Annotated in this window: 59 protein-coding genes (1 of these 59 running past the window's edge); 30 read left to right on the top strand and 29 right to left on the bottom strand. The window is 71.1% G+C overall.

The window, feature by feature from the left end:
• The 8 genes from A6A25_RS18880 to A6A25_RS18850 form a co-directional block, all read right to left on the bottom strand.
• On the bottom strand, positions 1 to 184 hold the 5' portion of the coding sequence (locus A6A25_RS18880) for an ESX secretion-associated protein EspG (RefSeq protein ID WP_073891883.1). It extends 551 nt beyond the left edge of the window; only the first 184 of its 735 coding nucleotides appear in the window; the start codon lies at positions 182 to 184; its stop codon lies beyond the left edge, outside the window.
• A 6-nt stretch (positions 185 to 190) separates the two neighbouring features.
• On the bottom strand, positions 191 to 1,393 hold the full coding sequence (locus tag A6A25_RS18875; protein ID WP_073891881.1) for a PPE domain-containing protein: 1,203 nt from the start codon (positions 1,391 to 1,393) through the stop codon (positions 191 to 193).
• 96 nt (positions 1,394 to 1,489) lie between these two features.
• Positions 1,490 to 2,044, bottom strand: coding sequence for a DUF3558 family protein (locus tag A6A25_RS18870; RefSeq protein WP_083668449.1), 555 nt, complete (start codon positions 2,042 to 2,044; stop codon positions 1,490 to 1,492).
• Positions 2,045 to 2,062: 18 nt separating this feature from the next.
• Positions 2,063 to 2,518, bottom strand: a complete 456-nt coding sequence (locus tag A6A25_RS18865) for a hypothetical protein (RefSeq protein ID WP_073891878.1) — start codon at positions 2,516 to 2,518, stop codon at positions 2,063 to 2,065.
• 97 nt (positions 2,519 to 2,615) lie between these two features.
• Complete coding sequence (locus A6A25_RS18860; protein WP_073891877.1) at positions 2,616 to 2,792, bottom strand: DUF397 domain-containing protein; 177 nt, start codon at positions 2,790 to 2,792, stop codon at positions 2,616 to 2,618.
• Positions 2,789 to 3,643 (bottom strand): helix-turn-helix domain-containing protein, encoded by an 855-nt coding sequence (locus A6A25_RS18855; RefSeq protein WP_073891875.1) that lies wholly within the window; start codon positions 3,641 to 3,643, stop codon positions 2,789 to 2,791. Before A6A25_RS18855 ends, A6A25_RS18860 begins: the two co-directional genes overlap by 4 nt.
• A gap of 48 nt (positions 3,644 to 3,691) precedes the next feature.
• The gene (locus A6A25_RS44085) at positions 3,692 to 3,859 is read right to left on the bottom strand and encodes a hypothetical protein (RefSeq protein ID WP_158073758.1); all 168 of its coding nucleotides are present in this window, start codon (positions 3,857 to 3,859) and stop codon (positions 3,692 to 3,694) included.
• An 82-nt stretch (positions 3,860 to 3,941) separates the two neighbouring features.
• The gene (locus A6A25_RS18850) at positions 3,942 to 4,484 is read right to left on the bottom strand and encodes a DUF3558 family protein (protein WP_073891873.1); all 543 of its coding nucleotides are present in this window, start codon (positions 4,482 to 4,484) and stop codon (positions 3,942 to 3,944) included.
• Positions 4,485 to 4,648: 164 nt separating this feature from the next.
• Here A6A25_RS18850 and ligD point away from each other — a divergent pair, with 164 nt between their 5' ends.
• The 8 genes from ligD (at position 4,649) to A6A25_RS46360 (ending at position 12,445) form a co-directional block, all read left to right on the top strand.
• Positions 4,649 to 5,641 (top strand): non-homologous end-joining DNA ligase, encoded by a 993-nt coding sequence (gene ligD, locus A6A25_RS18845; RefSeq protein WP_073891872.1) that lies wholly within the window; start codon positions 4,649 to 4,651, stop codon positions 5,639 to 5,641.
• A gap of 67 nt (positions 5,642 to 5,708) precedes the next feature.
• The gene (locus A6A25_RS45580; RefSeq protein WP_241828786.1) at positions 5,709 to 5,864 is read left to right on the top strand and encodes a hypothetical protein; all 156 of its coding nucleotides are present in this window, start codon (positions 5,709 to 5,711) and stop codon (positions 5,862 to 5,864) included.
• A 40-nt stretch (positions 5,865 to 5,904) separates the two neighbouring features.
• Positions 5,905 to 6,792, top strand: a complete 888-nt coding sequence (locus tag A6A25_RS18840; RefSeq protein ID WP_241828785.1) for a phosphotransferase family protein — start codon at positions 5,905 to 5,907, stop codon at positions 6,790 to 6,792.
• 118 nt (positions 6,793 to 6,910) lie between these two features.
• On the top strand, positions 6,911 to 7,108 hold the full coding sequence (locus A6A25_RS18835) for a hypothetical protein (protein ID WP_073891870.1): 198 nt from the start codon (positions 6,911 to 6,913) through the stop codon (positions 7,106 to 7,108).
• 125 nt (positions 7,109 to 7,233) lie between these two features.
• Positions 7,234 to 10,002, top strand: a complete 2,769-nt coding sequence (locus A6A25_RS45575) for a glycosyl hydrolase (RefSeq protein WP_073891868.1) — start codon at positions 7,234 to 7,236, stop codon at positions 10,000 to 10,002.
• A gap of 38 nt (positions 10,003 to 10,040) precedes the next feature.
• The gene (locus A6A25_RS18825; RefSeq protein WP_073891866.1) at positions 10,041 to 10,976 is read left to right on the top strand and encodes a DUF1996 domain-containing protein; all 936 of its coding nucleotides are present in this window, start codon (positions 10,041 to 10,043) and stop codon (positions 10,974 to 10,976) included.
• Positions 10,977 to 11,075: 99 nt separating this feature from the next.
• Positions 11,076 to 11,678 (top strand): DUF2238 domain-containing protein, encoded by a 603-nt coding sequence (locus A6A25_RS18820; RefSeq protein WP_073891865.1) that lies wholly within the window; start codon positions 11,076 to 11,078, stop codon positions 11,676 to 11,678.
• Positions 11,679 to 11,728: 50 nt separating this feature from the next.
• Complete coding sequence (locus tag A6A25_RS46360; RefSeq protein ID WP_073891863.1) at positions 11,729 to 12,445, top strand: DUF6319 family protein; 717 nt, start codon at positions 11,729 to 11,731, stop codon at positions 12,443 to 12,445.
• Positions 12,446 to 13,621: 1,176 nt separating this feature from the next.
• On the opposite strand, the gene A6A25_RS18810 is transcribed toward A6A25_RS46360, so the two are convergent.
• Positions 13,622 to 15,139: an alpha/beta fold hydrolase gene (locus tag A6A25_RS18810; RefSeq protein ID WP_073891862.1), complete on the bottom strand. Its 1,518-nt coding sequence runs from the start codon at positions 15,137 to 15,139 to the stop codon at positions 13,622 to 13,624.
• Between the two features lie 144 nt (positions 15,140 to 15,283).
• Between A6A25_RS18810 and A6A25_RS18805 the strand changes: the two genes are divergently transcribed.
• Complete coding sequence (locus A6A25_RS18805) at positions 15,284 to 16,186, top strand: EamA family transporter (RefSeq protein WP_241828797.1); 903 nt, start codon at positions 15,284 to 15,286, stop codon at positions 16,184 to 16,186.
• 3 nt (positions 16,187 to 16,189) lie between these two features.
• Entirely contained in the window at positions 16,190 to 16,627 is a 438-nt protein-coding gene (locus A6A25_RS18800) for an iron chaperone (protein ID WP_073891860.1), read from the top strand.
• Here A6A25_RS18800 and A6A25_RS18795 read toward each other — a convergent pair.
• From A6A25_RS18795 to A6A25_RS18760, 9 genes are read right to left on the bottom strand one after another with little or no spacing between them, the layout of a single operon-like run.
• Positions 16,624 to 17,100, bottom strand: coding sequence for a hypothetical protein (locus A6A25_RS18795; protein ID WP_143193248.1), 477 nt, complete (start codon positions 17,098 to 17,100; stop codon positions 16,624 to 16,626). The genes A6A25_RS18800 and A6A25_RS18795 overlap by 4 nt on opposite strands.
• A 27-nt stretch (positions 17,101 to 17,127) precedes the next feature.
• Entirely contained in the window at positions 17,128 to 18,201 is a 1,074-nt protein-coding gene (locus A6A25_RS18790; protein WP_073891857.1) for an ATP-dependent DNA ligase, read from the bottom strand.
• A 26-nt stretch (positions 18,202 to 18,227) separates the two neighbouring features.
• On the bottom strand, positions 18,228 to 18,761 hold the full coding sequence (locus A6A25_RS18785) for an alkaline shock response membrane anchor protein AmaP (RefSeq protein ID WP_241828784.1): 534 nt from the start codon (positions 18,759 to 18,761) through the stop codon (positions 18,228 to 18,230).
• The gene (locus A6A25_RS18780; protein ID WP_073891856.1) at positions 18,758 to 19,258 is read right to left on the bottom strand and encodes a DUF6286 domain-containing protein; all 501 of its coding nucleotides are present in this window, start codon (positions 19,256 to 19,258) and stop codon (positions 18,758 to 18,760) included. Before A6A25_RS18780 ends, A6A25_RS18785 begins: the two co-directional genes overlap by 4 nt.
• Complete coding sequence (locus A6A25_RS18775) at positions 19,259 to 19,570, bottom strand: Asp23/Gls24 family envelope stress response protein (RefSeq protein WP_073891854.1); 312 nt, start codon at positions 19,568 to 19,570, stop codon at positions 19,259 to 19,261.
• Entirely contained in the window at positions 19,567 to 19,743 is a 177-nt protein-coding gene (locus tag A6A25_RS43100) for a hypothetical protein (RefSeq protein ID WP_143193247.1), read from the bottom strand. Before A6A25_RS43100 ends, A6A25_RS18775 begins: the two co-directional genes overlap by 4 nt.
• On the bottom strand, positions 19,740 to 19,994 hold the full coding sequence (locus tag A6A25_RS18770) for a hypothetical protein (protein WP_241828783.1): 255 nt from the start codon (positions 19,992 to 19,994) through the stop codon (positions 19,740 to 19,742). Before A6A25_RS18770 ends, A6A25_RS43100 begins: the two co-directional genes overlap by 4 nt.
• 5 nt (positions 19,995 to 19,999) lie before the next feature.
• The gene (locus A6A25_RS18765) at positions 20,000 to 20,449 is read right to left on the bottom strand and encodes an Asp23/Gls24 family envelope stress response protein (protein WP_073891850.1); all 450 of its coding nucleotides are present in this window, start codon (positions 20,447 to 20,449) and stop codon (positions 20,000 to 20,002) included.
• Positions 20,450 to 20,501: 52 nt separating this feature from the next.
• On the bottom strand, positions 20,502 to 21,275 hold the full coding sequence (locus A6A25_RS18760; RefSeq protein ID WP_073892025.1) for a pyrimidine reductase family protein: 774 nt from the start codon (positions 21,273 to 21,275) through the stop codon (positions 20,502 to 20,504).
• Between the two features lie 39 nt (positions 21,276 to 21,314).
• Between A6A25_RS18760 and zapE the strand changes: the two genes are divergently transcribed.
• The 3 genes from zapE (at position 21,315) to A6A25_RS18745 (ending at position 24,453) form a co-directional block, all read left to right on the top strand.
• Positions 21,315 to 22,325: a cell division protein ZapE gene (zapE, locus tag A6A25_RS18755; RefSeq protein ID WP_073891849.1), complete on the top strand. Its 1,011-nt coding sequence runs from the start codon at positions 21,315 to 21,317 to the stop codon at positions 22,323 to 22,325.
• A gap of 57 nt (positions 22,326 to 22,382) precedes the next feature.
• The gene (locus A6A25_RS18750) at positions 22,383 to 22,625 is read left to right on the top strand and encodes a DUF3040 domain-containing protein (RefSeq protein WP_073891847.1); all 243 of its coding nucleotides are present in this window, start codon (positions 22,383 to 22,385) and stop codon (positions 22,623 to 22,625) included.
• 208 nt (positions 22,626 to 22,833) lie between these two features.
• Positions 22,834 to 24,453, top strand: coding sequence for an ABC-F family ATP-binding cassette domain-containing protein (locus A6A25_RS18745; RefSeq protein WP_073891845.1), 1,620 nt, complete (start codon positions 22,834 to 22,836; stop codon positions 24,451 to 24,453).
• 236 nt (positions 24,454 to 24,689) lie between these two features.
• Here A6A25_RS18745 and A6A25_RS18740 read toward each other — a convergent pair whose 3' ends face one another.
• A complete protein-coding gene (locus A6A25_RS18740; protein WP_073892024.1) occupies positions 24,690 to 25,427 on the bottom strand; it encodes a histidine phosphatase family protein in 738 nt (245 codons plus the stop codon).
• Positions 25,428 to 25,499: 72 nt separating this feature from the next.
• Here A6A25_RS18740 and A6A25_RS18735 point away from each other — a divergent pair, with 72 nt between their 5' ends.
• Complete coding sequence (locus tag A6A25_RS18735; RefSeq protein WP_073891843.1) at positions 25,500 to 26,135, top strand: hypothetical protein; 636 nt, start codon at positions 25,500 to 25,502, stop codon at positions 26,133 to 26,135.
• On the opposite strand, the gene A6A25_RS18730 is transcribed toward A6A25_RS18735, so the two are convergent.
• Complete coding sequence (locus A6A25_RS18730) at positions 26,101 to 27,474, bottom strand: DUF2252 domain-containing protein (protein WP_073891841.1); 1,374 nt, start codon at positions 27,472 to 27,474, stop codon at positions 26,101 to 26,103. The two genes, A6A25_RS18735 and A6A25_RS18730, sit on opposite strands and share 35 nt — an antisense overlap.
• A gap of 101 nt (positions 27,475 to 27,575) precedes the next feature.
• The gene (gene rocD / locus A6A25_RS18725; RefSeq protein WP_073891839.1) at positions 27,576 to 28,805 is read right to left on the bottom strand and encodes an ornithine--oxo-acid transaminase; all 1,230 of its coding nucleotides are present in this window, start codon (positions 28,803 to 28,805) and stop codon (positions 27,576 to 27,578) included.
• 141 nt (positions 28,806 to 28,946) lie between these two features.
• On the opposite strand from rocD, the gene A6A25_RS18720 reads away from it, so the two are divergent.
• The 6 genes from A6A25_RS18720 (at position 28,947) to A6A25_RS18695 (ending at position 34,396) form a co-directional block, all read left to right on the top strand.
• Positions 28,947 to 29,816, top strand: coding sequence for a PPK2 family polyphosphate kinase (locus A6A25_RS18720; RefSeq protein ID WP_073891838.1), 870 nt, complete (start codon positions 28,947 to 28,949; stop codon positions 29,814 to 29,816).
• 143 nt (positions 29,817 to 29,959) lie between these two features.
• The gene (locus tag A6A25_RS18715) at positions 29,960 to 31,036 is read left to right on the top strand and encodes a lactonase family protein (protein ID WP_241828782.1); all 1,077 of its coding nucleotides are present in this window, start codon (positions 29,960 to 29,962) and stop codon (positions 31,034 to 31,036) included.
• 55 nt (positions 31,037 to 31,091) lie between these two features.
• Complete coding sequence (locus A6A25_RS18710; RefSeq protein WP_073891835.1) at positions 31,092 to 31,862, top strand: SGNH/GDSL hydrolase family protein; 771 nt, start codon at positions 31,092 to 31,094, stop codon at positions 31,860 to 31,862.
• 14 nt (positions 31,863 to 31,876) lie between these two features.
• Positions 31,877 to 32,671 (top strand): HipA family kinase, encoded by a 795-nt coding sequence (locus tag A6A25_RS18705; protein ID WP_241828781.1) that lies wholly within the window; start codon positions 31,877 to 31,879, stop codon positions 32,669 to 32,671.
• Positions 32,655 to 33,044: a DUF3037 domain-containing protein gene (locus A6A25_RS18700; protein ID WP_073891833.1), complete on the top strand. Its 390-nt coding sequence runs from the start codon at positions 32,655 to 32,657 to the stop codon at positions 33,042 to 33,044. Before A6A25_RS18705 ends, A6A25_RS18700 begins: the two co-directional genes overlap by 17 nt.
• Before the next feature lie 236 nt (positions 33,045 to 33,280).
• A complete protein-coding gene (locus A6A25_RS18695) occupies positions 33,281 to 34,396 on the top strand; it encodes an LCP family protein (protein ID WP_083668444.1) in 1,116 nt (371 codons plus the stop codon).
• 81 nt (positions 34,397 to 34,477) lie between these two features.
• On the opposite strand, the gene A6A25_RS18690 is transcribed toward A6A25_RS18695, so the two are convergent.
• On the bottom strand, positions 34,478 to 35,635 hold the full coding sequence (locus tag A6A25_RS18690) for an MFS transporter (protein ID WP_073891830.1): 1,158 nt from the start codon (positions 35,633 to 35,635) through the stop codon (positions 34,478 to 34,480).
• Between the two features lie 74 nt (positions 35,636 to 35,709).
• Between A6A25_RS18690 and A6A25_RS18685 the strand changes: the two genes are divergently transcribed.
• Positions 35,710 to 36,438 carry a TetR/AcrR family transcriptional regulator gene (locus A6A25_RS18685; protein WP_073891829.1) on the top strand — a complete coding sequence of 243 codons (729 nt, stop codon included), beginning with the start codon at positions 35,710 to 35,712 and terminating at the stop codon, positions 36,436 to 36,438.
• 3 nt (positions 36,439 to 36,441) lie between these two features.
• On the opposite strand, the gene A6A25_RS44080 is transcribed toward A6A25_RS18685, so the two are convergent.
• Positions 36,442 to 36,585, bottom strand: a complete 144-nt coding sequence (locus tag A6A25_RS44080; protein WP_158073757.1) for a hypothetical protein — start codon at positions 36,583 to 36,585, stop codon at positions 36,442 to 36,444.
• 194 nt (positions 36,586 to 36,779) lie between these two features.
• Here A6A25_RS44080 and A6A25_RS18680 point away from each other — a divergent pair, with 194 nt between their 5' ends.
• From A6A25_RS18680 to A6A25_RS18670, 3 genes are read left to right on the top strand one after another with little or no spacing between them, the layout of a single operon-like run.
• Entirely contained in the window at positions 36,780 to 37,547 is a 768-nt protein-coding gene (locus A6A25_RS18680) for a 3-hydroxybutyrate dehydrogenase (protein WP_073891827.1), read from the top strand.
• A gap of 40 nt (positions 37,548 to 37,587) precedes the next feature.
• Entirely contained in the window at positions 37,588 to 38,925 is a 1,338-nt protein-coding gene (locus tag A6A25_RS18675) for an MFS transporter (protein ID WP_143193246.1), read from the top strand.
• Positions 38,926 to 38,929: 4 nt separating this feature from the next.
• Positions 38,930 to 40,780 carry a helix-turn-helix domain-containing protein gene (locus A6A25_RS18670; protein ID WP_073891826.1) on the top strand — a complete coding sequence of 617 codons (1,851 nt, stop codon included), beginning with the start codon at positions 38,930 to 38,932 and terminating at the stop codon, positions 40,778 to 40,780.
• A 193-nt stretch (positions 40,781 to 40,973) separates the two neighbouring features.
• On the opposite strand, the gene A6A25_RS18665 is transcribed toward A6A25_RS18670, so the two are convergent.
• Positions 40,974 to 41,477 carry an Lrp/AsnC family transcriptional regulator gene (locus A6A25_RS18665; protein WP_073891824.1) on the bottom strand — a complete coding sequence of 168 codons (504 nt, stop codon included), beginning with the start codon at positions 41,475 to 41,477 and terminating at the stop codon, positions 40,974 to 40,976.
• Positions 41,478 to 41,528: 51 nt separating this feature from the next.
• Here A6A25_RS18665 and A6A25_RS18660 point away from each other — a divergent pair, with 51 nt between their 5' ends.
• Entirely contained in the window at positions 41,529 to 42,461 is a 933-nt protein-coding gene (locus A6A25_RS18660) for an SMP-30/gluconolactonase/LRE family protein (protein ID WP_143193245.1), read from the top strand.
• Positions 42,462 to 42,544: 83 nt separating this feature from the next.
• Here A6A25_RS18660 and A6A25_RS18655 read toward each other — a convergent pair whose 3' ends face one another.
• Positions 42,545 to 43,843 carry a tannase/feruloyl esterase family alpha/beta hydrolase gene (locus tag A6A25_RS18655; protein ID WP_380734123.1) on the bottom strand — a complete coding sequence of 433 codons (1,299 nt, stop codon included), beginning with the start codon at positions 43,841 to 43,843 and terminating at the stop codon, positions 42,545 to 42,547.
• Positions 43,844 to 44,247: 404 nt separating this feature from the next.
• Here A6A25_RS18655 and A6A25_RS18650 point away from each other — a divergent pair, with 404 nt between their 5' ends.
• Positions 44,248 to 44,514, top strand: a complete 267-nt coding sequence (locus A6A25_RS18650; RefSeq protein ID WP_073891820.1) for a hypothetical protein — start codon at positions 44,248 to 44,250, stop codon at positions 44,512 to 44,514.
• 56 nt (positions 44,515 to 44,570) lie between these two features.
• Here the strand turns inward: A6A25_RS18650 and secA2 are convergent, their stop codons facing one another.
• The gene (secA2, locus tag A6A25_RS18645; protein WP_073891818.1) at positions 44,571 to 46,889 is read right to left on the bottom strand and encodes an accessory Sec system translocase SecA2; all 2,319 of its coding nucleotides are present in this window, start codon (positions 46,887 to 46,889) and stop codon (positions 44,571 to 44,573) included.
• Positions 46,890 to 47,099: 210 nt separating this feature from the next.
• Between secA2 and A6A25_RS18640 the strand changes: the two genes are divergently transcribed.
• Entirely contained in the window at positions 47,100 to 47,987 is an 888-nt protein-coding gene (locus A6A25_RS18640) for a hypothetical protein (RefSeq protein WP_073891817.1), read from the top strand.
• A 149-nt stretch (positions 47,988 to 48,136) separates the two neighbouring features.
• Here the strand turns inward: A6A25_RS18640 and A6A25_RS18635 are convergent, their stop codons facing one another.
• Together A6A25_RS18635 and A6A25_RS18630 are read right to left on the bottom strand one after the other, a co-directional pair.
• The gene (locus tag A6A25_RS18635) at positions 48,137 to 49,423 is read right to left on the bottom strand and encodes an MFS transporter (RefSeq protein WP_073891815.1); all 1,287 of its coding nucleotides are present in this window, start codon (positions 49,421 to 49,423) and stop codon (positions 48,137 to 48,139) included.
• A 13-nt stretch (positions 49,424 to 49,436) separates the two neighbouring features.
• Positions 49,437 to 52,403, bottom strand: coding sequence for an acetyl-CoA carboxylase family protein (locus tag A6A25_RS18630; RefSeq protein ID WP_073891814.1), 2,967 nt, complete (start codon positions 52,401 to 52,403; stop codon positions 49,437 to 49,439).
• Between the two features lie 157 nt (positions 52,404 to 52,560).
• Here A6A25_RS18630 and A6A25_RS18625 point away from each other — a divergent pair, with 157 nt between their 5' ends.
• Together A6A25_RS18625 and A6A25_RS18620 are read left to right on the top strand one after the other, a co-directional pair.
• A complete protein-coding gene (locus A6A25_RS18625; protein ID WP_073891812.1) occupies positions 52,561 to 53,358 on the top strand; it encodes a sporulation protein in 798 nt (265 codons plus the stop codon).
• A 152-nt stretch (positions 53,359 to 53,510) separates the two neighbouring features.
• Positions 53,511 to 53,783 carry a GlsB/YeaQ/YmgE family stress response membrane protein gene (locus tag A6A25_RS18620; RefSeq protein WP_073891811.1) on the top strand — a complete coding sequence of 91 codons (273 nt, stop codon included), beginning with the start codon at positions 53,511 to 53,513 and terminating at the stop codon, positions 53,781 to 53,783.
• Between the two features lie 203 nt (positions 53,784 to 53,986).
• Here A6A25_RS18620 and A6A25_RS18615 read toward each other — a convergent pair whose 3' ends face one another.
• Entirely contained in the window at positions 53,987 to 54,607 is a 621-nt protein-coding gene (locus A6A25_RS18615; protein ID WP_073891809.1) for a TetR/AcrR family transcriptional regulator, read from the bottom strand.
• Between the two features lie 89 nt (positions 54,608 to 54,696).
• Between A6A25_RS18615 and A6A25_RS18610 the strand changes: the two genes are divergently transcribed.
• A complete protein-coding gene (locus tag A6A25_RS18610) occupies positions 54,697 to 55,842 on the top strand; it encodes an acyl-CoA dehydrogenase family protein (protein ID WP_073891808.1) in 1,146 nt (381 codons plus the stop codon).
• Positions 55,843 to 56,042: the final 200 nt, after the last annotated feature.

Raw genomic sequence — 56,042 nt, 5'->3', positions numbered from 1 at the left:
GCCTGCCCCGGCGAATCAGGCCCCGGCGTTCGAGCGCGGTGTGCGAGTCGGCGCGGACGCGGGCTCGGTCATCCAACGTCAGGCCGTGGTGGCCGACCTCCAACGGGTACGGGGCCGCGCCGACACGGAGGTCCTCCCACAGCACGTCGAACTCCGGGAGGGAGAGTGTCGCGAGGGTGCTCATCCGCCCTTATTCGCCGATCGTGGGTGGTGCGACGAGCCGTTCGTCGTCGTTGAACGGGTCGTCGGTGGGAATCAAGTACTTGGCCTTGTGCTCCTGGTCCTCGTCGCCCTGGCCGCCGGCTCCCATGCCCGCGCCGCCCATCGCACCGGCCGGACCGCGTCCGCCCTGGGTTCCGCCGCCCACCTGACCTGCTCCGCCGGTCGGACCGAACCCGGACTGGCCGCCAGGGCCCATCGGCCCGAAACCGCCAAGTCCACCACGGCCCGGCATCCCACCGGGGCCGCCCGGCATCCCACCGGGCATGCCGGGACGCCCACCACCCGTGGCGCCCGGCCCGCCGGGTCCACGCCCGGGAATGCCTTCGCCCGGCGGTCGGGTTCCGGGCGGCAACGGCCGCGGCCCGGGCGGCGGAACCGGCCGACCGGGCGGCACAGTCGGCCGACCGATCGGAGGTCGTGCACCCGGCGGCATCCATCCGGATGAGGGAGGGGGCGAGACGGGTGGGCCCGAGGGCGGCAGGTTCACCGGCGGTGCGGTCGGTGGTGGCGGGCTGACGGTCGGCGGCGCGGTCCAGGACGTGTGCGTCGTGCCGCCGGTGTCGGGCCTGCCGGTGCCGGGGACGTCGGTGGGACCGAGCCTAGTGCTCGGATCGACCGTCCGTGTGGTGACCGACGACGTCTGGGTGGTGCTGGTGGCGGTGCCCTGGTCCTGAGTGACAGTCGGCATCTCGGCGAACGCGGGCATGGCGCCGGTCGCCGAGCGCAGCGCGTCGTCACGTGACTGCATCACCTGCACGGCCTCAGCCTTCGCGCCGTCCGACTTCGCCTTCTGCATCGGCATCGTCACCGGGAGCGCCGCCAGGTCCAGGATGTTGCCTGCGCTGAGGGCGTCGGTGAACATTTTCTTCGGGTCGTACGCGACCGGATCGGGCATCCGGGTCTTCGCCTCGGACGCGGCCGTGGTCTGGGTGTGCAGGGCGGTGCCTGTGGCGGTGAAGTGGTCACCGGTCATGTCGCTGAACTTGCCCACCTTGGCCAGCGCGGCCCGAGCACCCTCGCCCGCACTTCCCGTCCAGCCGGCCTCCGAGCCGCTGACGATGACCTGGAAGTCGACCGCCAAGTCGGTCAGGGTCGCCCCGATGGCCTTCCACTTGTCGGCAACCTCACCGGCCAGTCCTGGATCGAAGCGGTCCTCGACCTGCCGTTTCATGTCCTCATGCTGGTGCGCAGGGTAGTTCGCGGTCGGTTGAGGCACCTGAGGTTTCTCGCGGGTCATGCTCATCCCCCTTGGGACGGTCAACGCGGGTCAAGGCAGCTTGGGCGCGATCAACTCGGCGGCCCGGGTGGCGCGAGTACATGCTGCGGCTGTGTCGGTCGAGCTGGCCGTGAGGTTCGCGATTATCTGCACGCTGGACGACTCGGAGACGTCGATCACCACGTGGCAGATGTTCTCCGCGCCGTTGTGTGCTTTGACCAGCTGCGCGTCGTACTTGCCGGCCTTGGTCGGCGAAACGTCCTCGCCCCGGTAGTCCAGGTCGGCGAACCCCTTTTCGGGATTGAGCGCGGCGAGCAGACCACCGTTGCCGCTCACCTTCCAACCGCAGGTTTCGGCACCGCCGACGCGCTTCCCCTCACCGGGGTCGGTCAGGCCGAGCTGCGTCACTTCGGCGGAGGAAAGGAGGTCGCACGGATCGACATTCGCCAGGACGCTTGCCGTCGTTGCAGACGTGGTTGACGTGGACTCGGACGCTGTGGTAAGCCCAGGTGTCGGTGTGCCGGTCGCGCCATCGGAGCAGCTGGCGGTCAGCAGGGCGAGACCGGCAAGGAAGGCCACCGGGATTCGGGTCAGAGCGCGATTCATCTTAGGTGCGTCATCCTGTTAGAGGTTGTTGAACGTCTGGGATTCGGCTTCTTCGACGTTCTGGTACGAAGCCCGGCTCTTCTCGACTTGGACTTTGAGATCCTCTATCGCTTTCACCATTTCGGGGATCACGTCGTTGACGACCTGTTGACCCACTTCCGCGTTCACGTTGCCGATTTCCTCGGCATACCCCCCGCCCAGTGGTGTCTGTGTAGTCAACAGGTCCGCCTCCTGCTGGATCTGATCCAAGGCGTCCTGCATGTCGGTGAGCTTCTTCAGCATGGAGTCGACCGCGTGGGGGTCGACCGAGAGCGCCTGCGCCTGGCTCGCCGCCGCCAGGGCTTTGGTGGCGGCCATGATGTCGCTCATGCCCATGGTGAGCAGGCTGGCGAGGACGCCGCCGTTCTGCTCGCGGTACTGCTCGAAGGCGTACTGGCCGACGTCTCCTGTCGGACCCCCGTTGTCGCCGGTCACAGCACAAACCTCCCCGATTGCGCTCCGTGGTCAGCACAGGACTGTATCGGAGCGCCACCGGGGTCGGGATGCGTTCGACTACTTACACGCGAACGGGCTAAGGCTTCAGCGCCCGCAGTAGTGCGGTGAAGGCGCTCGTGGAGAACGAAAGCGCTGGTCCGGAGGGTTGCTTCGAGTCGCGGATACCTACCTCCGCGGTGGTTATCGCCACCTCGACACAGTTCTCCTGACTGCCGCTGTGGGTGCTCTTGCGCCAGCTCTGCTGTGTGGTCACTCGGCGTCCACCTTCGGGTCCAGCCGCCTCGCCAGTCGGGTGATCAGGCGGGCCGATTCTTCCGCAGTCAGCGCTCGGTCGGCCAGGGTCCGGATGGCTTGCTCGTAGGCTTCGATCTCGTCCTTCTCCTCCAGGAAGAGGCTGGACGTCAGGTTCTCCAAGAACACCACCTTGTTGCCGCTGGAGCGCCTGACCAGTTCGAATCCCCCGTTGACCCCCGGATGGACTCCAACGTTCGGTAGGACGCGAAGGGTGATATTCGGTATCTGTGCCGCTTCCACCAGGTGGTCGAGCTGGCGGCGTAGGATGTTCGGGCCTCCGACGACTTGGTGAAGCACCAGTTCGCCGATGAAGGCGGTCAGCTGTGGCGGTCCGTGCTTCAACAGTACCGCGTGGCGTTGCATGCGGGTCACCATGCGGTTCTCGACCTCGTCTACCGGGACCATGGCGCACTCGATCATGAGGGCTCGGGTGTACTCGCCGGTCTGGAGCAGGCCGGGCACGTTCATGCCTTCGAAGCTGACGATGAGGTCTGCCTTGGACTCCAGGTTGATGAGGGTCTGCTGCCGTTGTGCGAAGCCGGGTTTGTCGCGCTGCCACCAGCCGCGTCGGTCGACCTCCCGGGCGAGGGCCAGCAGCTCGACACGTCGTCGTCCGACGCACTGGTAGACGGCGAGCAGTCCGGCCACGTCCTCGACGGCGCAGCCGCTCTTGCCCGTCTCCATCCGGCTGACCTTCGCCGCCGACGCCGCGATGTGCTCGCCCGCGTCTTCGAGGCTCAGCCCGGCTTTTGTCCGCAAGGCGCGCAGCTGACCGCCCAGTTCCTCCGCGCGCACCGTCATGTCGACCATGTCCCGATGGTGGCGAGAGGGTCCGACGAAAACGGGGTGTCCGCGCGGTCAGTCACCCGACGGTGCGACATCTTGCGCCGGTGGCAAAGCCGATCGGCTCAACTCCCGGGCGAACAGGCCCACGTTCACCAACGCCTGGCGGCTGATTTCGTCGGGCCAGAGCCCGGCGAGTTCCACAATCTCCCTGCCGACCTGATCCAGGTTCCCCTCAGTCATGCCGCGATGGTGGCTTGGCCTCGGCGTCGAGCACAGCGGTTGCGATCACAGCAAACACGTTCGTATTACCTCACGACGGGCCTCAGGGCAGTTTGGGCGCGATCAGCTCGGCGACCTCGGTGGCCAGCGCGCAGGCTGCCGCCGTGTCGGTCGAGGTCGCCTCCATGGTGGCGATGACCTGGACGCTGGACGACGTCGACGTCTCGATCACGACGTGGCAGGCGTGCGCGGCGTTCTGCGGTGCCTCGACCTTGGCTCCCTCGTACTTGCCGATCTTCGTCGGCTTGACCTGGTCGCTCTGGTAGCCCAAGTCGTCGATGCCCTGGCCGGGGTGGATCCCCGCACTGGCCTGCCCCTTGGCGCCACCGCGCCAGCTGCACACGTCGGCGTCACCCGACCGGTCCTCCGCGCCGGGGTACTCGAGCCCCAACCGCCCGACTTCGTCCGAGGTCAGCAGTTCGCAGGGCGGCAGGTCGGCGAGCGCCCGGTTCAGGTCGTCGCCCGATGGTGTGGTGACGGCGGCGGCGGTGGACGTGGGCTCGGGTGTGCCGGTGGTGCAGGCCGTCGCCAGCAGCGCGAGGCCGGTGGCACAGCCGATCAAGAAGCGGGTGGTTGCGCGATTCATGACTGCCTGCGTCCTCGGAGGTCGTCGATCGAGCACCAATGGTAGGTGTGGATCACCGCGCCCACTTCGTCCGAACGGTGTACCTGACGGCGTCGGTTCGGTAGTTCGGTTCGCCTGCTCGAGGTTCCCGGTGGCGTGGCGGCCCCGTTGTTACCCTCACCCGTATGGCCCAGGCTGTGGAACTGACCGTCGGCGATCGCGTGGTGCGGGTGTCCAACCCGGGCAAGGTCTACTTCCCCGAACGCGGGATCACCAAGATCCAGGTGGTCGAGTACTACCTGGCCGTCGCCGAGCCGCTGTTGCGCGTGCTGCGGGACCGGCCCACCACGTTGAAGCGGTACGTCGACGGGGTGACGGGGGAGGCGTTCTACCAGAAGCGGTTGCCCAAGGGCGCGCCCGAGTGGGTCGAGACGGCGCGCATCAAGTTCCCGTCCGGGAGGCCTGCGGACGAGGTGTGCCCGACCGAGCCCGCCGTGCTGGCGTGGGCGGCGAACCTGGGCACGTTCGACTTCCACCCGTGGCCCGTGCGCCGCTCGGACACCGACCGGCCGGACGAGCTGCGCGTCGACCTGGACCCGCAGCCGGGCACCGACTTCCGGGACGCGGTCGAGGTCGCGATGGTGCTGCGGGAGGTGCTGGACGAGCTGGGGCTCACGGGGTACCCGAAGACGTCCGGCGGCCGCGGCATCCACGTGGCCGTGCGCATCCGGCCCGAGTGGGACTTCGTGGACGTGCGGCACGCCGTGATCGCGCTGGCCCGCGAGGTGGAACGGCGCGTGCCGGACAAGGCGACCACGTCGTGGTGGAAGGAAGAACGCGGCGAACGGGTCTTCCTGGACTTCAACCAGGCCGCCCGGGACCGCACCATCGCCTCCGCCTGGTCCGTCCGCGGCACCCCGCGCGCCACCGTCTCGACCCCCGTGACCTGGGACCACTTGTCCACTGTGGACCCTGATGACTTCGACGTGCTGACCGTGCCGGGGTACTTGGCGGACAACGGCGACCCGCACGCGTCCCTGGACGACGAGGCGTTCGGCATCGAGCGCCTGCTGGAGTGGTACGAGTCCGACGACCGGGGCGAGATGCCGTACCCGCCGGACTACCCGAAGATGCCCGGCGAACCACCGCGCGTGCAGCCGTCGCGCAAGCGCAACTGACGCGACCGTCCGGGTTCATCCGACGGGGGTATCGCGTGACCGGTGGTCCAGGGGGAGTGTGGGTCGGGTGAACGCACGACGCCTTGAAGTGCAGTTGCCCGCCGACGTGTCGGCGCGTGATTCCGCGGCCGTCGCCCATGCCATCGGGGCGGTGTTGGACGAGGCGGGGGTGGACGCGGAGGTCGAGCTCCAGGCCGAGGAGCCGGACGAGGACGGTCGATAATCAAGTCGCCCGCGCCGGGCGGACGACTAGCCTGCCGGCCGTGAGCTTTCCGCCGGCGGTGACCGAAGAGCAGTTCGAGGCGTTGGACGACGACGCGTTGCGGCCGGGGTTGGAGGCGTTGTTGGGGCACCTCGGGGTGTCCGGTGACGTGGAGCGGTTCGCGGACGGGTCGTTGCCGGTGTACGCGGTGGGGGACCGGTACGTGGTGAAGTTGTTCCCCGCGGTCCACTTGGACGAGGTGGCGACCGAACGGGACGTGTTGGAGGCCGTGCGGGGGCGGTTGCCGGTGCCGACGCCCGAGTTGCACGCGGCGGGGGAGTTCGGCGGCTGGGGGTACGTCCTCATGGAACGGCTGCGTGGCGTGAGCCTGAAGGACGTGTGGCCGGGCCTCGACGCGGCTGCCCGGCGTGAGGTGTCACGGCAGGTCGGGGAGGCGTTGGCCGCCCTGCACGAGGTCACGCCGCCGCCGTTGGGGCCGGACGATTGGGCGGAGTTCGTACGCACGCAGCGCAGCGGGTGCGTCGAGCGGCAGCGCGGTCGTGGGCTGGCCCCGCACTGGCTGGAGCAGATCCCGGACTTCCTCGACTCCGTCGACCTGGGGCAACCGGAGTTGGTGCTGGCGCACACCGAGGTGATGAGCGCGCACCTGCTGATAGACGACGGCCGCCTCACCGGCCTGTTCGACTTCGAACCGGCCATGCGCGCCGCCCGTGAGTACGAGTTCGTCGCCACCGGGGTCTTCCTCACCCGCGGCGAACGCGAGGCCAACCGGGCGCTGCACGACGGCTACGGCCGCGCGGTCGACCCGCGGAAGGTGCTCGCCTACACGCTCCTGCACGTGTACTCGAACCTCGCCTGGTACCTGCGCGAGGTGCCGACGCGGGCCACCACGCTGGACGAACTGGCCGACCACTGGTTCGGTGCCTGAGCCGCCCTGAGCTCGCGAGACCTTCGGCCAACCGGCTGTTTCCGACGACGCATCGGCCGCGATCCGACTGGTCCTCTCGTACCATGGACGGCAACGCCGAAGAGAGGGAGGCAAGCCGATGACGCAGGCGTACGTGGTGCGGTTCGTCGGTGGCCCGCTCGACGGCCGGGTCGACTCCCACGCCAAGCCGCCCGAGGCGCCGAGGCAGACGGTGACCCACGTCCACCTGCACGGCGGGCCGAAGATCGTGCACCACTACGACCTCCAGTACGCCGTCGAGTACGGCTGCGAGTACCGCCTGCGCGTCGAGGACTGACTCGCCAGGGGCTCTTGACAGAAGTCAGAAGCGGTCAACCGTAGACACACGCCTTACCTGCGGTTTACCGTTTGGCTTGCGTGAGAGCGCTCTCACAAAGCTGTGAGTCCCTGCTGGAGGTCCCTGTGCGTTCAATCCGCCCCCACCTGGCGGCCCTGGTGGTCGCCGTGGCCGCGGCTGCCGCGATCCCGCTCGCCCTACCCGGAACGGCCGATGCCGTCACGGTCGGCGCGGGCAGCTACGCGACCACCCGCCCCGCGGGCGCGGTCGGCCCGTCCGACTCCAACGGCGCACCCCTGACGCCGAAGGTCACGTCCCGGATGGCCGGCCGCCCGGTCCCGACCAACGACTGGTGGTCGTCCCTGGCCTTCCAGCGCTACCCGGGCAACCCCTACTCCGAGAACATGTACGCCCACCCGCTGACGTTCCACGCGGCGGCGCAGGGCCTGGGCGTCGGCTACCCGACCAGCCCGAACATCACCCCCGACGGCCGGTTCTACGAGTTCATGCACCAGGACGACCTGTTCGTCGGCGTGAGCGGCCTCAACGCGCCGCGCACCCAGGTCGACGGCTGGTCCGACTGGACGGTCAGTCCACTGTGGACCGACGGGACGCGCACCCTGCGCACCACCATCGGCCACGGCTCCCCGTACGTGTACGCGGAGGCCTCCGGCGGCGCGGCGCGCGTCGGCTTCAACGGCGCCACCACGATCTGGAGCAACACCGGCACCACCCTCGGCGTCACGATCAACGGCCGCGACTACGCCCTGTTCTCGCCGAGCACCTGGAACGTCGTCGGCACCGCGGAGGCCACCTCCAACGCGGCGTTCTTCTCGGTGGCCGTGCTGCCGAGCCGCGACGCGCTGTCGCTGTTCCAGCGCTACGCGTTCTCGTTCGTGACCGACACCAAGGTCAACTGGACCTACAACTCGGCGAACGCCCAGCTCACGGCCACCTACACGGCTACGACCACGGCCCGCCAGGGCACCCAGACCGGCACCCTGCAGGCCCTCTACCGGCACCAGTGGCTCAACTCCACCGACACCACGACGGCCTACCGCTACACCTCGCCGCGCGGTGAGATGCGGTTGCGCGAGGGCTCGTCCTTCACCACCCGCAGCACGTTCAACGGCGTCCTGCCGGCGCTCCCCCTGTCCTCGGCAGCCGACCAGAACCGGCTGCGCGCCGAGATCGACCAGGAGCTCAACGCCGCCGACCCGTGGAAGGGCGCTGGCGACACCTACTGGACCGGCAAGGCGTTGTGGCGCCTGGCCGCGCTGGCCCGGGTGGCCAACCAGATCGGCTACACCACCGGCCGCGACCGGCTGCTCGGCATGCTCCGCGACCGGCTCACCGACTGGCTCACCGCGACGCCCGGCGAAGCGGGCAACCACTTCGCCTACGACGCCACGTGGGGCACGCTGATCGGCTACAAGGCCTCCTACGGCACCGACGCCGAGCTGAACGACCACCACTTCCACTACGGCTACTACGTGCTGGCCGCCGCCATCCTCGCGCAGCACGACCCGACGTGGGCGTCCGACTCCCGGTACGGCGGCATGGTCAAGCTGCTGGTCAAGGACGCCAACAACTACGACCGCGGCGAGACCCGCTTCCCGTTCCTGCGCAACTTCGACGCCTACGCGGGCCACGGCTGGGCGTCCGGCCACGCCGGTTTCGCGCACGGCAACAACGAGGAGTCGTCGTCCGAGGCGATGATGTTCGCCACCGCCGCGGTGCTGTTCGGCCAGGCGACCGGTGACACCGCGCTGCGCGACGCGGGCATCTACCTGCACACCACGCAGGAGAGCACGATCGCCCAGTACTGGTTCGACAAGGACGACACGGTGTTCCCGGCGGCGTTCAAGCACGGCACGGTCGGCATGGTGTGGGGTGCGGGCGCCAGCTACAGCACGTGGTGGACGGCGAACCCGGAGGAGATCCACGGCATCAACATGCTGCCGATCACCGGCGGCTCGCTGTACCACGCCGACTACAAGGCCGACATCCTGCAGAACGTCAACGAGCTGCGGACCAACAACGGCGGCACCGAGGTCGAGTGGAAGGACATCATCACCCAGTTCCTGGCGCTCGCCGACCCGGCGCAGGCGCTGGCCAACTACGGCTCGGGCCTGCCGCCCGAGGACGGTGACTCGCGGGCGCACGCCTACCACTGGATCACGTCGCTGAACACCTACGGCACGCCCGACACGTCCGTCACCGCGAACGTGCCGACGCACGCCGTGCTGAGCAAGAACGGCGCACGCACGTACGTGGCCTACAACCCCGGCACGACGACGGCCACGGTGACGTTCTCCGACGGGCAGACCCTCTCCGTGCCGGCGTCGTCCACCGCGTGGCGCGGTCCTGCGGGCAGCGGAACCGACTCCGGCACCGGTGGTGTGAACCCGACGACGACCACCACGACCACCACCACCACTACCACCACGACGACGACCACGACGACCGCTCCGCCGGTCAGCCGTAACGCGTTCGCCACCATCCAGGCCGAGTCCTACGACCAGCACCGCGGCGTGTTCAAGGAGACGACCACCGACACCGGCGGCGGCCAGAACATCGCCGGCATCGCCAACGGCGAGTGGGTGCTGTTCCGGGGCGTCGACTTCGGCACCCGCACCGGCCGCCAGTTCATCGCCCGGGTCGCCAGCGGCGCGGCGGGTGGCGTGAGCGGCCTGGTCGAGGTCCGCGTCGGCAGCCCGACGGCGGCGCCGCTGGGCAGCTTCGCCATCGCCAACACCGGCGGCTGGCAGAGCTGGCGCACCGTGCCCGCCAACATCGCGGGCCTGACCGGCAAGCACGACGTCTACGTCACCTTCACCAGCGGCCAGCCGGCCGACTTCGTCAACGTCAACTGGATCACGTTCGGTTCCTAGACCTGCCGCCGCATCCCGCTCCAACGTCAGGAGATCGGATGAACGCGAGATTGAGAGGTGTCATCGGCGCCGCGTCCGTCGCGCTGGCACTGGCCCTGATCGGGTCGGTGGTCGCTTACCAGCCGGCGGGCGCGGGCCCCCTGCCCAACCACGACAACCACCCGGCCGCACCGGACGCGCACCAGGCCGCGGCCATCGAAGGTCAAGCCGGCATCCAGGCCGCCTCGGAGTTCCGCGCCAACTGCCGCGCGAGCCACCGGTCCGGCGACGACCCGATCATCTACCCCAACCGGACCGGCGTGTCGCACGTGCACGAGTTCTTCGGCAACCGGTCGACCAACGCGTCGTCCACGTACACCTCGCTCAAGGCTGCGGGCACCACGTGCGATCCGTTGGTCGACCTGTCGGCCTACTGGGTGCCCACCCTCTACAAGAACGGGCAGCCGGTCGCGCCGGAAAGCGTCACCGTGTACTACCAGGGCATCCACGACATGCAACGCGCCGTCGCGCACCCGCCGAACATGAGGTACGTCGTCGGCAACGCCCGGGCGACCAGCCCGGACCAGAACCCGTCCGCGCGGTGGTCGTGCACCACGCAGTCACCGTCGAGCAGGGACTTCATGAACTGCCCGGCGGGCACCAAGCTGGAGACCTACCTCGACTTCCCGACCTGCTGGAACGGCCGGGACCTGGACAGCGCCAACCACAAGGACCACATCGTGTTCTGGGCGGGCTCGTGCCCGTCCACGCACCCCGTGGTCCTGCCCAGGCTGGAGTTCCTGATCACCTACCCGGTCAACGGCGGCGGGCTGTCGCTGGGCGGGACGGTGAACGGGGTCAACGTGACCAACGCGCCGGGGTACACCTTCCACGGTGACTTCATCAACGCGTGGGACCAGCCGGAACTCGAACGGCGGGTGCGGGACTGCGTGAACGCGGGTCGCATCTGCGGCACCAACGGCAACCCGATCTAGGGACCGTGCGGGCGGCGGGGGGTGCTTCGGGCGCTCCCCGCCGCCCGTCCTTTGTGGACCGTTGCGCGCCGGTGCCCGGCTGGTGGCAGGATCTGCCGGATGGAGCCCCGGGACCGTCTGCCGGTCACTCTCGCCGTACTCGTCGTGGTGGCGGTCGCGGTGTCCGCCATCCGGCCCAAGAGCTACCTCACGTGGCTGCTGGAGGTCGCGCCGATCCTCATCGCGCTGCCCCTGCTGGCCTGGACCCGCCGCCGGTTCCCGCTGACCGCTCTCGCGTACTGGCTGATCTTCGGGCACGCCCTGGTGCTCGCGCTCGGCGCCCACTACACGTACGCCGAGGTGCCGTTCGGCGACCTCTGGACCGACCGCAACCACTACGACCGGTTCGCCCACTTCGTGCAGGGTTTCGTGCCCGCGGTGCTGGTGCGGGAGATCTTGTTGCGGCAGACGCCGCTGCGGCCGGGGCGGTGGACGTTCTTCCTCGTGTCGGCCACGTGCCTGGCCGTCAGCGCGGGGTACGAGTTCGTGGAGTGGGCCGGTGCGGTGATCGGCGGCGAGGCGGCGACGGACTTCCTTGGCACGCAAGGGGATGTCTGGGACACGCACTGGGACATGCTCCTTGCGCTCGTGGGGTCGGTGGTCGCACAGTGGGCGCTCGGGCGTGCGCACGACCGGCAGCTCGCGGAATTGTCGGTGCCGTAGGGCAAGCTGCACACGACGGATCTTGTGCAAGTCGTGGAGGTAGGTAGGCGATGGCGAAGGCGAAGCAGAGCTCGTTGTCCCCGCAGGACATCGACCACCTGCGCGCGGAGTTGGCCGCGGGCCGTCCGCCCGCGGTCTGGTTCACCTCCGCCGCGGTGGGGGTGGAGGCTGGGCGTTCGGCGAAGGTGGTGGCGTTCAGCGAGCCCGCGGAGGGTGATTTCATCCAGGTGCGGCCGACGGGGGAGAAGGACGACCTGTCGTTCTCACCGGCCGAGTTGACCGTGGAGAAACCGGCTCCGCGCAAGCGCACCCCGGCGCCCGCTCCCGCCGCTCCGGCTACCCCGGCGCCGGTCGAGCACATCTACACGCCCGCCCCCGCCCCCGCCCCCGCCCCCGCGCCCGCTCCGCCGAAGCCGAAGCCCGCTCCCGCGCCTGTGGCTGTGGGTTCCGCTGCCACTTCCGCGTCGGGTGAACGTCGACCTGCCGCGCGCAAGCAGGCGAAACCGGCCGAGGTGACCGTGACGTTGACGTCGACCGCGGAGGGCGAGTGGACGGTCGACGTGCAGTGGGGTTCGAAGCGCACGCTGAAGGCCGCGCCGGTGGCCGCGTCGGCGGTGTCGCAGGCGGCGAAACTGCTGCCGGCGGAGGTCGACGAGGCGGTCGAGAGCGTGCTCAGCGCGGCCCGCGAGCGGCACCTGGCGCGGGTCGAGCAGTTGCGGGCGGAGTTGGAGGCGGCTCAGCGGGCGTTGGCCGAACTGACGGGCTGACCCGACGCGAACACGTATTGCAACATCTTGATGATTGCCGTTCCGCGATCGGGTGAGGGTACTTCCCCTGGCCGGCGGTAGGGGCGGACCGTGGGGTCGAAATACCTTCGGTCGCACGAAGTCCCTCGACGCCGCGGAGGCACAAGATGGTTGTTGACAACACGACGGCTGAGCAAGCGCAGCTCGGCAGCTGCGGCTGCTGCACCGGCTGCACCGGCCCGGGCTGCGGGTGTTGCTCCAGCTGCTGACCCGCCAATCCGCCCGACAACACCAACCAACCCCGGCCCCGGCCGCCCAGCGAGCCGGGGCCCGGGACCACCCGCCAACCGACCGCGCCAGGTTGGCGGCGCCCCGCCCCTCCCACACCCCACCAGCTCCCGCCGCCGGCCCCCGCCAAACTCGCGCCCGCCCACCTCGCCTCACGCCGTCCACGCGGCGCAGTCGGCTTCGCGGCGCGCTCGCCCAACCTGGCGCCAACACTCGCCGCCCGGCTCCCGACGGCTCGGGGCCGCACCTGTCTTGCCTCGGCGCCAACGACTATGCGCGCTGGACTTCGCGGCGGCTTGGGCCCGGCCTGACTTTCCCGCACCACGGGCGACACACGGATCCCGGCCGGCTGCGGCCGATCCACCCACCCGCCCACCCGCCCACCCGCCATCGCGCGCCGTGCCATCCCGCGCCGTGCCATCCCGCGCGCCGCGCCAACGGGCGGCGGGTCGGTTCGGCGATGTCCAGGCGGCCGGTCTGCCCTGTGGCGTGCCAACTCGCGGTGTGCCGGATTCACGGCGGTTCGCGGTGATCAACCTGATGCCGGGCGTCAGCTCGAGCGGCGCGCTGCGTTCGTGTGTGCCGGGCGCACGCCGCGTCATGCGTGTGGTGCGTCAGTCGCGTGGTGCGTCAGTCGCGTGGCGGCCGGGGTCGTGGGGTAGGCCAGGGGGCGTGGGCGGGAGGCGGGGGGCGATGTGAGCCGGGGGTGGGGCCCGGCGGGTGGGGGTTGGACGGAGGGGGGTGGTTTCGGCGGGTCCGCTGGTTTTCAACCGAGGTGGGGTAACGGTGTTTCCGTACATTTTTAGGCGATGATCACCCGATCGTGTTTGGTCGGGTGGGGGCCTGGCGGGTTGGACGCGTGGGCTCCGGGGGCAGGTTAGTGGGTCGGGGAGCGGTGTGCAGGGTGGGTCACGGTGGGCAGACGGTGCCGTTGGAGGGGACCTTGGCGTCGATCAAGAACTCCTCCGCCGCCCTGGTCGCGCACGCCGACTGGCCGAGCGCGCCGTGACCGCCACCCTGCCAGCCCACCACCACACCGGCGGGCAGGGCCTGGGCGGCACGTTCGCTGCCCTCGCGAGGTGTCACCGGATCAGTCGACGTCGTCAGCACGAGCATCGGCGGGGCACCGACCAGCCTCGGCACCTTGACCTGCTGCGGCACGGGGAAGGGGCCGCAGGCCAGGAGCTTGCGGGCGAAGTAGGTGCCGAAGAGCGGGTGCTTGGTGCGCCAGTCCGCGGTCAGGCCGGCCACCCGCTCGGGCGGCACGCGGGTCGTCGTGTCGTTGCAGCCGGTGATCACGGCGGCGTCGATGCGCGGCGGGTCGTCCTCCTGCTCGACCAGCAGCGGCTCGATGAAGGCACCCAGCTTGGCACCGTCGCCACCTTCCGCGGCCACGATGGCGTCGGCCAGCGCGGTCCACCGGGAGCGGTCCGCGAGGCCGGCCAGGACGGCTTCCGTGGCGGTGCCCGGGGTCAGGTCGAAGTCCCCTCCGCGCAACGGCTTGTCCCGCAACGACTCCAGCAGCGCCTTGAACCGGTCCGTCGCACCGGCACCCAGCGGGCAGCCCCGGATCACGCAGTCCTTCTGGAACGCCGAGAACGTCTCCTCCGCCGCCACCGCCCGCGTCTGCGACACCGCCGTCACGTCCAGCGTCGGGTCCGGCGCGCCGTCGAACACCATCCGCCCGATCCGGTCCGGGAACCGCGCCGCGTACAGCGTCAGCACCCGCGAACCCTCACCGAACCCGATCGCGTTCAAGTGCGGCACGTGCAACGCCTCGCGCAACTGCTCCAAGTCGGCCGACGCACGCCACGAGTCCACCGCGGGCAGCCGGTTCTCCATGTCGAGCACGCACTCGCGGCTGGCCAGCGTGTACGCGTCGACCAGGTCGTCGTGCGACTCGGCACCGGGGTCGGCCTCCACGATCCCCACCCGCGCCGCGTCCGGCATGCACTGCACGGGATCGGACTCGCCGGTGCCCCTCCGGTCAACACCGATCAGCGTGTACGTGCTCAGCACCGTCGCGGGCAGGCTCGCCGCCAGCCGCGCGGCCTTCACCGTCCCCGGCTCGCCACCCGCCTCGCCGACCACGACCAGCGGGCTGCCACCCGTGCCCACGCGCAGCAGCGACATGCCGAGGCTGCCCCGCCCGGGACGGCTCGGCACGTCCAGCCGCACGGTGAGCTGCGTGCACTCGTACTCCCACGTGCCCGCCGGCGCCGAGTCGCCCATCCGCTCACGCGTCGAATCCGTGCACGACGACCACGCCATGCCGGGCGTCTCGAAGCTCGCCAGCGGCGGGACCTCGCGCGGACCCGACGGCACGGTGGCCGACGACGGCTGCCCGCCGTCACCGTGCACGGCGATCACCGGCCGGGTCGACGGACCCGCGCTGCACGCGGCCAGCGCGCTCAGAGCCACCAGCATCCAAGTGGCGTGACGCCGACGCGGCACAGCGGTCCCCTCGCTCTCTCCCACGGCACTGGTCTCCCGAAGGTGTGGTGCAGAGCCTCACACAGTCCAGGTGAGACTTCGGTGAGAGGGCTGGGGGAGGATGTCGGCGTGGTCACGGTGCACATCGAAGGCGTCCCCGAACGCAGGCTCGGCCGATCCGGCCCGGTCACGCTCGCCGCCAAGGCGTTCGGTGCGATCCCGCCGCCCGCGCTGGTCCTGTTGGGCGTGGTCAGCGTGCAGGTCGGCGCGGCCGTGGCCAAGCAGTTGTTCACCCAGGCGGGTGCCGCGGGCACGGTCACGCTGCGGCTCCTGCTGGCCGCCGCCGTGCTGCTGCTGGTGTGGCGCCCGTCGCTGCGCCTGGACCGGCGGACGTACGCGGTCATCGCCGGGTACGGGCTGGTGCTCGGCGCCATGAACCTGACCTTCTACCAGGCGATCAAGCACATCCCGCTGGGCGCGGCGGTCACCATCGAGTTCCTCGGGCCGCTGGCGGTGGCCGTGCTCGGGTCGCGGCGCTGGCTGGACGGGCTGTGGGCGCTGCTCGCGGCGGCCGGCGTGCTGCTGCTGACCAGGGTGGACGGCGGCCTGGCGCTGCCCGGGGTGCTGTTCGCGCTGGCCGCGGCGGTGTGCTGGGCCGGGTACATCCTGCTCGCGGCGGCGCTGGGCAGCCGCACGTCCGACGGCAAGGGCCTGGCCCTGGCGATGGTGTTCGGCGCGGCGCTGGCGCTGCCGTTCGGCGTGGCCGAGGCGGGCACGATGCTGCTCGACCCGGTGGTGCTGATCGCGGGCGCGGCGGTGGCGCTGCTGTCGTCGGTGATCCCGTACTCGCTGGAGCTGGAGGCGCTGCGCAAGATCCCGCCGCGCGTGTTCGGCATCCTGATGAGCCTGGAGCCCGCCGTCGCGGCGCTGGCCGGGCTGATCCTGCTGCACGAGGCGCTGCACCCGGCGCAGTGGGTCGCGGTGTTCTGCGTGGTGCTGGCGTCGGTCGGGGCGACCCGGACCGCGAGACCGGAGGTGTGAGCGATGGCCCAGAGCAAGGCCGCAACGGTCGAGGAGTACCTGGCCGAGCTGCCCGAGGACCGGCGGGCGACGGTGTCCGCGGTGCGGGAGGTGATCCTGGCGAACCTGCCGGACGGCTACGTCGAGGGCATCCAGTGGGGGATGATCACCTACTCGGTGCCGCTGGAGGTGTCCGGCAAGACCTACAACGGGCAGCCGCTGGGGTACGTGTCGCTCGCGTCGCAGAAGAACCACGTCTCGCTGTACCTGATGGGCGTCTACGGCGAGCGCGAGCAGGAGTTCCGGGCCGAGTTCGAGGCGACCGGCCGCAAGCTCGACATGGGCCGCAGCTGCGTGCGGTTCAAGCGGACCGACGACCTGCCGCTCGACCTGATCGGACGTGAAGTCGCACGTCAGAGCGTGGCCGAGTTCGTGGCGAAGGTGCGGGCCGCCCGCGCCTAGCCCTTCGGCGCGGGCGGGGTCTCGGGTGGCGGCTCGTCGGCGCTGAGCCGCCCGTCGATCAGCTCGCCGCCGCGCTCCTCGAAGATCGTCGCGTAGCTCGCGGCGTACTTGCGGTAGACGGCGAGCATCTCGCCTTCCACCGCGTCGGCCACGTCGGCGCGGAAATCGTCGCGGAGCCGGCGCATGGTGTTGACCGCGCTGCGCCGCTTGAGGCTGTGCAGGTAGGGCCGGAACGTCATGTTCAGCCCGCCCACCACGGCCGCCGTGAGCAGCAGCACCTTGCCCAGCGCCGTCTCCGACGAGGTGAAGCCCACCGCCAGCACGGCGGGGACCAGGATCAGCACCACGGTGTAGAACAGCCCGGTGGTGCGGTGCACGACCCGCCACATCGACAGCCGGCGGCAGTCCTGCCGCATGCGGTCGTCGAGTTCCCGGATGAGCACGCCCACGTCGGCTACAGGTAAGTCGGCCACAGCCCGTCACGGTACCGAGCCGAGCGGTCACGCGGGGCGGACTTCGCCTCGCAGCACGGATTCCACGTCGTAGCGCGCGGGCTGGTCGAGCTGGTCGTAGCGGCACGACGCGGGATCCCGGTCCGGCCGCCACCGGCGGAACTGGCCGTTGTGCCGCAGCCGGGCCGGCGCCGCGCCCTCGGTCTGCGAGTACGCGATCTCCAGCACGCGTTCCGGCCGCAACGGCACCCAGTCGGCGTGCTTGCCGCGCCACCGGTTGATCTCGCCGGGAAGCCGGCGGCCGTCGGGCTCCACCAGCCACGGGTGCTCGCCGGTGGTGATCAGCTCCTTGAACTCCTCGGCCAGCGCACGCCGTTCGGCGGCCTTGAACGACCCGACCACGCCGACGTGGTGCAGGATGCCCGCGTCGTCGTGCAGGCCGAGCAGGAGCGAGCCGACCGCCGTGCCCGGTTCGGTGTCCTTGTGCCAGCGCAGCCCGGCCACCACGCACTCGGCGGTGCGGGCGTGCTTGACCTTGACCATGGTGCGCTTGCCGGGCGTGTACTGGCCGGCGGCGGGCTTGCCGATGACGCCGTCCAGACCCGCGCCCTCGAACAGCTCGAACCACTGCGCGGCCAGGTCGCCGTCGGTGGTCGCGGGCGTGAGGTAGAGGCCGTCGCCGGGCGTGATCAGGCCCTCCAACGTGGCACGGCGCTCGGTGCAGGGCCGCTCCAGCAGCAGGTCGTCGCCCACCGCCAGCACGTCGAACGCCACGAAGCTGGCGGGCGTCTGCTCCGCCAGCAGCCGCACGCGGCTCTCCGCCGGGTGGATGCGCTCGGACAACGCGTCGAAGTCCAGCTTGTCGTCCTTGGCCACGACGAGTTCGCCGTCGACCACGATCCGCGCGGGCAGGGTGCGCTTCAGCGCGGCCTCCGCCTCGGGGAAGTACCGGTTGAGCGGCTTGCCGCTGCGGGACTGGAGGAACACCTCGTCGCCGTCGCGGAACACCAGGCAGCGGTAGCCGTCCCACTTCGGCTCGAACACCAGGTCCGCGCCGGTCGGGATCTTGTCCACCGCGGTGGCCAGCATCGGCTGCACGGGAGGGGTCAACGGGAGCGCCACCCGGCCATCCTGCCTGGTGGACCGGTCTAGCGCACGCGTTGGCGCTCCCTCTTGGCCAGATCCAGCCGCACCGCAGCCGGCAGCACGTCGACGCCGAGCGCGGTGCGCGCCCGGGACAGCACGCGGTCGTCCAGCTCACGCCACACCCGGGTCACGTCCGCGCCGTGCCGCAACGTCAGCCGCAGCCGCAGCGCGGGCGTGCCCACGACGGACACCTTCGCCCCGGCCACGCAGTGGACCTGCTCGGCGTCGGCCCGCACCGCCGCCGCGAGCGCCTTGGCGGTCACGACCACGTCGTCCAGGTGCAGGTCGGGGTGCCGTTCCGGGCGGATCGCGCGCCACGCCCACCACAGCCCGAGGACCACGGCCACCAGGCCGAGCGCGAGGAGCCCGAGCCGGACGGGCAGCAGGTGCCGGCGCAACCAGTCGAGCACGACCGGGTCCAGCACGGGCCGGTCGACGTCGAAGCGGTGCAGCAGCACGGCCGCGCCGCCGACCAGCAGCGCGAGCGCGCCGAGCACGGCCGCCATCACGCGTTCGACGCGGTTCGAGCGGTTCACGGGCGGTCCTTCGGCGACATGACCACGACCGACACCTTCGGCCGCACGGGCAGCGGCAGGTCGGCCAGCGCCGCCCGGGCCACCTCCAGCAGCCGGGGCCGCAACGTCGCCTCGTCGTGCACCCGACTCCTCGCCCGGACCCGCACCTTGCGCCGCGACGCGCTGACCGACGCGTCCAGCACACCGTCCTCCGCCCGCACGCGGTGCCCGACCACCCGCGCCAGTGACGTCGGCGTGGTCACCACGCGGACACCGTCGGCAGGGTCGTCCATCCACACCTGCCGCACCCCCGCCCGCGACGCCAGGACCAGCAGGAACAGGCCACCGACCGCCAGGGACGCGCCGAGGACGAGCACCGGCCGGTCACCCCAGGACCAGTCCGGCAACGACCACGCGCGCCCGGTCCAGTGCCGGACCACCGCGACGACCAGCAGCGCACCGGCGCCGGCCAGCGCCAGCCCGAGCAACGGCGACAGCACCCGCAGCAGCACCCGCACCTACATCACCCGCGGCCGGGTCGGGGCGCGCAGCGCGGACACCGTCAAGGCCAGCGACCGGACCCGGTACCCGGTGATCCGCCGCACCTCCTCGGTGACGTGCCGCCGGACGTCCGCGGCGGCGGTGCGGACGGGCGCGGGGTAGCGCAACGCCAGGTTGACCACGAGGTCCAGGTCGCCGTCGGCCTCGCCGACCTTCACCGCCGCGTCCGGTTCCGCGCCGGGCACCTGGCGGACGGCGTGCGCCACCACCTTCCGCACGACGGTCGGGTGGATCTCCAGCGACCCCTCCGCCTGGTCGGGGCCGGTCACTTGTCGCGGCCCCGGCCGAGCAGGTCGCCCAGGTCGAGCTCACCGTCGAGGACCCGGCCCACGACCAGCCCGATCACCCCGACGGCCAGGGTCACCAGGAACGCGGTGAACCCGCCGGTCGCGGCCAAGCCCAGGACCAAGCCCGCGAGCAGGCCCGTCTGCGTGGCGCTCATCCGCCCTCCACCTCCAGGTCGGCCACGGTGACGTCGACCGGCGCGCGGCCGGTCACCCGCGTCACGTGCGCCCGCAGCTCCGACACCACCTCGGCGATCGGCCGGTCCGGCCGCAGCACCACCGCGACCTCGACCCGGTCGCCGACCCGGACGCCGTCCACCCGCCGCCCGGGCAGGTAGGAGGCGACCGCGCCGTCCAGCCGCGTCACGTCCGGGTGGGCGAGCAGCGCCGCCTCCACGTCCTCCGCCACGTCCGTCACTCGACCCGCGACCCGGCCGTCGGCGCGGTCTCCTCGTCGTCCTCGGGCAGGTGGATGTCGTTGACCGCGATGTTGACCTCGATGACCTCCAGCCCGGTCATCCGCTCGACCTGGCCGATCACGTTGCGCCGCACGGCCCGGGCCAGGTCGACGATGCTCGCGCCGTACTCGACGATGATGTCCAGGTCGACCGCGGCCTGCCGCTCGCCCACCTCGACGGCCACGCCGGCGGTGCTCGCGGTGCCCGCGCCCGGGATCCGCTCGCGCAGCGCGCCGAACGCCCGCGAGACACCCCCGCCCACGGCGTGCACGCCGGAGATCTCCCGGGCCGCGATGCCCGCGACCTTCTGCACGACCGACGACGCGATCGTGGTCCGGCCCAACTCGGTGTCGTCGGCCGGACGCGCGGTGCCGGTGTCCGGCTTGACGGCGGAGCTCTGAGCCACGGCGGAACCTCCGAATCGGTGCGTGCCCGTTCGGAGGCGGACCGTAGCCGGATCAGGACGGCGATGCGCCGGACGCCACCGGATCGGGTGTCACCTTCCGGTACCGCAGGAGGAGGGCGCTGTCGGCGTGCAGCACCGACGCCAGCTCCATCGACCGAGGTGACGGCGGCAGCGGGCCCACCGCGATCCGGCCCGCGTCACCACCCGCGAGCAGCGGGGAGAACGTCACGCACAGCACGTCCACCAGGTCGGCGTCGATCAGCGCGCCGAACACGTGCGGCCCGCCCTCGCAGTCGACCCGGCGCAGCCCGCGCTCGTCCAACGCCGCCAGCGCCAGGTCCATGGCCACCGTCTCCTCACCGGCCACGACGACGTCCGCGCCCGCCGCCGCCAGCGCGTCGCGCCGCTCCCGAGGGGCCGCAGCCGTGGTGAGGATGATCGGCGGCACGGACGTGCTGGTCAGCAGGGTCGACGTCGGCAGGATCGAGCACCGCCCCGTCACCACCGCGATCGGTGGCACGGGCGCGAGGCCCAGCCTGGCCCGCCGGGACGCGCGGACCTCGCCCGCCTTGACGCCCTGGTAGCCCTCGACCAGGGCCGTGCCCGCGCCGACGAGCACCACGTCGCACAGGTCGCGACCGAGCATGAACACCTTGTGGTCGGCGTCGTTGCCCAGCCCCTGGGACCGCCCGGCCACCGACACCGCACCGTCCACGCTGGACACGAAGTTCACCTGCACCCACGGCCGGTCGAGCCCGGCCGGGTAGTCGTACAGCCGCTCCAGCTCGTCGTCGGTGATCTCGCCGTCACGTGGTGGCCACAACATCCGCACCGCCACATCCCAGCACGCCGTTACGATCCGGTCATGTCCGCCCCGCCGCGCCTGTCCGACCGAACCCCGCACGTCGCCGCGGACGAGCTGGTGGACGCGATGGTCCCGCCGCCCCGCTTCGACGCGGTCCGCTTCGACACCTACCTGCCCAACCCGGACGAGCCGAGCCAGGCGGCGGCGGTGCGCGCGTGCCGGGAGTTCGCCGAACGCGTGTCCGAGGGCGGCAGCCGGGGTTTCATCGGCCGGCTGTTCAAGCGGTCGGGTGACGACGACGCCAAGCCCGGCCTCTACCTCGACGGCGGGTTCGGCGTCGGCAAGACCCACCTGCTGGCCTCCGTGTGGCACGCCGTGCCCGGCCCCAAGGCCTACGGCACGTTCGTCGAGCTGACCAACCTGGTCGGCGCGCTCGGCTTCGGCGAGACCGTGCGCAGGCTGTCGGCGCACAAGCTGCTCGCGATCGACGAGTTCGAGCTGGACGACCCGGGCGACACGATGCTGGTCACCCGGCTGATCAAGGAGCTGACCGCGGCGGGCGTGTCGGTCGCGGCCACGTCGAACACCCTGCCGGACAAGCTGGGCGAGGGCCGGTTCGCCGCCGCCGACTTCCTGCGCGAGATCCAGTCCATGTCGGCGAAGTTCACCGTGGTCCGGGTCGACGGCCCCGACTACCGCCACCGCGGCCTGCCGGACGCGCCGCCGCCGATGGCCGACGAGGACCTGGTGGCCAAGTCCCAGGGCACGCCCGGCAGCACGTTGGACGAGTTCGCCGACCTGTGCGACGCGCTGGCCCGCATCCACCCGTCGAGCTACGGCAGGCTGGTGGACGGCGTCACGGCGGTGCACCTGCGCCACGTCCGGCCCGCGCCCGACCAGGCGGTGGCCCTGCGGCTGGTGGCGCTCGGCGACCGGCTCTACGACCGCGACATCCCGGTGGCGGTGTCCGGTGAGCCGCTCTCGGAGCTGTTCACGGCCGAGATGCTGCGCGGCGGCTACCGCAAGAAGTACCTGCGGGCGGTATCGCGACTGGTGGCGCTGTCACGCTGATCTTGCCTGCTCAGGGGGTGGTTTTGGGGGCGGGCCGCCGGGTATCCACCGCCCGTGATGAGCGAAGCGGAACGCCGCACCCTCAGTGAGATCGAGAGCAGACTCGCGGACGAGGAGCCGGGCCTGGCCTCGGCGCTCGTCGCCGGCAAACCCCGGCACGCGGTACTCGGTTACGCCCTCGTGGCCACGTTCGCGGGCCTGGGCGTGCTGCTGCTGTTCCTCGGCGCGTTCGGCCCGGCCCTCGCGTCCCTCGGGTTCGGCTCGTTGCTGTTGCTGATGCGCGGCTACACCTGGCGGTGAACGGTCCCCGTCACGGCACCGGGTGCACCCTGGCCGTGTGGTCGCCCACGCACGCCATCGCGAACCGTGCCACCCTTCCGCCGGGCCGACAGCGAGCTCATCCGCTGAAGGCCCGCGACCTCGTCGGTGCCTTGGGAGCCGCGTCACCAAGCGCCGGTACGGCCTAATCCGCTGGCCATCGGCAGCGGCCATGGCCGACCATGCGCGGGTGGGATACCTGGACGCGAACGGCCTCGCTTTCCGCCTGCCCGACGGTCGCGAGCTGTTCCGCGACGTGTCGTTCAAGGTGGGCACGAACAGCGTGGTCGCCCTGGTCGGCGCGAACGGCGTCGGCAAGACGACCCTGCTGAGAATCCTGTCCAACGAGCTGACACCCACCGCGGGCAGCGTCCGCGTGCAGGGCGGCTTGGGCGTGATGCCGCAGTTCGTCGGCTCGGTCCGGGACTCCAGCACCGTTCGCGACCTGCTGCTGGCCGCGTCACCAGCGCCGTTGCGCGCCGCGGCCCAGGCGCTGGACGAGGTCGAGCTCCAGCTCATGGAGACCGACGACGAACCGACCCAGATGCGCTACGCCGACGCGATCACCGCGTGGGGCGAGGTCGGCGGCTACGACGCCGAGGTGCTGTGGGACACGGTCACGGTGGCCGCGCTGGGCGTGCCGTTCGACCGGGCCCGGTTCCGCGAGGTCCGCACGCTGTCCGGCGGCGAGCAGAAGCGGCTGGTGCTCGAAGCGCTGCTGCGCGGTCCGGAGCAGGTGCTGCTGCTGGACGAGCCGGACAACTACCTCGACGTGCCGGGCAAGCGGTGGCTGGAGGACCGGCTGCGCGAGACCGGCAAGGCCGTGCTGCTCGTCAGCCACGACCGGGAACTGCTCGACGTGGCCGCGACGCACGTCGTCACGGTCGAGGCGCACTCCGCGTGGACGCACGCCGGCTCGTTCGGCACCTGGCACGCCGCCCGCACGTCCCGGATCGAACGCCTCGCCGAACTGCACCGCCGCTGGAACGAGGAGCACGACCACCTCAAGGAACTCGTCCGCACGCTGCAGATCCAGGCGCGGATCAGCGAGGTGATGGCGGCCAAGTACCGGGTCATGCGGGCCAAGCTGGAGCGGTTCGAAGAGGCCGGTCCACCGCCCGAGCTGCCCACCGACGAGAAGGTGACGCCCCGCCTGCGCGGCGGCCGCACCGGCGTACGGGCCATCACCTGCGAGAACCTCGAACTGACCGGCCTGATGACACCGTTCGACACGGAAATCTTCTTCCAGGACAGGGTGGCGGTGCTCGGCTCGAACGGCTCCGGCAAGAGCCACTTCCTCCGGTTGCTCGGCGGCGGCGACGTCGCGCACACCGGCGTGTGCCGCCTGGGTGCCCGGGTCGTGCCAGGCCTGTTCGCGCAGACCCACCAGCACCCGGAGTGGATCGGCCGCACGCTGGTCGACGTCCTGTGGCACGGCGAGGACGGTCGCAAGGGCCTCGACCGGGGTGCCGCGATGGCCGTGCTGAGCCGCTACGGCCTGGGCAAGCAGGGCGACCAGCGATTCGAAACCCTGTCCGGTGGCCAGCAGGCACGCTTCCAAGTGCTGCTGCTCGAACTGTCCGGCGCGACCTTGCTGCTGCTGGACGAGCCGACCGACAACCTCGACCTGAACTCCGCCGAGGCACTGCAGGACGCCCTGGAAGGCTTCACCGGCACCGTCGTCGCCGTCACCCACGACCGCTGGTTCGCCCGCAACTTCGACCGCTTCCTGCTGTTCCGCTCCGACGGCCACGTGGTCGAGGTCGACGAGCCGGTCTGGGACGAAACCCGCGTCAACCGCGCCCGATAAACCCCCGCGACGTGAGCCGAAGACTCGACCGCCACCCGGCTACCGCACCCACATCGGACCCGCCACCCGACCACAAAAGGCCCGATTTTACGTGGGGTTCGAGTGCTTTAGGCTGGTCGAAGCCGGGCAGGCTTGGCGGGCGCTTTATCCGCCAGGCCTACCCGGCTTTGGCCAGCCTGGAGTACTCGTAAGGGGCCCCATGTCAAATCGAGCCTGACCCAACCCGACAGCCGCCCTCACCGCGCACTCGGCTCCGGCGCCCGAGTCGCCGCATCCTCCGTCACCGTCGGCTCGACCCCAGCCTCCACCAGGTGCTCGGTCTCGAACTCGCGCTCCAGCACCCACACCCCCTCCTCCCGCCGCCACGACGTCACCGAGGCATTGGGCACCACGGTATTGCGCGCGAACGCCGCCAGGTCCGGCTCGGGCAGGCACTCCAACAAGTACCGCAACAGGTACGCCTGCAACTCGTGCCCGAACAGCAGCACCCGCCGCCCGTCCAAGTCACGCAGCAGCGACCGCAGCCGCAACGCGACATCCGCCCACGACTCGCCGCCCGGCGGCCGGTAGTAGAACTTGCCCAGCCGCCGCTCGCGCGCCCGCTCCTCCGGGTACCGCTCGGCCACGCCGTGCGTCGTCAGCAGGTCCAGCACACCCAGCTCACGGTCGCGCAGCCGCTCGTCCACCCGTGCCCGCGGGTGGTGCCCGCACACGGTGAGCCGCGCGGTGTCGATGGCCCGCCGGTAGGGCGAGCACACCACCAGGTCCGGCCGCTGCTCGTCCGGCAGCGCGGCGAACCACCGGCCCAGCGCCCGGCCCTGCCGCTCGCCCCGCGCCGACAGCGGCACGTCCGGGTCGCGCTCGGGAATCTCGATGACCTCGTGGCCGGCCGACTCCGCGACCTCACTCGCCACGTTGCCGGTGCTCTCGCCGTGCCTGATCAGCCCGATCCAGTCCACCCCAAGGGAGTCCACCTGAGCCAACTTAGCGCCCCGGCGCCGCGCCGGCACTCCCGGTGTTCACCCTGAACCGGTAGAACTCCGCCCGTGGACGACATCGACGCGTACTGCGAACGCCTGGCGCCCGGTCTGTGGGCCGAGCCGCTCAACGCCGTGAGCAACGCGGCGTTCCTGATCGCGGCGGCCCTGCTGTGGTGGCGCCACCGGCCGGGGCCGAAGAGCCTGCGGGCGCTGCCGGTGCTGCTCGCGCTGGTGGGGCTGGGCAGCCTGAGCTTCCACACGGTCGCCGACACGCTCACCAACTTCTTCGACGTCGGCTTCATCGCGGTCTACGTGATCTGGTACCTGGTGGTGTTCGCGCACTACTACCTGAACGTCCGGTGGGCGCTCGCCTGGCTGGCCGCGCCCGCGTTCGTCGTGCTCGCGGTGGCCGTCGCGCCGCTGGGCGCCCTCGTGCCCGGCGGCTCGGGCATCTACCTCGCGCCGTTCCTGAGCCTGCTGGTCGCCACGGTGATCGCGGTGGCCCGCCGGATGCCGTGGCACGACCTGGCGGCGGCCGCGAGCGTGTTCGTCGTGTCGGTGACACTGCGGACGCTCGACCAGCCCCTGTGCGGTGACTGGCCGAGCGGCACGCACTACTTCTGGCACGTGCTCAACGCCGTGGTGCTGTACCTGGTGGCCCGGCAGGTCATTCGCGTTCAGCGGGCAGCCGACCCGACCTGACCGCCGCGACCAGCGCCTCGTGGTCGGCGCACGTCCGGTCGGCGTAGTCCAGCGCGTACCGGGCGATCGCGGAGTCCAGCTCCTCGCCGTCCGCGCAGTACCCGGCCAGCAGCCGGGGGTCGACCGAACGGCTGTGCGCGCGGGCCAGCAGCGCGCCCGCCAGCCTGCCGTAGTCGTCCAGGTCGTCCCGCTTCAACGTGGTCGCGTCGATCTCGCCCTTGCGGTTGCGGAACTGGCGGACGATGTAGTCCCGTCCGTCGATCGTGGTCCAGCCGAGCAGGATGTCGGTCTCCGCCTGCACGAGCCGCGCGCCGTGCACGATCCGCTTGCCCTCGTGCTTGACCGCGGGCGCGCCGAGGAACGGTGCCAGCGCCGACGGCCGCGCCTCCTTCGCCTGCAGCACCAGCGCCTCGGCACCGTTGCCGTGCAACAGGACCAGGTAGTTGCGCCACCCCACGCTGCCGGTGCCGACCACGCGGAACGCCACGTCCGACACGCTGTAGCGCATGATCAGGTTGTACCGCGACTCCCGCAGCGTGTCCACATAGGACGGCAGCGCGTCCACGACGGACCGGGCCGCCTCGGGCGAGATCCGGGACAGCACGGGCGGGTCCTCGACGAACCGGATGTGCTCGCCCTCGCGCCGCGTCCACTTCGCGGCCACCCGCGCGCTGGTGTTCTTGCGCGCCTTGGACGAGGCCTTGGTGAAGGCGTCCATGAGGTCGTCGGCCTTGGTCTTGGACAACGCCGACTCGTCGCCCAGCGCGTTCCACGACTCCATGAACGGGATCTCGGCGAGGTGCCGCGCCGCGCCCCGGTAGGCCCGCACCGCGTCGGACGCGGCGTCACGGCAGCCCTTCTCCGACACACCGCCTTCCCGACCGGCCAGCACCAGCGACGTCGCCAGCCGCTTCAGGTCCCACTCCCACGGGCCGGGCAGCGTCTCGTCGAAGTCGTTGATGTCCATCACGATCCGGCCCTCGGGCGTGCCGTAGAGGCCGAAGTTCGCCGCGTGCGCGTCACCGCACAGCTGTGCGTCCAGCCCGCTGCGCGCACCGACGGCCAGGTCGCCCGCCATGAGCCCGGCGCTGCCCCGGAAGAACGCGAACGGCGAGACGAGCATCCGGCCGATCCTCAGCGGTACGAGGTGTGGCAGCCGACCGGAGTTCGAGGCGTCCAGGAACTCGGCCACGGACGGCCGGTCCGGCGCGAGCGGCATCTTGCGGTGCGCCTCGTGGCTCACCGCCACCCGCAGCTCGCGCCCGCGCGCCAGGACCTCGTCCGGCTCCACCCACTGTCCCAGCGCGACGGCCGCCTGAGCCCGCTTGCGTTCACCCATGCGGGTAAGGATGCGTCACGCACCCGCCGGATACGTGCGCCTCGACACGTCTGTGACCTGCGTTAACGCTGCGTGCTCGGTCCAGTCGGATGCGAAGTGGGTCAATCGGACACAGTGCCCAAAACGGCGCCGATCGCGTCCACACCCCGGTCCAACTCCTCGCGCGTGATGACGAGCGGGGGAGCGACGCGCAGGGTGGTGTCCTGGGTCTCCTTGCACAGCACGCCGAGCCCGGCCAGCGCCTCCGACGCCGCCCGCCCGCGCGGTCCGCCGGGCGCGATCTCGACACCGGCCCACAGCCCGCGCCCGCGCACCTCGGCCACACCGCGCCCGACCAGCTCGCCCAGCCGCGCGTGCAGGTGGGCGCCGAGCTCGCGGGACCGCTGCTGGAACTCGCCGGTCGCCAGCAGCCGCACCACGGCCCGGCCGACCGCGCACGCCAGCGGGTTCCCGCCGAACGTCGACCCGTGCTCACCGGGCCGCAGCACGCCCAGCACCGCCCGGCTGCCGATCACCGCCGACACCGGCATGATGCCGCCGCCCAGCGCCTTGCCCAGGGTGTACAGGTCGGCGCGCACGCCGTCGTGGTCCAACGCCAGCAGGTCGCCCGTGCGGCCCAGCCCCGACTGGATCTCGTCCGCGATCAGCAGCACGTCGTGCTCGTCGCACAGCGCCCGCGCGCCCGCCAGGTACCCCGCAGGCGGCACGACCACGCCCGCCTCGCCCTGGATCGGCTCCAGCAGCACGGCGGCCGTCCGCTCGGTGATCGCCCCGCGCAGCGCGTCCAGCGACCCGTACTCGACGACCTTGAAGCCCGGCGTGAACGGCCCGAAGTCGCTGCGCGCGGTCTCGTCGGTGGAGAACGAGACGATCGTGGTGGTGCGGCCGTGGAAGTTGGACCCGGCGACCACGATCTCGGCCGTACCGTCCGGCACGCCCTTCACCCGGTAGGCCCACTTGCGGGCGACCTTGATCGCGGACTCGACGGCCTCGGCGCCGGAGTTCATCGCGAGCACCATCTCGGTGCCGGTCAGCTCGGCCAGCTCGCGGCAGAACAGCCCGAACTGGTCGTGGTGGAACGCGCGGCTGGTGAGCGTGACGCGGCCGAGCTGGTCGACCGCGGCGGCCACCAGCTCCGGGTGGCGGTGGCCGAAGTTCAGCGATGAGTAGCCGGACAGGAAGTCCAGGTAGCGGCGGCCTTCGACGTCGGTGACCCACGCGCCTTCGCCGTGCGAGATGACGACCGGCAGCGGGTGGTAGTTGTGCGTGCTCCATTCTTCGTCGAGCGCGATGAAGTCCCGGGAGCTCAGTGCTGCGGCCATGGCGGTCATGTCACCACAGTAAGGGGCCTGCGCCAGCGATTTCATCCGTCAGGCGTTGCGCGTCCGTCATGTTCGTTGCGCAATCGAACGGTTTCGCGGTGATCTGTTGCGCAATCGGCACGGCCAAGATCGGCGGGTTACCCTCCGACGATGGCCGACAAGTCCGCGCAGGTCCAGTCGATATCGGACGCCTTCCGGGTGCGACCGGAGGACTTCGACCTGGCCAAGGTCGACCCGGCCGCCACGCCGATCGGGCCGAAGTCGAAACGGGAGGCAGCCGCCGACATGGCGGTGATCGGCCAGGAGCTGGACCGGCTCCAGGAGGCGCTGTACGCCGAGGGCACGGGCGGCGGGAACCGGCGGGTGCTGCTGGTGCTCCAGGGCATGGACACCTCCGGCAAGGGCGGCACGATCCGGCACGTCGCGGGCCTGGTCAACCCGCAGGGCCTGCACATCGCCTCGTTCAAGAAGCCGACCCGGGTCGAGCTGCGGCACGATTTCCTGTGGCGCATCCGCCGCCAGGTGCCGCCGCCGGGCTACATCGGCGTGTTCGACCGCTCGCACTACGAGGACGTGCTGGTCGCCCGGGTGGACAACCTCGTGCCGTCGACCGAGTGGCGGCGCCGGTACCGGCAGATCAACGCGTTCGAGGCGGAACTGGCCGAGCAGGGCGTGACGACGGTCAAGTGCTTCCTGCACATCTCGCCGGAACGGCAGCGCGAGCGGCTGATCGCCCGGCTGGAGGACCCGCTCAAGCACTGGAAGTACAACCCCGGCGACCTGGAGGTGCGGGCCAAGTTCTCCCGCTACCAGCTGGCCTACCACGACGCGCTGGTGAAGTGCTCGACGCCGGTCGCGCCCTGGTACGCCGTGCCGTCGGACCGCAAGTGGTACCGGAACTGGGCGGTGGCGCGGCTGCTGCTGGAAGCACTGCGGGGACTGGCGCCCGAGTACCCGCGACCCTCGTACGATCCGGCCGTCGAGTTGGCACGGCTCCGGGAAGCCGACCCGTTGCGCTAGACGCAATCTTCGTTGCGCCTCTTGCTTGTTCACAGTGGTGCAGGCCACTGTGGGAACCGCCGCGGGCGGTCGAGCGGAGGTTCGGTGTGGTTGTGGACAGGCGGCGGTTCCTGGGGGCCGTTGGCGTGGGAGCGGGGTTGCTGATGACCGAGGGCGTGGCGCGAGCGGACGGACCGGACCACGGGCGGAAGGAGGCCCGCGCCTACCTGGGCACCTACACGTCCTGGGCGGGTGGCGGCACGGGTCTCGGGCTCGGCGCGTACGACCCGGCGACGGGTGTGCTGCGCGTCACCGGCGTGGTGCCGGACGTGCCCAACCCGTCGTTCGTGATCGACGCGGGCCGCTGGGTGTACGCGGTCAACGAGAAGTCCGACGGCGAGGTGACCGCGCTGGCGGTCGGCGCGGACGGCGTGCCGAAGGTCGTGGGCAGCCGGTCCACGGGCGGTGCGGACCCGTGCCACCTGGTGCTGCACCGAGGTTTCCTGCTGTCGGCCAACTACAGCTCGGGCAGCGTGGCCGTGCACCCGGTGCTGCGCGAGGGCGGGCTGGGCGAGCGGACGGACCTGGTCGTGCACTCCGGCGCGGGACCGGACCCGGACCGACAGGACGGGCCGCACGCGCACCAGGTGCTGCCGGACCCGACCGGCGAGTTCGTGCTCGCCGTCGACCTGGGCACCGACTCGGTGTACAGCTACCGGCTCAGCGACGAGGGCAAGCTGACCGCGGCGGCGACGGCGCGCGTGCACGCGGGGGCGGGTCCCCGGCACCTGGCGTTCCACCCGTCGGGCAAGTACGCCTACATCGCCAACGAACTCGACTCCACGATCGTGGTGGCGGCGTACGACCGTGGCGTGCTCACGCCCGGCCCGAAGGTGAGTACCCTGCCCGCCGGGACGCCGACCACGCCGCGCAACTACCCGGCCGAGATCCTCGTGTCGCGCGACGGCCGGTTCGTCTACCTGTCCAATCGCGGCCACGACAGCGTGGCCGTGTTCGCGGTGGAACGCGGCGGCGCCGTCCTGCGGCTGGTCGAGGCCACTCCGGTGGGCGGGAAGTTCCCCCGGCACCTCACGCTCGACGCGTCCGGCCGGTTCCTGCTCGCGGCCAACCAGAACTCCGACAACATCACCACGTTCGCGGTCGACCGGGCCACCGGCGAGCTGCGGCAGACGGGCACGACGGCGTCCCCGATCCCGGTCTGCGTCGCACTGACGAGGTAACTCCGGACGGGTCAACTTCGGCCGGCGGGACTGTCCACAGTGGTAGGCCGAGAGCATGAAGATGCTCGCGCTCGCACTGCTGATGTCCGTGGTACCGGCACCGGTCGCGCCGGAGCTCGTCGCGTTGGGTGATTCCTACGCGGCGGGCCTCGGCGCGGGCGACGAGGCGTCCGACGACTGCCGGCGCAGTCCGCACGCGTACCCGAAGCTGTGGGCGGAGCGCAACGGCGCGGCGCTGGTGTTCGCCGCGTGCGCCGGCGCCCGGACGGCCGACGTGGCCGGGCAGGCGGAGCGAATCAGGCCGTCCGCCACGCTGGTCACCATCACGGTGGGCGGCAACGACGCCGGTTTCAGCGACGTGATGACGACGTGCACGCTGGGCGAGGACGACGAGTGCGTGCAGCGGGTCGACGTGGCCGTGCGGTTCATCCGGGACGAGCTGCCCGGCCGCCTGGACGAGGTGTACGGCGTGGTGCGCGACCGGACGTCGGCCGAGGTGGTCGTGCTGGGCTACCCGCGGCTGTTCTCGTTCGAGACGTGGTGCCTGATGAGCGGGCCGAAGCGGACGGCGGTGAACCGGGCGGCCGACGCGCTGGCGGAGGTGACGGGCGATCGGGCGAAGGCGGCCGGGTTCACCTTCGCCGACGTTCGGGAGGCGTTCGACGACCACGGCGTGTGCGCCGACGACTCGTGGCTGAACGGCCTGGTCCTGGTCCCCGTCGACCGGTCGTACCACCCGAACCGGGCAGGCCAGGAGTCCGGCTACCTGCCGGCGCTGACCGACGCCGCGTCCGGTAACCGGTTGGCGGTGCCCGCCTCCGATTGACCATGATGCCGGGCGTGAATGCCACACCTGGGCTGCGTCGAGTCGCGGCCACCCGCTACGTCACGCCCTTCCGGGAGGGCGGTTCCCTGCCCGGCCTGGTCGAGGCCGACGACCTCGGCATGTACGTGCTCAAGTTCCGCGGCGCGGGCCAGGGCGTGAAGGCGTTGATCGCGGAGATCGTGGTCGGCGAGCTGGCCCGCCGCCTCGGCTTCCGGGTGCCCGAGATCGTGCTGGTGGAGCTGGACCCGGCGCTGGGCCGGTCCGAGCCGGACCAGGAGGTGCAGGAGCTGCTGAAGGCCAGCGGCGGGCTCAACCTGGGGCTGGACTACCTGCCCGGCTCGTTCGACTACAACCCGGTGGTGCGCGAGCCGTCCGCCGAGACCGCCGCCCGGCTGTTGTGGCTGGACGCGCTCACGCTCAACGTCGACCGCAGCTGGCGCAACCCGAACACCCTGCTGTGGCACCGCGAGCTGTGGCTGATCGACCACGGCGCCTCGCTGTACTTCCACCACTCGTGGCGGCCGGAGAGGTTCCCCGCGGCCACCTACCGGTTCGACGCGGCCGACCACCTGATGCTGCCGTTCGCGGGTGAGCTGGCCGAGGTGGACGCCGAGCTGACCGCCCGCGTGACGCCGGACCTCGTGCGCGAGGTGCTGGCGCTGGTGCCCGACGCGTGGCTCGCGCAGGACGAGGCGTTCGGCACACCGGCGGCCGTGCGCGAGGCGTATGGGACGTTCTTCACCGCACGCCTGGCCGCGCCGCGGACCTGGGTCGACGCACTGGAGGCCGCCCGTGCCGCACGTGTTTGAGTACGCGCTGCTGCGCGCCGTGCCCAGGCAGGAGCGCGGCGAGTGCGTCAACGTCGGTGTGCTGGTCTACTGCAAGGACCTGGACTTCCTGGGCGCCCGCGTGCACGTGGACGAGCGCCGGGTGCTGGCGCTGGACCCGTTCCTGGACGTCGAGGTGCTGCGGGCCACCCTGGACCACCTGGGGCTGTCGTGCGACGGCGCGGCCACGGCGGGACCGGTCTCCCGCACGACACCCGGCCAACGGTTCCGCTGGCTCACCGCGCCGCGCAGCACGATCGTCCAAACCTCGCCCGCGCACACCGGTCTCACCGACGACCCGGAAGCGGAACTGGACCGCCTGCTGACCGCCCTCGTGCTGCCACCCGACCGGTAGTGCCACGACCGGCGACCTTCACCTCGTCTTCCGGCGCTCAGCGGGGCGCCTCGCGGCACCGGATTCACGTCCCCATCCTGGTCGGATGGGGACGTGGGTCCGGCACCCCGATGCACCCGTCCGACCGGCGGAACACGGGGCGAAGGCTGCCGGTCGTGGCACTAGGGTGGCAACCTCTTGCCGCGCACCGCGTCTTTAGGTGCGAGCAGTGACCGACACACGGACGGGGTCGCTTGATGAACGCCGGATACCAGCAGGGCGGGTATCAGCAGGGCGGATACCGACAGGGCGGGCAACCGCGGCAGCGCAGGCCCCAGGGCGGGCCGCAGCAGGGCTACGGGCCCGGCGGGTACGGGCAGCAGGTCGCCCACCAGCCGGCGGGACGTCCCGTGCCACGCCGTCGCAAGCCGAGATTCGGGCGGATCATCGGCGTCGTGCTGGTGCTGCTGCTGGCGTTGGGCGTCGGCATGTGGTTCTACGTCGACGGGTCGTTGCGCCGGATCGACGCGCTGACCGACTACGAGGGCAGGCCGGCCGACACACCGGGCACCAACTGGCTGCTCGTCGGGTCGGACGCGCGCGACGACCTGACCGAGGAGCAGAAGCAGGACCTGTCCACCGGTGACGCCGGCGGTCGGCGCACGGACACCATCATGCTGCTGCACATCCCGGAGGGTTCCGGGAAGTCCACTTTGGTGAGTGTTCCTCGCGACTCCTATGTGGACATCCCGGGCAACGGTAAGAACAAGATCAACGCGGCGTTCGCCTTCGGCGGGCCGTCGTTGCTCGTGCAGACCGTCGAGGGCGCCACCGGCATCCACATCGACCACTACATGGAGATCGGCTTCGGCGGGTTCGCCGGGATCGTGGACGCGGTCGGTGGCGTGGACATGTGCATCGAGGAGCCGATGAAGGACCCGTTGGCGGGCCTGGACCTCCAGCCGGGCTGCCAGGAGCTCGACGGCGCGCAGGCGCTGGGCTTCGTGCGCTCCCGGGCGTTCGCCACGGCCGACCTGCAGCGGGTGGAGAACCAGCGCAAGTTCCTCGCCGCGCTGACCGACAAGGCGACCAGCTTCGGCACGCTGGCCAACCCGTTCCGCGCGTTCCCGCTGCTGTTCGCGGGCACCGACTCGATCTCGGTGAACTCCGACGACCACCTGCACCACCTCGCGGGCATGGCGTTCGCGATGGGTGGGGGAGTGGACACGGTCACCGTGCCGGTGGGTGGCACGCCGACCGTGCCGGGCGCGGGCTCGGTCGTGCAGTGGGACCGGACGAACGCGCTGCGCCTGTTCGGCGCGCTGGAGAAGGACGAGGCGGTCCCCGCCGACCTGCTCCCGCAACCGAAGTAACACCTCCGGCCGCCGGGCACGCCCCCGGCAGTCGTTGAACGGACGGGCCGCCGGGCACACGCACCCGGCGGCCCGTCCGCGTTACCGGGCCTCGACGACCGGGATGTCCGCCACTCCGAGTCGCCGCACGGCCCGCGGCACGACCACCGCGCCCGCCAGGATCATCACCGCGGCCACCGCGCACGCCACCCACCAGTGCGCACCGTCGTACAGCACACCTGCCACCACGCTGCCGATCAGCGCGCCGACCAGGCACGCCGCCTCGTACACGCCCATGGCCCGGCCCACCTGCCCGTCCGCCGCCTCGGCGATCACCGCCTGCTGCACCGGCATCACCGCCGCCCACGCCAGCCCGCTCAGCACCCACAGGCCCGCGATCACGTACGGGTTCGGCGCCCACGCCAGGCTGACCGCGAACACCCCGCTGGCCAGCGACGCGCCCGTCAGCACCAACCGCCTGCCGAACCGCAGCACGTACCGGTGCAGGTACTCGGCGGCGGCGCTCATCGCGATCGCGCCGGGCAGGAACACGAACGCCACCTCCTGCAGCTCCAGACCGAACCCCCGTTGCAGGTGCAGGAGCAGCAGCAACCCGACGGCCGCCTCCGCCGCCATGGTCATCACCACCGCGAACAGCATCGGCCGCAACCGCTTGCCCACGGCGCCCAGCCCCGCCGCCGCCGCGCCCTGCCCACCGCGTTCCCGCCGTCGCGGCGCGACCAGCAGGAACACCGCCGCCGCCACGCAGGCCGCCGCGCACCCCCAGAACAGCCCCGCGTACCCGATGCGGCCCACGAGTGCCATCCCGGCCACGAACGCCACCCACGAGCCCGTCTCCTGGGCGGAGAGCAGGCGCGGGAACACGGCGGTGTCCTCGGCCAGCCGCTCGCTGACGATCGCGCGCACGGCCACCCACAGCAGCGCGCCACCCGCACCGCCGACCGCCGCCGCGCCGTACGCCGGCGGCGCGCTCTCGGCGATGGCGTACCCGGCGCACGACAGCGCGTAGAGCAGCGCGCCCGCGGCGGCGGTGTACCGGCGTTCCCACCGGTCCGCCAGCACGCCCGCCAGCGGCCGCACCACCACCGACAACGCCATCTCGACCGCCATCAGCACGCCGACCTCGGTCGCGCTCAGCCCGATGGCCGCGCCCGCCCACAGCGGCAGCACGAAGTCGATCAGCTCGGTCGGCCCGTTGGCCAGCGTCGCCGCCGTCAACGTGCGCCGCTCGCGTTCCATCCCCCGGTCCACGGCACCCCCAAGAAACTTCGAACACCATTCGTACAACTCCGAACGGTATACTGAGTTTCACCATGGAGGCAAAGGACGACGCGCAGCGGCGAGTGCTCGAACTGCTGTGGAAGGACGCCCGCCGCCCCGCACGTGGACCCCGGCGCGGCCTGACGACGGAGCGGATCGTGGCCGCCGCGATCCACATCGCGGAGACCGAGGGCCTGGCCGCGCTGTCCATGCGCCGGGTGGCCGTCGAGCTGGGCGTCGGTACGGCGTCGCTCTACACCTACCTGCCGGGCAAGGCCGAGCTGGAAGCCCTGATGGCGGACGCGATCGGGGCCGACGACCCGTTGCCGAACGACTGGCCGGGCGACTGGCGGGCCAAGCTGGAGGCGTGGGCCCGCAACGACCACGAGGGCTACCGCAAGCACCCCTGGGTGCTCAACCTGGTCGCGCAGGCGGTCGCGCCCGGCCCGAACCTGCTGCGGTGGATGGACTCGGCGCTGCGCGTGCTGGAGGGCACCGGCCTGACCGAGGCGGAGAAGATGGCAGTGGTCGAGTCGGTCGACGCCTACGTGCGCGGCCAGGTCAGGCTGAGCCTCGACGCGAAGGAGCCGACCGCCGACGAGGTGCGCGAGCGCGACGCCGTGCTCGGCGAGCTGGTCGACTTCGAGCCGTACCCGGCGCTGGTCACGACCATGCGGGCGGGTGTCGCGCCGTACACGGGTGACAAGTTCGAGTTCGGGTTGCGGCTGCTGCTGGACGGCGTCGAAGCCCTCATCGCCTCGCGGAGGGCTTCGACGCCGTGAAGATCAGTTCTCGGCCGGCTCGACCTCGGCGGCCTGCTCCGGCGCCTCGGCTGCCTCCGAGGGCTGTACTGCCTCGGCGGCCTCGCTGGCGAGGATGATTCCCTCGAACTCGCGCAGCAGGTCGTCGTAGATCGGCGTGAGTGACACTTCGTAACCCCCAAGACGTCGTTCGTCCCCCGAACGGGCCAAAGCAGCCTACCTACGGGCACCGTCGGCTTCACCCTGTATGTGACAACCGGATCAATGCCCGACTAACTGTCGGCTAAACACATCTGTGGCCATCAGGTTGTAGGGCTCGGTCACATGGGCGACGAACCGCAGGTCACCTAGCGTTTCGGGCCATGACGAGTGTCCCCGGTCACAGCGACGACCTGTCCGGTCGCACCGCCCTGGTCACCGGCGCCGGCAGCGGCATCGGGCGGGCCTGCGCCCTCGCCCTCGCCCGCGCCGGGGCGAAGGTGCACCTGGTCGACCGCGACGGCGACTCGGTCACCGAGGCGGCCCGCGAGACCGGCGGCACCGAGCACGTGGTCGACCTCGCCGCCGACGACGCCGCCCGGCACCTGCCCGCCGAGGTCGACATCCTGGTCAACAACGCGGGCCTGCAGCACGTCGCACCGGTCCACGAGTTCCCGCCCGACCGGTTCGCGCTGCTCCAGCGGGTCATGGTCACCGCGCCGTTCCTGCTCGCCCGGCACGTCCTGCCGCACATGTACCAGCGCGGCTGGGGCCGGGTGGTGAACATCTCCAGCGTGCACGGCACCCGGGCCAGCGCGTTCAAGTCCGCCTACGTCGCCGCCAAGCACGGCCTGGAAGGGCTGAGCAAGGTCATCGCGCTGGAAGGCGCGCCGCACGGCGTGACCAGCAACTGCGTCAGCCCCGGCTACGTGCGCACCCCGCTGGTGGAGAACCAGGTCGCCGACCAGGCCCGCGCGCACGGCATCGAACCCGAGCAGGTGCTCACCGACGTGATGCTCACCAAGCACGCCATCAAGCAGCTCATCGAACCGACCGAGGTGGCCGCCGTCGTGCTGTGGCTGTGCGGCGCGCACTCCGGTCACGTCACCGGTTCGTCGTTCACGATCGACGGCGGCTGGACCGCCCAGTAGCCCCCGTTCACCCCCCTCCCCCAACGAAGTGGTGACCGACATGACGAACGCCGCCCCTCCGCAGCCGAAGAAATCCTTCACCAAGGTCGTCATAGCCAGCCTGATCGGAACGACGATCGAGTGGTACGACTTCTTTTTGTACGGCTCCGCCGCCGCGCTGGTGTTCAACAAGCTGTTCTTCCCCACGGCCGACCCGCTCACCGGCACCCTGCTCGCGTTCACCACCTACGCGATCGGCTTCCTGGCCCGTCCGCTGGGCGGCCTGGTGTTCGGCCACTTCGGCGACAAGCTCGGCCGCAAGAAGCTGCTCGTGCTCAGCCTGGTGCTGATGGGCGGCGCGACGTTCGCCATGGGCCTGCTGCCCACCTACGCCGCCATCGGGGTGGGTGCGCCGCTGCTGCTGACGTTCCTGCGGCTGGTCCAGGGCTTCGCGCTGGGCGGCGAGTGGGGCGGCGCGGTGCTCATCGTGTCCGAGCACGGCAGCGCGGAACGGCGTGGCTTCTGGGCCTCCTGGCCGCAGGCGGGCGTGCCGCTGGGCAACCTGCTGGCCACCGCCGTGCTCGCGGTGCTGGCGGGTGTGCAGAGCGAGGAGGCGTTCCTGTCGTGGGGTTGGCGGGTGCCGTTCCTGCTGTCCGGCGTGCTGGTCCTGATCGGACTGTGGATCCGGTTGAGCGTGTCGGAGTCGCCGATCTTCTTGGAGGCCCAGAAGAAGGTCGAGGCGGGGAAGCTCCAGGAGAAGCCGCCGATCGTGGCCGTCGTGCGTGACCACTGGCGCGAGGTGCTGATCGCGATGGGCGCCCGCATGGCGGAGAACGTGTCGTACTACGTGATCACCGCGTTCATCCTGAGCTACATCACCGCGAAGCTGGGCATGCCGCGCTCGGCCGGGTTGAACGCCGTGCTCATCGCGTCGTTCGCGCACCTGCTGACGATCCCCCTGTGGGGCGCGCTGTCGGACCGGATCGGCCGCCGGACCACGTACCTGATCGGCACGGTCGGCATCGGCGCGTGGATGTTCCCGTTCTTCCTCCTGCTGGACACCAAGTCGTTCTTCCCGATGGTGCTGGCGGTGACCGTCGGCCTCGTGCTGCACGGTGCGATGTACGGCCCGCAGGCCGCGTTCTTCTCCGAGCTGTTCGGGACGAAGGTGCGCTACTCGGGTGCGTCCATCGGCTACCAGCTCGCGTCGATCGCGGCGGGCGCCCTGGCGCCGCTCATCGCGACGGCGCTGCTCAAGTCCTACAACAGCACGTTCCCGATCGTGGTGTACGTGCTCGCCATGTGCGTGCTGACCGTGATCGCGGTCGTGGCGGCGAAGGAGACGAAGGGCAGCTCGCTGGACCGGACCGACGTCGGCACAGCGTCGGTGCGAGCATGAGGGTATGAGCGAGGCGGACGCGGTGGAGCACCTGTTGGAGTTGCTCGACCTGCTCGCGGCGGACGCGGGCAGTGAGCGGCTGGCGGCGGTGCTCCCCGCGGCCCGCGCGGCGGGCGTGCCGGACCACGAGCTGGACCGCATCGCCCGCGCCACGGAGTGGGCGTTGCGGATCCGCCGCACGCTCACCGCCCACCGCCGCCGGGAAGCGGAGCTCGAAGCGCTGTTCGACACGGCGAACGACCTGGCGGGCGTGCGCGACCCGGACGCCGTGCTGCGGTCCATCGTGCGGCGGGCCCGGCTGCTGCTCGGCGCGGACATCGCCTACCTGAGCATGAACGAGCCAGGCGAGCGCGGCACCTACATGAGGGTGACCGACGGCTCGATCTCCGCGCTGTTCCAACAGGTGCGGCTCGGCATGGGTGAGGGACTGGGCGGGCTGGTGGCGCAGACGGCGCAGCCCTACGTGACCGCCGACTACTTCGCCGACGACCGGTTCAACCACACCGGCCCGATCGACGCGGCCGTGCGCGACGAGGGCCTGGTCGCGATCCTGGGCGTGCCGCTCAAGCTCGACCGCCGGGTCATCGGCGTGCTCTACGCGGCCAACCGGTCGCCGCGCCAGTTCCCGCCCGACGAGGTGGCGCTGCTGTCGTCGCTGGCCGACCACGCCGCGATCGCGCTGGACACCGCGCACCTGCTGGAGGAGACCCGGGCGGCGGGCGAGACGATCCGGGCGCACAACGAGGCGATGCGCCGTGCCGAGGACGCCCACGACCGGCTCACCGACCTGGTGCTGCGCGGCGCGGACGTGCCCGAGGTGGCCGCCGCCGTGGCCAAGGTGCTCGACGGCGGGCTCGTGGTGCACGACAGCGACGGTGCCGAGCTGGCCCGCATCGGCACCACGCGGGCGATCGCGCCCCGTGCGGCGGTCAACGCCTCCCGTGCCAGCGGTCGGGCGATCCCGCAGGACGGCACGTGGGTGTGCGCCGTGCTGGCGGGCCGCGAGCTGCTGGGCAGCATCACGCTCACCGACCGCCCGGACCTCGGTGACGCCGACCGCAGGCTGTTCGAACGCGCGAGCGTCGTCACCGCCCTGCTGCTCCTGCTGCGCCGCACGGTCGCGGAGGCGGAGAACAAGGTGCGCGGCGAGCTGATCACCGACCTGCTCACGGCCGCGGTGGACTCGGTGGCGTTGCGCGCCCGTGCCCGCCGGGTCGGCGTCGAGCTGTCCGCCGACCACGTGGTGCTGGTCGCGGACGGCCCGCGGGACCGGCTCCTCGCCGCAGCCGCGCACCACGCGTCGGCGTGCCGCGGCCTGGCGGGTGTGCACGGCGAGCACGTGGTGCTGGTGCTGCCGGGCACGGACCTGGCGTGCGCGGCGCGGGACGCGGCACGGGTGCTGGGCAAGGCGGTCGGCCTGCCGGTGACGGTCGGCTCGGGCGGTCCGGCGCACGGCCCGGAAGGCGTGGCCGACGCGCACGCCGAGGCGGTGCGGTGCCTGAAGGCGTTGCTGCAGCTGGGCCGCAAGGGCACCGGCGGCACGCTCGCGGACCTCGGCTTCGTCGGCGTGCTGCTGGGCGACCAGGCGGACGTCGCCGGCTACGTCCGCGCCACCCTCGGCCCCCTGCTGGACTACGACGCCGGCCGCGGCACCGAGCTGGTCCGGACGGTCACGGCGTACTTCGCGTGCGGCGCCAACCTCAGCCGGGCCAAGGACGAGCTGCACGTGCACGTGAACACGGTGGTGCAGCGGCTGGACCGGGTGGCGAGCCTGCTGGGCGAGGACTGGCAGTCACCGGACCGGGTGCTCGAAGTCCAGCTCGCGCTCAAGCTCATGAAGGTGCTGGGCTCGTGACCCGGCGGTGAAAGTCCACGCGATGCTCGGCGAGCGCTCCCGGCCAAGGCCGCGCAGGCGTCCCCGCCAAGGGGATCCCTTGCTTTTATTCTGCCGGCGACCACCGACAATTCCCGCCGCTCGGCCGCACCCAGGCCGCGCCACGAGTCCCACCGCGACTGCCGGGTGGCGGTGATCCTGGAGACGATGGGCCTCAATGAGCGGCCGTTGCGTCGGGTCGCGCGCTCATGCCGAGCGGGTCGAGCGTCCGTTCGAAGCACGTCTCCAGCACTACGATGGCGTTCGTCCCGGACACGCCGGCGATGTCGTGTACGTCCTTCAGCACTGCCTGCAACGCGCGCGTACCCGCCGTGCGCACTTTGAGCAGCAGCGACGCCGTTCCCGCCACGATGTGCGCCTCCTCCACGGCGGGCAGCGCGCGCAGCGCGTCGGCCGTCTCCGGCGAGCCGACCCACGCCGACGAGTCGACCAGCACGAACGCCAGCACGTCCAATCCGAGCGCGGTCGGGTCGATCTCCACCGTGGTGCGCCTGATCACGCCCCGCTCGCGCAGCTTGCGCACCCGCTCGTGTGCCGCCGCCGCGGACAGCCCGATCCGCGCGCCCAGCACCGCGTAGGACTGCGTCGCGTCCTCCCGCAGCGCCGCCAGCACAGCCCGGTCCGTGTCGTCCAGCTCTCCACCTCCGCCTGATTTCATCAAGCATTATAGGCTTCTAGCCAGATGGCATTCGGCGCTTGAGGAGCAATGATGGACGTCATCCCGACCAAGGTGGAGTCGTTCGACGACCGGCTGCTGCTGTTCGGCGACGACCTGCTGGAGCGCCTGGCCACCGGGTGCAAGTGGACGGAGGGTCCCGCCTACGTCCCCGCCGGCCGGTACCTGCTGTTCAGCGACATCCCCAACGACCGCGTCCTGCGCTGGGACGAGACCACCGGCCACGTCGGGGTGTTCCGCTCACCCGCCGGCTACGCCAACGGCCGCACCCTCGACGCCCAAGGCCGCGTCGTCACCTGCGAGCAGGGCGAACGCCGGGTCGTGCGCACCGAGCACGACGGCTCGACCACGGTCGTCGCCGACCGCTTCGACGGCAAGCGGTTCAACAGTCCCAACGACGTCGTGGTCGCGGCCGACGGCGGCGTGTGGTTCACCGACCCGCCCTACGGCATCCTCAGCGATTACGAAGGCGTGCGCGCGGAGTCGGAGATCGGGGCCTGCCACGTTTATCGCGTCGACCCTGCGACCGGCGCGGTCGAGGTCGTCGCGGACGACTTCCAGCGCCCCAACGGCCTCGCGTTCTCCCCCGACGGCACCCGGCTCTACGTCGTCGACACGCGTCGCAACCACATCCGGGGCTTCGACGTGGACGGCGCGAGGCTGCGCGGCGGCGACGAGGTTGCCCGCTGCACGAACGGCCAGTTCGACGGCATCCGCCTGGACGAGCAGGGCCGGATCTGGGCGGCCGCCGGGGACGGCGTGCACTGCATCCACCCCGACGGCACCCTCTTGGGTCGGATCGGTGTGCCCGAGGTGGTGTCGAACGTGTGTTTCGGCGGCCCTAAGCGCAACCGCCTGTTCATCACCGCCACCACCTCGGTCTACACGCTGCTGTTCAACGTCAATGGCGCCCGGCCGCCCTACTCGGTCACTCAGAGCTCGTCCAGCCGGAACTCGCCCGCGTAGGCCGCTCGGACAACCCCGCTCGCGCAACAGGGCCCCGCCGCTCGGCCGCCCCCAGGAGCACGCCGAGCGGCGGGATCCCCGGGTCACGCCAGCGCGCAGTCCGTCGCGTTCACGGTTGCCGGACGGGGCACGGTGGTCGACGCGGGCGGGCGGGTGCCGGCCAGCCAGCCCTCCAGCGCTGTGAACGCCGAACGGTGGCACGGCGTCAACGGCCGCAGTCGGTCGGGGAAGGCGTCGAACAGCGAGTCCACGTGCGTGCCGCCCTCGATCCGGTAGTAGCGGAACAGGGCACCGCGACCCGCCTGCCGCACCATGTCCGCGTAGACGTCGGAGTCCTTCGAGATCGGCAGCAGCACGTCGAGCGTGCCGTGCAGGGTGAGCAGCGGCCTGCCGATCCGGCCGGTCAACGCGATGCGTTCCACAGCCCGCTGCGCCTGCGGCCTTGAGGCGTAGTCGTAGTCCGCGTCGCACAACGGCGTGCCGGGAGCGCAGAACGGCGTACCGGCCTCGACGTCACCGTCCCACGTCGGGTCCAGTTCCTCGCGGTAGATCCGCTGGGTCAGGTCCCAGTAGTACTGGTGGTGGAACGGCCACAGGAACTCCGACTCGGCCGGGAACCCCGCCGCCACCACGGCCGCCTTGTCACCGGTCGCGTAGCCCTTCAGCGCGGGCGGCAGGAACGTCAGCAGGTTCGGACCCTCGGTGGTCCACAGCGTGCCCTCCCAGTCCACGCCGCCGTCGTACAGCTCGGGCCGGTTCTCCAGCTGCCACCGCACCAGGTAGCCGCCGTTGGAGATGCCGGTGGCCAGGGTCCGCGACGGCGGCCGGCAGTACCGCTGAGCCACCACGGCCTTCGCCGCCCGCGTCAACTGCGTGACCCGGTGGTTCCACTCGGCGATCGCGTCACCGGGCCGCGTGCCGTCCCGGTGGAACGCCACACCCGTGTTGCCCTTGTCGGTCGACGCGAACGCGTACCCGCGCGCCAGCACGAAGTCGCTGATCGCGCGGTCGTTGGCGTACTGCTCGCGCACGCCGGGCGAGCCCGTGACGACGAGGCCGCCGTTCCAGCGCTCCGGGAGCCGGATCACGAACTGCGAGTCGTGCGCCCAGCCGTTGTTGGTGTTGCCCTTGGACGAGTCGGGGAAGTAGCCGTCCACCTGCGTGCCCGCCACCGGGGTCGGCGCGGGCAGCCCGGCCGGGGTCAGCCCGGCCCAGTCGGCGGGATCGGTGCGGCCCCCGGCGGTGGACAGGTCGGCGAGGTGGGTCAGTTCCTGGTGCTCGGCACCGGGAACGCGCAGGGGCCCGCATCCGTGGGCGGACGCGGGAACGGCCTGCGCCGTCGTCGCGAGGAGCGCTGCGATCAGCGGAACGGCGATGTTCACCCGAGGCACGGTAAAACGGCCCGGCGGGGCGCGGAATGGGTCCCGACGCCATGGCCGGCGGGGCGGATGTGGTGTGCGGAGCCATCAGCGGCACACCTACGAGTGACCCTCACACCGGGGATCGGCTCGACACAGCGTCACCAACGGCCGTAATCGGGGATTTCACTGCTACAGGTGACGTCGATCGGTGCATGACCGCTGCGTGACCGATCTCCACGGCCGCCCGAACGGCTGTGTCCTGGACGTCCCCGGGTGCGTGGCGTTGCCTCTCGCTCGGCGGTGGCGGCTTGAGTACCACGATCGGTGCGTTTTGACCGCCCGGGCAGGGGTAGCTGAGTTGACCCAGCGAAGTTCGCACTGCCAGGTGATTTACGTTCACCCGGCGTGAGGTGTCTGCTTCCGGGGTGACTGAGCAACGGCGCTCTACGCGCACTGACCAGGAGTGGGACCTGATCCGGCGCATCCAGAACCTGGCCCACCGGGCCGAACGCACCGCGTTCGACCACTCGAACCTCGTCGGTCCGCCACCGTCCCAGCAGCACTTGGACATCCTGGCGGAGATCCGTGCGCTCACCGAGCAGGCGGTGGCGCAGCGGATGCCGAGACCGGCCACGCTGCCCAGGCAGCCGCAGCCGGTCGCCGAGAAGAAGGTCTCCGCCCCCGCTCGCTGACCGCCGTGCGCGGGCCGGTCCTGACTCCCGGCCCGCGCACGGTCAGCGGACGGCGGTCAGCGGCGCCGGACCAGCTTGACCAGGCCCTTGAACGTCTCCTCCAGGCCGGACGAGAACGGGTTGTCGTTGACCAGGTAGGTCCAGGTGGTGTTCGGCCGCTGCACGCCCGCCTCGGCCAGGTGCGCGCCGTCGGCGTCGATCTCCACCTTGGCGAAGGTCTCCTCCGCCTCGTCCCACGCGTCCGGGATGATCTTGTGGTAGGCCGGGATGGCCTCCCGGTGGAACTCGTCCAGCGGGTTCTGCCGCGCCAGCGCCCGCAGGTGGATGCCCTCGCGCAGGTCGGTCAGGAACGTCAGGTGGTCACTCCACCGCTGGTCGAGGTGGTGCAGCGCGATCAGCCGGGCCGCGTTGACCTTGACGTCGTCGTCCAGGTCCTTGATCTCGTGCGCCTTGTCCGGCTTGCGCTCGGACAGCTCGGTCCACGCCAGGTCGGTGCGCAGCAGCTTGTCCCGGTACTCCAGCAGCAGCTGGCGCTGGTGCTCGATCAGCTTGTTGTACCGCCAGGTGTTGCGGTGGATCTCCAGGTGCACGCCCTCGGCGACGCGCTGCGCGTGCTCCACGGTGTGCAGCGTGCCGGTGTCGGTGACCCGGCCGTCCTCGTCCACCTCGGCGGGCTCGTCGTGGTCGGGCACGTACTGCGTGACCAGGTCGTCCTGCAGCGAGGAGAAGAACACCGAACCGCCGGGGTCGCCCTGGCGGCCCGCGCGACCGCGCAGCTGGTCGTCCAGCCGGCTGCTGGAGTGCCGCCCGGTGCCGATCACGTAGAGGCCGCCGAGCTCGGCGATGCGCTCCCGGTCGGTCGACTCGTGCCCGCCGAGCCGGATGTCCGTGCCGCGGCCCGCCATCTGGGTCGACACGGTGATCCGCTGGTAGGAGCCCGCGTCGGCGATGATCGCGGCTTCCTCGGCGTCGTTCTTCGCGTTGAGCACGACGCACTCCAGGCCCGCTTCGCCGAGCTTGCGGGACAGGCGCTCGGACTCGGCCACGTCGAGCGTGCCGACCAGGATCGGGCGGCCCGTCCCGTGCACCTCCTTGATCTCGGCGACGATCGCGGCTTCCTTCTGCTCCAGCGTCAGGTACAGCCGGGACGCCTCGTCCTCCCGGATCGTCTCCACGTTCGGCGGGATGACCAGCACTTCGAGCTGGTAGAAGTCGCGCAGCTGCTCGGCGACGGCCACCGCGGTACCCGTCATGCCGCACACGGTCGGGTAGCGGCTGAGCAGCGCCTGGACCGTGATGGAGTCCAGCACCTCGCCCGCGTCCGTGGTCGCCACGTTCTCCTTGGCCTCGACCGCGGCCTGCAGGCCGTCCGGCCAGCGCTGGAGCTTGGCGATCCGGCCGCGGGTGTCGTTGATCAGGTGCACCTTGCCGTCGCGGACGATGTAGTCCACGTCGCGGTGCAGCAGGACCTGCGCGTGCAGGGCCACGTTGACCTTGCTCAGCGTGGTGGAGACGTGCTCGTCGGAGTACAGGTCGATGCCGCCGAGGGCCCGTTCGACCAGCTCGCTGCCCGCGCCGGTGAGGTAGACGTTGCGCTCTTCGTCGTCGATCTCGAAGTGCAGGTCTCGGCGCAGCCGCTTGACCAGGTCGGCCAGGGCCGGGTCGACCGCCGGGCCCGCCGTGGAGCCCGCCAGGACCAGCGGCACGCGGGCCTCGTCCACCAGCACCGAGTCCGCCTCGTCCACGAGGGCGACGCGCGGCTTGGGCACGATGAGGTCGGCCTCGTCGGTGGCCAGCCGGTCGCGCAGCACGTCGAAGCCGATCTCGGAGACCGAGGCGTACATGACCTCGGCCTGGTAGGCGGCGCGGCGCTCCTCGGGCTTGGAGCTCTGGTTGATCCAGCCGACCTTCACGCCGAGCAGCTCGTAGAGCGGGCCCATCCACTCGGCGTCGCGCTGGGCCAGGTAGTCGTTGACCGAGACCACGTGCACCTGGTCGCCGCGCAGCGCGAAACCGGCCGCGGCGATGGCGCCGGAGAGCGTCTTGCCCTCGCCGGTGGCCATCTCGACCACGTGGCCCTCCAGCAGGCCGAGCGCGCCGAGGATCTGCACGTCGAACGGGCGCAGGTCGAGCGCGCGGTCGGCGGCCTCGCGGCCGAGCGCGCACACCTCCACCAGCTCGGGGCGGCCGAAGTCGGCCTTGTCGCGCAGTTTGGCGGCCGCCGCGGTCAGTTCCTCGTCGCTGAGCTTCCCCACGCGCTCGGCCTGCTCGTTGACCTCGTCGAGCAGCTTCCGGTAGGGCGTGAGGTCGGCGGAGCCGGGCTTCTGCGCGAACCGACGCAGCCGCTGCTTGAACCGTCCCAGGAGAGTGGTCACGGCACGGCAACGTACGGCAAGCCCGCAACGTTCCGCACGTCACCCGGTTGACAGTTCACTCGTGGGTGCGTCCGGACACCCGTCGAACCGGCCTGTTCGCTGCGCCAGGCGGCCGAATCCTGGGCTTTCCCGTCGAAGTGCGCTTTCGTCACGACTACGTCCCGTTACGCTTTGGTGCTCGAACGTAGCCGAGTCTTCCCAGGAGGCGGGATGCTCGCTCGGTTCATCGCGTGGTTGGACGAACTCCTGGCGGAGGAGGGCAGCCCCGCGATCGTGAAGGCCGTGCTGGGCATCCTGTCGTTCGCCGTGCTTCTGGGTGCGCTGCTGGGTAGTGCCGCTGTCAAGGCCGGAGCGCTGGTCGGAGCGCTGCTGGTACTGCTCTCTGGCGTTCTGGTGCTGTTGGCTGATCGCCGGGCGACCCTGCGTCGACTGGAAGTTCACAGGCGGCTCGTCTCGCATTACACCAAGCTCGCGTCCGACAGCAGCCCGCCGGAGTACCGGATACTCGACTGGGACGTCTTCCACACCGTCGAGCCCAACGGTGACACGCGCAAACGGCTCACGATGCGCGCGCAGGTGCTCGTCGACGGCCTGTGGGCGGTGCGCCTCGTGCACGGCTGCGGATGGCCCCAACCAGCCAAGTACCGGAGCAGGGTCGCGGTCGTGGCCCGAAACCTGCCGGCGGACGACGTCCCCGGCCCGAAGTTGACGACCACCTCGACGTGGGACGCCGAGGGCAGGTTCATCTTGATCGTCCACTTCCGCGCAGCGGTGCCGCGCGGAAGTTCGTTCGGTGTACTGGTCGAGTGCGACTGGCCGGGCATGTGCGTGCCCCTCATGCGCGATCGCAGCCCGGACGACTTCACGATGAGGTTCCGCACCCCGGTCGTCCGGGCTCGCCAGAGGGTCGCGCTCCCGCCGGGGTTCGACGCGTACTTCGAGCCGCTGGGTTTCGACGCGGGCGACGACGGCTTCGAGGTCGTGCGGGTCGTGGACGAGAGCGGTAGGCCGGTGTTCGGCGTGGAGTCGACGGCGATTCCGCTCCAGAAGAGCTTCGGAATGCGCATCGAGCTGAAACGGAGGGGTGCGGTCGCGTGAGCGCACCCCTCACGTCACCGTTCAGCAGTCGTTCCCGCTCTCACTACCGCGTCGTCGAATGATGCTCGAACTCCCTTCGGGTCGTGCACCGGTCACACGATCCGACGGTAGTCGCGGTCACATGGAATAGAAGCGGCCGTTCGTCCTAATCAGGCTCGGTGCGTTTCCCGCAGCCCGAGCACCGAGGCCAGCGTCACCACGCCCATGACCAGCAGGAACGCCGACACCGACAGCGACGTGCCGGTCGCCACCAGCAACGCCGTCATGATGAACGGCGTGCCGCCGCTGACCAGGATCGACGCCAACTGGTAGGCCAGCGACGCGCCGGAGTACCGCACCTGCGGCTCGAACAGCTCCGCCAGGTACGCCGCCACCGGCCCGTAGACCAGGCTCGACCCGATGCCGGACACGGCCAGCGCGACGAAGATCAGCCCGAGCGACGCGGTGTCGATCAGCCAGAAGTACGGGAACGCCCACACGATCATCGCCACCGCGCCCGCCACGATCAGCGGACGCCTGCCGTGCCGGTCCGACCAACGCCCCGCCAGCAGGATCACCGGCACGCTGATCAGCGACGACAGCAGCGTCACCACCAGCACCGAGTTCCGCGCCAACCCCAGCTCGCGGGTCGCGTAGTCGAGCACACCGGCGATGCTGACGTAGAACACCGCGTTGGACGCGAACATCAGCCCGGCGCCGAGCAGCACCGGCTTGCGGTGCGTCCGCAGCACCTCCTTCAGCGGCGCCGGCGGCGGCCCTTCCGGACGCCGTTCCTTGATCTCCCGGAACACCGGGCTGTCCTCCACCTTCAGCTGGATGAACAGCACCACCGGGAACAGCAGCGCGCTCGCCAGGAACGGCACCCGCCACCCCCAAGTGGCGAACTCGGCGGGCGGCACGACCGCGCCCACCACCAGGAACGCCACGTTGCCCAGGATCACCCCGAGCGGCACCCCCGCCTGCCCGAACGTCCCGGCGAACCCGCGCCGATCCGGCCCGGCGGTCTCGGTCAGCAGCAGCACGACACCGCCCCACTGCCCGCCCACCGCGATGCCCTGCAGGAACCGCAGCACCACCAGCAGCACGGGCGCCAGCACACCCAGCGTCGCGCTGGTCGGCAGCAGGCCGATCAGGAACGTCGCCGCGGCCATCAGCGCCAGGCACGTCACCAGCGCGGGCTTGCGGCCGAACTTGTCGCCGACGTGCCCGAACACCAGCCCGCCGACCGGCCGGGCGATGAACCCGGCCCAGAACGTGCTGAACGACAGCAGCAGCCCGATCAGCGGCGACGCCTCGGGGAAGAACAACTTCGGGAACACCAGCGCCGCGGCGGTCGCGTAGATGAAGAAGTCGTACCACTCGAGCGACGAGCCGACGAGCCCGGCCGCCATGAGTTTGCGCAACGTGCGCCGCTCGGGGGGAGCGGTCGTGACCATGTGCTGTTCCCTTTCACCAGGTGTCCACGAACGGGCGTTTCTTGCCGGTCCTGACCTGGACGGGGTCGGGACCGGTGAGCAGGGTGGTGATCCAGCGCCGGGTGTCGACGGGGTCGATCACGTCGTCGATCTCGTAGGCGGAGGCCACGTTGAGCGCCTTGCCGTGCTCGTAGGCGGCGGAGACCATCGCCTCGAACATCTCCTTGCGCTGCGTCGGGTCCTCGATGGCGTCCAGTTCCCGCCGGTACCCGAGCCGCACTGCGCCTTCCAGCCCCATCGGGCCGAACTCGCCGCTGGGCCACGACACGGCGAACAGCGGAACCTTCAAGCTGCCCGCCGCCATCGCCTGCGCGCCCAGCCCGTAGGCCTTGCGCAGCGCCACGAACCCGAGCGGCACGTCGAGGTTCGCGCCCGCCACGAGCATCCGGGTCAGGTGCCGCACGGTCGCGGTGCGCTCGGCGTCCGGCCCGACCATGAACCCCGGCGTGTCGCACAACGACACCACCGGCAGGTCGAACGCGTCGCACAGCTGCAGGAACCGCGCGGCCTTGTCCGCGGAGTTCGCGTCGATCGCGCCGCCGAGGTGGCCTGGGTCGTTGGCGATCAGCCCGAGCGGCCGCCCTTCGACCCGCACCAGCGCGGTGACGATGCCGCGCCCGAACTCCGGCCGCAGCTCCAACACCGAGCCGGTGTCGGCCACGGTCTCCACCACCGACCGCACGTCGTAGGCGCGGACCCGGTTCTCCGGCACGAGGTGGCGCAGCAGCCGCTGGTCGGCGCACTCCCAGTGGTCGACGGGCCCTTGGAAGTACGACAGGTACTTCTTGGCCACCGCGACGGCCTCGGCCTCGTCGGACACCAGCACGTCGATCACGCCGTTGGGCACCTGCACGTCGACCGGCCCGACCTCCTCCGGCCGGAACACGCCGAGCCCACCGCCCTCGATCATGGCCGGGCCGCCCATGCCGATCGTCGCGTCACGGGTCGCGATGACCACGTCGCACGTGCCCAGCAGCACGGCGTTGCCGGCGAAGCAGCGACCGGACGCGATGCCGATCAGCGGCACCAGCCCGGAGAGCTTGGCGAACAGGTGGAACGCCAGGCAGTCCAGCCCGCTGACGCCGCCGTGGTCGGTGTCGCCGGGCCGTCCGCCGCCGCCCTCGGCGAACAGCACCACGGGCAGCCGGCGCTGCTCGGCCAGCTCGAACATCCGGTCCTTCTTGGCGTGGTTGCGCAGGCCCTGCGTGCCCGCCATGACCGTGTAGTCGTAGGACATCGCCACGACCTGGCCGCCGTTCACCGTGCCGACGCCCGCCACCAGACCGTCGGCCGGCGTGCGTTCGACCAGTTCGTCCAGCGACCGGCGGCGGCGTTGCGCGGCGATGGCCAGCCCGCCGTACTCCACGAACTCCTCGCACAGGTCGGCGATGTTCTCCCGGACCGTGCGGCGGCCGGCCGCGTGCCGCTTCGCCTCCGCCTCGGGACGCGAGAAGTCGTGCCGCGCCAACGTTTCCGCGAGGTCGGGCCGCACCTCGTCCAGGTCGACCTCGACGGCCTTCTCCTCGACGGCCACGTCGACGCCCTCGGCGAGCAACGCGCCTTCCGCGACGGTGTCACCGACCTCGACCAGCACCCGCGCGTCACCGATCGGCACGACGTGCTGCATCTTCATCGCTTCCACGACGACCGCGCCGTCCTCGATCGCGACGACCGTTCCCTGCACGGGAGCGCGCGCTCCGGTGTCCTCACGGGGCAGTGAATCGACCAGACCCGTGTGCGCCTTCAGCACGTCCGGGTGGTCCAGCAGCCCGCGCAGGAAGCCGATGTTGGTCTTCGCGCCGTCCACGGTGAACTCGTCCAGCGCGCGGCGGGCGCGGCGCAGTGCGGTGTCCAGGTCGTCGGCGTGCACCACGACCTTGGCCAGCAGCGGGTCGAAGCCGAGGCCCGCCCGGTAGCCGACGGACGCGTGCGTGTCGACCCGCACGCCCGGTCCCGTTGGCGGGACGAACGCCGACAACCGTCCCGTGGACGTCAGGCTCACCCGCAGTTGCAGCGCGCTGCCGCGGGGCGTGTGGGTCAGGTCCGGCTCGGTCTCGGCCGCCAGCAGCAGTTGGGCGCGCACCAGGTCCAGCCCGGTGACCTGCTCGGTGACGGTGTGCTCGACCTGCAAGCGCGGGTTGGCCTCCAGAAACGCGAACCGGCCGTCCGGCGCGACCAGGAACTCGACCGTGCCCAGCCCGGTGTACCGGACGGCACGCGCGATCGTCGCCGCCGCGTCGTGCAACGCGGACCGCAGCTCGGGGGAGAGGTCGGGCGCGGGCGCGATCTCGACCAGCTTCTGGTGCCGGACCTGCAACGAGCAGTCCCGGTCGCCGAGCACCGTCGTGCCGACCAACTGCACCTCGACGTGCCGCGCGGGCTCCAGCAGCTCCTCCACGAACACGGTGTCGTCGCCGAACGCGGCCAGCGCCTCGGCCCGGCACCGCTCGACGGCGGCTTTGAGGTCGGCCAGGCGCCGCACCACGCGCACGCCCTTGCCACCGCCACCGGCGACGGCCTTCACCACCACCGCCCCGTGCGCCTTGAAGAACTCCTCGAACCCGTCCTCGGCTCCAGCGAGCACCGGCACGCCCACCTCGGAGGCCAGGGCGCGGGCGCGGCTCTTGTCGCCGAGCAGCTCCAGCACCTCCGGCGGCGGGCCGACGAACGTCAGCCCGGCCTCGGCGCACCGGCGGGCGAACCCGGCGTTCTCGGCCAGGAACCCGTAGCCGGGGTGCACCAGGTCGCACCCCTCGGCGGCGGCGAGCACGGCGTCCACGTCCAGGTAGGAGCCTTGGAGCCGGACCGCGCGGTCGGCGAACCGGCCGTGCGCGTCGTCGGAGTCGGTGACCAGGGCGACGGTCCGCCAGCCGAGGTCGGCGGCGGCGCGCAGCACCCGGACGGCGATCTCTCCCCGGTTGGCGACGAGCAGCGTGGGCACTTCAACCTCCTGAGCGACCGCTTAGTATGTGACCGCGGTCGCATAGTGGCACCTGGACTTAGCGTTCGTCCAGAGGGAACCGATGCACATCACGAGGCGTCCTTGGAGAAACCCGAGGTCAAGGGCGTGACACAGAGCAGGCCAGGAGGCACTCACCGTGGTTTTCAAGAGGATGTTGCGCGCGTTCGGAGTCGGCGGTCCTTCGGTGGACACGGTGCTGGCCAACCCCAACGCGCGGCCGGGGGAACTGCTCACCGGCGAGGTCCGCATCGCGGGCGGCGACCACGCCGCCGACCTCGACCAGGTCAAGTTGTCGCTGGTCACGCGGGTCGAGGTGGAGAGCGGCGACAACGAGTACAACCGCACCACCGAGTTCGCCCAGGTGGTGGTCGGGCAGCGGATCACCGTCGCGCCGGGGCAGAACCTGGTGCTGCCGTTCCAGTTCCCGGTGCCGTTCGAGACGCCGTTGACCGTCGTGCACGGCCAGCACCTGCACGGGATGACGATGGGCCTGCGCACGGAGCTGGAGGTGCGCGGTGCCGTCGACCCCGGCGACCTCGACCCGGTGGCCGTGCACCCGACGCGGTCGCAGGAGCACGTGCTGAACGCGTTCGGCGCGCTCGGGTTCCGCTTCCAGCGGGCCGACAACGAGGCCGGGCGCATCCACGGCGTGCCGCAGCAGCTGCCGTTCTACCAGGAGATCGAGTTCCTGCCGCCGGGGCAGTTCCTGGCGAAGATCAGCCAGCTGGAGCTGACCTTCGTGACCGACCCGCACCGGCTGTACGTGGTGCTGGAGGCGGACCGCCGCGGCGGGCTGTTCCGGGCGGGCGGCGACTCGTTCGGGCACTTCGCCATGTCGCACGATGAGGTGATCCGCACGGACTGGGCGGCGCTGCTGCACCAGTGGATGGACCAGGTCTCCGGCAGGCGATCTTCCCACGGTTTCGGCCACTAGGGCGTTCGACGCGGGGGTCACCGGTCGGCGCGGTGCCCGCCGACCGGGCCGCCGCTGGCGCTGCGGCCGGCGCGTTGGGTGGGGATGATGACGAAGAGGCCCTCGACGAGGTCGGGGACTTCTTCGAAGGCGACTAACCCGCAGGAGGCATCGTGGGCATCGGCGGTGTGATCAGCGCTCTGATCGTGGGTCTCATCATCGGCTTGCTCGGCAAGCTCATCGCGCCGGGCAAGCAGGCCATCCCCATCTGGCTGACGATCATCGTCGGCATCGTGGCGGCGTTCATCGGCACGTTCATCGCGCGGGCGCTCGGCGTGGAGGACACGCCCGGCATCGACTGGATCGAGATCATCGTGCAGGTGATCATCGCCGCCATCGGCGTCAGCCTCGTCGCCGGGTTCTACGGCAAGAAATCCGTCCGCTAACCTTCGCCTCACCGCGAGAGTCCAACACCCACGTCGCGTGAGTCGTACGTTCAGGTCCCGCTTGTCCTACGTTCGGAACACGCGTGTCCTACGTTCGCGTACCCCGAGTTGAACACTCAGGACGGTCGGCCGTGTTCTGAGCGTTCAACATGGGTGTTCCGAACGTAGGACACGCGTGACGCGAACGTAGGACTCTCGCGGGGTCAGGTGGTGGTGCCCACCATGCGCAGGACCAGGTCGGCGTAGAGGTCGCCGATCTCGGCGGGGGTGCGGCGGCCGGAGGGCTGGTACCAGCGGGCCACGTCGATGCACAGCGAGAGCACCGCCAGGGTCGCCCCGCGCACGTCGGGCACGTCGAACGCGCCCGCCCGCACGCCGTCGGTGATCATGTCCCGCACGGCGGTCTCGATCCGGCGCCGCAGCTCGACCACCTCGGCCAGGTGCTCCGGCGTCAACGCGCTCAACTCGTACTGAACGACCCGCGCCGTCGTGTGGTACTCCGCGTGCCACGACGCGAACGCCCGCACGGCCGCCGCCAGCCGCTCCGCCGGGTCCACCTCGGACACACTGGTCAGCACCGACAGCGAGGTCGCGTGCCCGATCCGCGAGATCTGGAACAGCAGTTCCTCTTTGGACCGGTAGTGGATGTAGACCGCGGCGGGTGACATGCCCGCCTGCGCCGCGATGTCCCGGGTCGTCGTCGCGTGGTACCCGCGCACCGAGAACGCGGCGGCGGCGGCGATCAGCATCCGCCGGGCCGCCGGCGGCGTCACGGACGACCACGTCTCATCCAGGAGCGCGAACTCACTACTGGTCGTCGTCACGCCGGCCCTCCTTGACACGAACCCGAACGATACCGCAGGCTAAGCACACGCTTAGACCTAAGCAACCGCTTAGTATGGAGGATGCGAGAGTGCGCCGCACGCTGTTCGAACCCGACCACGAAGCGTTCCGCGAGACCGCGCAGGCGTTCTGCGACCGCACCCTCCGCCCGAACTACGAGCGGTTCGTGGAGCAGCGCAGCATCGACCGCGACGTGTGGCTCGAAGCGGGCAAGCAGGGCCTGCTCGGCCTGGAGGTCCCCGAGGAGTACGGCGGCAGCGGCGCGAACGACTATCGCTTCAACGCCGTGCTGGGCGAGGAGCTGTCCAAGGTCAGCGCAGGCATGTCGTCCTGCCTGGGCATCCACGGCGACGTCGTCGCGCCCTACCTGGTCGACCTGTGCACCGAGGAGCAGAAGCAGCGCTGGCTGCCCCGGTTCTGCTCGGGCGAGATGACGACCGGCATCGGCATGACCGAGCCCTCCGGCGGTTCCGACCTGGCCGCGCTCAAGAGCAACGCCGTGCGCGACGGCAGCGACTGGATCCTCAACGGCTCCAAGACGTTCATCACCAACGGCTTCTCCGCCGACATGATCGTGGTCGCCGCGCGCACCAGCCCGGAGAAGAAGGCCAAGGGCATCACCCTGTTCGCGGTCGAGACCGGCATGAAGGGCTTCGAGCGCGGCCGCAAGCTCGACAAGGTCGGCCAGCCCGAGTCCGACACCGCCGAGCTGTTCTTCGAGGACGTGCGCATCCCGGCCGAGAACGTCATCGGCGAAGTCGACCGGGGCTTCATCTACATGATGGAACGCCTGCCGCAAGAACGCCTCGGCGGCGCGATCTCCAACCTGGCCCACGCCCAGCAGATCCTGCTCGAGACGATCGAGTACACCAAGGAGCGCAAGGCGTTCGGCCAGGCCATCGGCTCGTTCCAGCACAACAAGTTCACCCTCGCCGAGCTGGTCACCAAGATCGACGTCACGCAGGCGTTCCTGGACCAGTGCACCGACGCGCACACCCGCCGCGAGCTGACCGCCGTGGACGCGGCCAAGGCGAAGTGGTGGAGCGCGGACGTGCAGAACGACGTCATCGACGCGTGCGTCCAGCTGCACGGCGGCTACGGCTACATGACCGAGTACCGGGTGGCCCGCGCCTGGATGGACGCCCGGGTGACCCGGATCTGGGCCGGCTCCAACGAGATCATGAAGGAACTCATCGGCCGCGACCTCGGCCTTTAGTGCCGCGACCGGGAGCCTTCGCCGCGTCTTCGACGCTCGGCAGGGCGCCCCGGGCCCGCGCCCACAGCCAACCATGATGAGGACGCGGGCCCGGCACCACGATCCACCCGTACGACCGCCGAATACGGGGGCAAAGGCCCTCGGTCGCGGCACTAGTAGATTGTCGCGGCTAATTCTTGGGGTATAGGTGGCGGAGTTTG

Source organism: Saccharothrix sp. CB00851, assembly GCF_001905065.1.
Classification (GTDB): domain Bacteria; phylum Actinomycetota; class Actinomycetes; order Mycobacteriales; family Pseudonocardiaceae; genus Actinosynnema.
This window is presented reverse-complemented; position numbering and strand designations above follow the sequence as displayed.

Bases quoted from the DNA above. Each gene is read 5' to 3' on its own strand.
- A6A25_RS18750 (WP_073891847.1), top strand. From the start codon at position 22,383: ATGAGCGAAGCGGAACGCCGCACCCTCAGTGAGATCGAGAGCAGACTC.
- ligD (WP_073891872.1), top strand. From the start codon at position 4,649: ATGGCCCAGGCTGTGGAACTGACCGTCGGCGATCGCGTGGTGCGGGTG.
- A6A25_RS18695 (WP_083668444.1), top strand. From the start codon at position 33,281: ATGAACGCCGGATACCAGCAGGGCGGGTATCAGCAGGGCGGATACCGA.
- A6A25_RS18730 (WP_073891841.1), bottom strand. From the start codon at position 27,474: ATGGGTGAACGCAAGCGGGCTCAGGCGGCCGTCGCGCTGGGACAGTGG.
- A6A25_RS18855 (WP_073891875.1), bottom strand. From the start codon at position 3,643: ATGGTCGACATGACGGTGCGCGCGGAGGAACTGGGCGGTCAGCTGCGC.
- A6A25_RS18720 (WP_073891838.1), top strand. From the start codon at position 28,947: ATGGCCGACAAGTCCGCGCAGGTCCAGTCGATATCGGACGCCTTCCGG.
- A6A25_RS18870 (WP_083668449.1), bottom strand. From the start codon at position 2,044: ATGAATCGCGCTCTGACCCGAATCCCGGTGGCCTTCCTTGCCGGTCTC.
- A6A25_RS43100 (WP_143193247.1), bottom strand. From the start codon at position 19,743: ATGAGCGCCACGCAGACGGGCCTGCTCGCGGGCTTGGTCCTGGGCTTG.
- A6A25_RS18640 (WP_073891817.1), top strand. From the start codon at position 47,100: ATGCTCGCTCGGTTCATCGCGTGGTTGGACGAACTCCTGGCGGAGGAG.
- A6A25_RS18660 (WP_143193245.1), top strand. From the start codon at position 41,529: ATGGACGTCATCCCGACCAAGGTGGAGTCGTTCGACGACCGGCTGCTG.
- A6A25_RS18835 (WP_073891870.1), top strand. From the start codon at position 6,911: ATGACGCAGGCGTACGTGGTGCGGTTCGTCGGTGGCCCGCTCGACGGC.
- A6A25_RS18810 (WP_073891862.1), bottom strand. From the start codon at position 15,139: ATGCTGGTGGCTCTGAGCGCGCTGGCCGCGTGCAGCGCGGGTCCGTCG.
- rocD (WP_073891839.1), bottom strand. From the start codon at position 28,805: ATGACCGCCATGGCCGCAGCACTGAGCTCCCGGGACTTCATCGCGCTC.
- A6A25_RS18875 (WP_073891881.1), bottom strand. From the start codon at position 1,393: ATGAAACGGCAGGTCGAGGACCGCTTCGATCCAGGACTGGCCGGTGAG.
- A6A25_RS18850 (WP_073891873.1), bottom strand. From the start codon at position 4,484: ATGAATCGCGCAACCACCCGCTTCTTGATCGGCTGTGCCACCGGCCTC.
- A6A25_RS18760 (WP_073892025.1), bottom strand. From the start codon at position 21,275: ATGTTGTGGCCACCACGTGACGGCGAGATCACCGACGACGAGCTGGAG.
- A6A25_RS18715 (WP_241828782.1), top strand. From the start codon at position 29,960: ATGACCGAGGGCGTGGCGCGAGCGGACGGACCGGACCACGGGCGGAAG.
- A6A25_RS18825 (WP_073891866.1), top strand. From the start codon at position 10,041: ATGAACGCGAGATTGAGAGGTGTCATCGGCGCCGCGTCCGTCGCGCTG.
- A6A25_RS18680 (WP_073891827.1), top strand. From the start codon at position 36,780: ATGACGAGTGTCCCCGGTCACAGCGACGACCTGTCCGGTCGCACCGCC.
- A6A25_RS18670 (WP_073891826.1), top strand. From the start codon at position 38,930: ATGAGCGAGGCGGACGCGGTGGAGCACCTGTTGGAGTTGCTCGACCTG.
- zapE (WP_073891849.1), top strand. From the start codon at position 21,315: ATGTCCGCCCCGCCGCGCCTGTCCGACCGAACCCCGCACGTCGCCGCG.
- A6A25_RS18685 (WP_073891829.1), top strand. From the start codon at position 35,710: ATGGAGGCAAAGGACGACGCGCAGCGGCGAGTGCTCGAACTGCTGTGG.
- A6A25_RS46360 (WP_073891863.1), top strand. From the start codon at position 11,729: ATGGCGAAGGCGAAGCAGAGCTCGTTGTCCCCGCAGGACATCGACCAC.
- A6A25_RS18820 (WP_073891865.1), top strand. From the start codon at position 11,076: ATGGAGCCCCGGGACCGTCTGCCGGTCACTCTCGCCGTACTCGTCGTG.
- A6A25_RS44085 (WP_158073758.1), bottom strand. From the start codon at position 3,859: ATGACTGAGGGGAACCTGGATCAGGTCGGCAGGGAGATTGTGGAACTC.
- A6A25_RS18710 (WP_073891835.1), top strand. From the start codon at position 31,092: ATGAAGATGCTCGCGCTCGCACTGCTGATGTCCGTGGTACCGGCACCG.
- A6A25_RS18690 (WP_073891830.1), bottom strand. From the start codon at position 35,635: ATGGAACGCGAGCGGCGCACGTTGACGGCGGCGACGCTGGCCAACGGG.
- A6A25_RS18675 (WP_143193246.1), top strand. From the start codon at position 37,588: ATGACGAACGCCGCCCCTCCGCAGCCGAAGAAATCCTTCACCAAGGTC.
- A6A25_RS18635 (WP_073891815.1), bottom strand. From the start codon at position 49,423: ATGGTCACGACCGCTCCCCCCGAGCGGCGCACGTTGCGCAAACTCATG.
- A6A25_RS18665 (WP_073891824.1), bottom strand. From the start codon at position 41,477: ATGAAATCAGGCGGAGGTGGAGAGCTGGACGACACGGACCGGGCTGTG.
- A6A25_RS18800 (WP_073891860.1), top strand. From the start codon at position 16,190: ATGGCCCAGAGCAAGGCCGCAACGGTCGAGGAGTACCTGGCCGAGCTG.